This is a genomic window from Biformimicrobium ophioploci (assembly GCF_030270605.1).
Taxonomy (GTDB): domain Bacteria; phylum Pseudomonadota; class Gammaproteobacteria; order Pseudomonadales; family Cellvibrionaceae; genus Biformimicrobium; species Biformimicrobium ophioploci.
Genome location: NZ_BSYJ01000003.1, coordinates 402,833 through 460,503 on the forward strand (window position 1 = coordinate 402,833; position 57,671 = coordinate 460,503).

A 57,671-nucleotide genomic window follows, 5' to 3' on the forward strand; every position below is an offset into this window, starting at 1 on the left:
GCCACCAACCTGATCGCCTATGAGATGCTGTATCGCGAGACGCCGAAGCTCGACTACTCCTACCCGGCCCGCTCCTGGGACCCGGCAGAGAACGAAGCGGTACGCGAGAAGTTCGAGGCACGCCTCGCCAAGGCGCCACCAGAGTTGCGGGACCTGATCCTCGCCCAGTACGCCAACCCGGTTGTGTCCCGGCTCGCATACAGCAACGACTGAGCTTGCTGCGGCGGCTTTTGCTGCTGACTGGCGCGCCCGGCTTTACAAGCCGGTGGCGCGCCGCGCATTATCCCCTACCTGCATTCCCCATTGATCATTGCCCATGCTCAGCAACACCCAGAAATCCGCGATCCAGACTGCCTACTCGACCTTCCTGGAGGCCCGGGGCCTGAAGGCGCGATATGGACAGAAGCTGATGATTGCGGCCATTGCGCGGACCCTGGGTAACGTGGCACTGGCGACAGACGGCCGTCGCGACCTGCGCGAGAATCCGGGCCAGCATATCTGTGTGGTGGAGGCGGGCACCGGAACGGGCAAGACCATTGCGTACCTGCTGGGGGCGATCCCCCTGGCACAGGCGCTGGGTAAGAAACTGGTGGTGTCTACCGCCACTATCGCGCTGCAGGAGCAGATCGTACACAAGGACTTGCCAGAGTTGCTGCGCCACTCGGGCCTCAAGTTTGATTTTGTGCTGGCAAAGGGGCGTGGTCGCTACATGTGCCTGACCAAACTGGACCAGCTGCTCAGCAGTTTCAGTGAGTCCGGCGATGCACTCTCAATGCCGCTATATGAGGACGAGGCGCCGGTGGTGGATGCCACCGGCATGAAACTGCTGCAGACCATGACCGACAAACTGGCTGTGGGAGAGTGGGATGGCGATCGCGACTCCTGGCCCGAGCCGGTGGAAGAGCGCGATTGGCGCCTGGTTACCACCGACCATCGCCAGTGCACCGGCCGCCGCTGCCCCCATGTCAGTCGCTGCGCCTACTTCCGCGCCCGTGAGGATCTGACTTCCACGGACGTCATCGTCGCCAACCACGACCTGGTACTTGCGGACCTGGCGCTCGGAGGCGGCGCCATTCTGCCTGCACCGGAAGACACCATCTACGTATTCGACGAGGGCCATCACCTGCCGGACAAGGCCCTCAATCACTTTGCCCATCACAGCCGCCTTGGTGCCACGCGTGGCTGGGTCGACCAGGCCAACAAGAATATCGCCAGTATGATGGCGGAAATCTCCGACGGCAGTGACCTCGACCACTATGGCGAGCAACTGCCTGCGGCTTTCCTGAGGGTGAAGGAGCAGCTGGACCTGATGTGGCCGCTGCTCGAGGAAACTGCGATCTTCGACGATGAGCGGGCCCAGGTGCAACGCTATCGTTTCGAGCACGGCGTGGTGCCGGATGCGGTGCGTATGTTGGCGGAGCAGTTGCGGGATCGATTCGACGAGCTCGAGGAGCTGCTCAACAAGATGCTCCTGACCGCGCAGAAGTACCTGGATGACCAGCACAGCCCGGTGCCGGCAGTAGACCTGGAGCGCTGGTATGCCGTACTCGGCAACTGGCATGGCCGGGCCGACGGCAACCTGCAGCTCTGGGCGAGCTATGCGCGTGCGGACGAGGAGGGCGGCCTGCCCAGGGCGCGCTGGATTACCCTGGTGGAATCCGGCAGCGGGGTGGATTTTGAGGTTTGCTCATCGCCTATTCTCGCGGGCCGCACCCTGGAGTTCGGGCTGTGGCAACGCTGTTTTGCCGCGGTGATCACTTCCGCGACCCTGACCGCACTTGGCAAATTTGATCGCCTGCGCATGCGCGCGGGCACGCCCGACAATGCCGCCTATGAAGTGGTCCCCAGCCCGTTTGATTTCTCCAACGGTGTATTGCAGGTGCCGGCTGGTGCCGTGGATGCCGGTAATGCCGCGCAGCACACCGACGCGGTCATCGAGTGCCTGCCAGGCCTGCTGGACGAGAAAGAGGGCTCCCTGGTGCTGTTTTCCTCGCGTCGGCAGATGGAAACCGTGTACGAGTCCCTGCCGGCTCGCTGGCGCGAACAGATCCTGATGCAGGGGCAGAAGTCGCGCCAGCTGCTACTGGAGCGGCACAAGGCCAGGATCGATGGCGGTGACGGCAGTGTCCTGTTCGGTCTGGCGAGTTTTGCCGAGGGCGTGGACCTGCCGGGCAAATATTGCCAGCACGTGGTGATCGCCAAGCTGCCGTTCAACGTGCCGGATGATCCGATCGATGCGGCCCTGGCCGAGTGGATTGAAACCACCGGCGGCAACCCGTTTATGCAGATATCGGTGCCGGATGCGGCGCTAAAACTGGTGCAGGCCTGCGGGCGACTGCTGCGCTCGGAGGGGGATAGGGGCACCATTACCCTGCTGGACCGCCGAATCGTTTCGCGTCGTTACGGCAAGGCGATGCTAAACTCTCTGCCTCCCTTCAAGCGTGTGATTGAATCCTGAGGGGCCGTGAAATGTCGAACAACAGCACCCACGAAAACCTTGCCACCCTGCTGCTGTCACTCGAAGGTGCACTGCGCCAGGCATCGCTATGGCAGGAGTCTGCCCCGGTGCCAGAGGCATTGCTCAGCACCCAGCCCTTCTGCATAGATACCCTGACGTTTCCACAGTGGTTACAGTTTATCTTCCTGCCGCGCATGCGCTGGATTGTGGAGCAGGGTGACGCGCTGCCGGCCAAATGCGGCATTGCGCCCATGGCAGAGGAATATTTCCGGCCGCTGCCGGTCAGCGGCGAAACCGTTGTCCGTGTCCTGATCGAGATCGACGAGTGCCTGATGGCGCAGGAATGACCGGTTAGGCAGGAATTTACCCTGGCGCCGTCTGTGATCCGGTTGGCTGCCCGGTCTTGCCTCTATTTACAGGTATCACCGTTCAGGTAGTATTCGAGCCTGACTGGCGCATGGTGCGTCATGCAATCCTGCCATTGGGGGGTGTTTTGGTTCAGACGTTTAAGCACCGGGCGGCTTTATTTGTGCTCGCGGCAACCGTGGGCCTGGCCGGCTGTGAAACAAATCCGTTTGTCCGTTCCGGCGAACCGCAGGGGGGCGCCCAGGTTGACGAGACCGCGCTCAGTGCGCAGGCGTGCCCGGAGCCGGTAATGGTGGAGCCCATCTGTCCGGAGCCGGAGGAGCGTATTGTCGAACGGGTGATCGAGCGCACCTTCGAAAAGGTCGTGGAAGTACCCGTTGCCAAGAACAAGATGGTGCTCGGCTCTGTAGAGTTCTTCGAGCTCAATCCCGGTGAACTGCACCTCAAGGCCCGTGTCGATACCGGTGCCGCGACCACCTCCCTCAGCGCACTGGACCTCGCCATCTTTGAGCGGGACGGCGACAAGTGGGTTCGCTTCCACATGCCAAACCCGAAAGGCGGAATACCTATCGAGGTGGAGTTGCCGGTGGAGCGCTTTGTGCGAATCAAGCGGCATGGTTTCGACAGCCAGCGTCGCCCTGTGGTGCTGATGAATGTCACCGTCGGCGACCGTACCCACCTGATCGAGGTGAACCTGACAGATCGCAGCGGCTTCGATTACAGCCTGCTGATTGGCAGGAACTTCCTGAAGGACAATGCCGTCGTCGATGTAAGTCGCAAGTATCTGGCCGGCAAGGCCATGTAGTGCCGCTGCTTAAGGGGCCGCAGTTATAACAACAAGCAGGTAACAGGCGCATGTCGCCAAGAGCACAAGTCTACATACTCGCACTCATCCTCGCGGTGCTCGGTGCGGGGCTCACAATCTACAAGAGTTCGGTATTGGGTTTTCCCCTGATGCCGGGTGCCTACCGCACCGTATGGACCATTGAGGCCAAGGTGGAATTCCTTGCCGAGGGCGGGCCGGCCAAGGTCGCGCTGGCCCTGCCGCGCGCGCAGCGCAACATGCGCGTGCTGGATGAGACCTTCAGCTCGGCCGGTTACGGGTTCAATATTCGACATGACGGCGACGACTATCGCGCAGTCTGGTCGCGCCGCGAAGTCGAGGGGCGTCAGTCGTTATTCTATAAATTGCAGACCTACCAGGTTGCCGGCGAGCCATTGACGCAGCCGCTGGACTTCAGCACGGATGTGCGCAAGCCGTTTATGGGATCCCGGGAGCAGGAAGCGGTAGGGCAGGCAATCAACTCCATTATCGAACGCGCGAGAGTCGCTTCCTCAGATATCGAAACCTTCACCAGCCAGATACTGGTACAGCTCAACGATAGCGGTGACCAGGATCGCAATATGGTGATGAGTCATTACCAGGACAGCTCGCTGGCGGACGTTGCTCTTTACGTGCTGTCTGTGGCCGAAGTCCCGGCGCACCGGATCCGGGGCCTGTACCTGGAAGATGATAGGCGCCGGCTGCAGGCGGAAGAATTGCTCGAGGTATACGATGGCAGTGAGTGGATAGCCTTCGAGCCGCGCAGCGGTTCGCCGGGCGTGCCAGCCAATTTCTTTATCTGGCAGCGCGGAGGCAAGAGCCTGCTGGATGTGGAGGGGGGCAACCGGTCCAGTGTTACATTCTCGGTGATCGCCAATGACGTTCCGGCGCGGACAGTAGCCAAGAAAATGACCAGTCGCGAGAAAGATGCGCTGGTCGATTTTTCCATTTACAGCCTGCCCATCGAGCAGCAGAGTATTTTCAAGCTGATCCTGCTGGTACCGGTTGGGGCGCTGGTGGTGGTGTTCCTGCGGGTTATCGTTGGGCTGCGCACCTCAGGTACCTTTATGCCGGTGCTGCTGGCGATTGCCTTCATTGAGACGCAACTGGTGACCGGCCTTGCGATCTTCCTGCTGGTGGTCGCGCTGGGGCTCTGGGTGCGTTTCTATCTCAGTCGGCTCAATCTGCTGCTGGTCGCGCGAATAACCGCGGTGGTGGTGACGGTGGTAATACTGATGGGCGCGATCAGCGTAATCAGTTACAAGCTGGGCATTGAGCAGGCACTGATGGTGACCTTCTTCCCGATGATTATCCTGGCGTGGACAATCGAGCGTATGTCGATCTTGTGGGAGGAAGACGGTCCCGACGAGGTTTTGATCCAGGGCGCTGGCTCGCTGATTGTGGCGGTATTGGCTTACTGGCTGATGACCAATCGCTATATTGAGCACTGGACCTTCAACTTCCCTGAACTGTTGCTGGTGTTGCTTGGCGCGGTGCTGGTGCTCGGCAATTACACCGGCTACCGCTTCAGTGAATTGCTGCGCTTCCGGCAGCTTGTGCGCTAGGTTGGGGTCCGTAGAGAAACGATGACCAGACACAACCCGTGGAAACAGCGCATCAAGGAGTTTTTTTCCAGCTGGCTGGTATCGCCGGCGGAGCTGCGCAGCTACGGGGTGCTCGGTATGAACGCGCGCAATATCCGCTATATCGCGCACTACAATGATCGCACCCGTTATCCGGTAGTGGATGACAAGTTCAAAACCAAACTGGCCGCGCGCAAGGCAAATATCCCGGTACCGGAATTGCTCGCCACCATGGACAGTCAGGCAGGCCGCAAAGCGCTGCTGCACACGATCGAGCAGTGCGAAAAGTTTGTGATCAAGCCCGCTCGCGGTTCCGGGGGTAAGGGCATCCTGGTGATCAACGGCCGCGATGGCGATCTCTACGTAAAACCCTCGGGGGTACGTGTCACAACCGAGGATGTCCTGCGGCATGCCAGTAACATCCTCAGTGGCCTGTACAGCCTCGGCGGCAAGCCGGACCGGGTGCTGGTGGAGGCCATGATCGACTTTGACCCGGCACTCGCAGATTACTCCTTTGAAGGAGTGCCGGACATTCGCATTATCGTGTTCCGCGGCTTTCCGGTGATGGCGATGCTGCGTTGTTCCACCCATGCGTCTGATGGCAAGGCCAACCTGCACCAGGGCGCGGTTGGCGTCGGCGTGGATTTGGCCAGCGGCCGGGCAATACACGCGGTGCGGCACGGTTACCGCGTGGACCGGCACCCGGATACGGAGATGCCGTTCGACAAGCTGGTGGTACCGGACTGGAGCCGGGTGATCCGGCTGGCCGCGAGCTGCTATGAAATGACGGGTCTCGGTTACCTCGGGTGCGACATCGTGCTCGACCGCAAACGCGGGCCGCTGCTGCTTGAGGCCAATGCCCGCCCCGGCCTGGCAATCCAGATTGCCAACGGCGGCGGCTTGCGGGGTCGACTCAAAATGATCGAATCGCTGGAGCCCGAACAGTTTGAGAAGAACGTCGAGGAACGGGTCAGGTACTCGCAGCTGATCTTCTGAGCGCTTCGCTACACTTGTGCCGCTACGGTCTAATCATTTGCCAAGTCAGCCTGATTCCGGTTTTTCAGCTATGCGTACGCTTCTCTATTTCGCCGACCCGATGTGCTCCTGGTGCTGGGGCTTTGCCCCGGTCATGCAACAGATAGTGGAACATTACGGTGGTCAGGTTCCGGTTTCGGTGTTGATGGGTGGTTTGCGTGTGGGGGTGCAGGAGCCCTGGGATGCGCGCAGTCGCATTGAAATACGCAATCACTGGCAGCACGTTCAGCAGGCCACCGGCCAGCCTTTCGACTTTTCCAAATTCGATAATGAATCCTTTGTCTACGACTGTGAGCCGGCGTGTCGTGCTGTGGTTGCGGTCAGGCGCATGGACTTTGCAGCGGCGCTGCCATTTCTGGAGTCGTTGCAGGCGGCCTTCTACCGCGATAATCGCGATATCACCCGCGAAGATGAGTTGTTGCGGCTGGTGCGTGCTAATGGCCTGGATACTGAGGTGTTTTCTGGCCTGTACCATTCCGGTGAGGCCGCACAGGAACTGGTGACGGATTTTCAGGTTCGTAACCAGCTGGGCATTCAGGGCTTCCCGACCCTGATCGGGAGTACCTCGTCAAAGAATCATGCACTGACGGTTGGCTACTCGGATTTTGAGAATGTCTCGGTTGCCATTGAGCGCTGGCTCAAGCTGACCCCTGCCTGAAAACAAAGAACCCCGCGCAAGCGGGGCTCCTTTCAAACGATTCAGGCGGGTGCTCAGTGCGCCGGCGCCAGGTGGAATTGGTCCATCATGATCTGCAGGCGCTTGCGCTGCATCTTCAGGCTGTACTCGATTTCTTTTACCTTGGTGTGTACCGCGGCGCTTTCCCACTTCTCCACCAGGCGCTCGCGCGCGGCTTCATAGCGTGACTGCTGCAGCTCGGTCCAGGTATTGATCGCCTGCTTGAATTCAGCGGTTTCTTTCTCAAGCAGTGCGCGCCAGCTTTCCTTGTGCTTGGACTTCTCCAGCTTCTGCTCGGCCCGCTTGAACTGCATTGCCAGCATCGCGCGCTGGATCTTGAGTGAAGGTACTGTTTTCAGGTTGCGTGCCAGTCCCAGCCAGCTGGATACCTTGATTACCCATTTTGTTGGATCCCACTGGTACCAACGGATGCCGTTGCGGTAGTCGGTCTGGAAGATGTGGTGATAGTTATGGTATCCCTCGCCGAAAGTGAAGAACGCCAGTAGGTCGTTGTCGCGTGCGGTGTTCTCATCGGTGTACGGCTGGCGACCCCAGATGTGCGCAAGCGAATTGATGAAGAATGTGGTGTGGTGGTTCACCACGATGCGCAGCACGCCCGCCAGCAGCAGCATGGCAATCACGTCGCCGGTCAGCAGGCCGAGGAAAACCGGCAGGCCGATATTCATCACCAGTACCAGCGGCAGGTAGTAGCGGTGCTGGAACATCACGATCGGATCGCGCTGCAGGTCTTTTACGTTGTCGAAGTTGAGCTCGCCACTTTTGTATTCACGCAGCATCCAGCCAATATGGGAGAACCAGAAGCCGCGCTTGGCGGAGTAAGGGTCCTTCTCATTGTCATCGCAGTGGCGGTGGTGGCGGCGGTGGCCGGAAGACCAAATCAGGGCGCTGTTCTGCAGGGTGGCGGCGCCGAACAGTGCGAAAATCCAGCGCAGCAGCCAGTGGGCTTCGTAGGTCTTGTGGGACCAGAGGCGGTGGTAGCCGGCAGTGATGGAGAAGCCACCCAAGGCGCCATAGACCGCAAACGCGAGCCATTCGAACCATTCGTAGCCGTAAACGATGCCGTAAAGGGGTACCAGCACCAGCGCGACAAGCATGGTTGCACTGAACAGGATGGTCGTGACCCAGATCAGGGGGGCCTGTTCTTTGTCCTGGGGAGGGGTTTGTACTTCGGAATTCATAGATAACGCCTGTGAGTAAATCCGCTGTGAATAAAATGTGACCGCAATGGCTAATTTGGTCTTTTTATTCATATGTTCGTGATGCTACCGGAAGTTGGTCGGGATAGCACCTGTATTTGGCGCGTTTTGCAACCAATTGGTCGTGTCCCCGTTCCGAAAATGCCAAGCCGCGACGATCAGTGCGGTCCATCCAGCGCAATTTCCGGACCCGCTGCGACCAAGTCTATTCCCCGAAGCGCCGCAGAGGGGTAATGTAGGGCGAAAAGGCGCGTACTTCCCCTGGCTGCAGGGTGAGTATCTGAACTGATTGAGGGCATTGCGGTGGCCAGAGACCTGGAGAACAAACGGGAATTTCAGCTGGCGGGTGGGCATATCATCCCGACCCGCCCGTTTGACGCGCGCACTCCTGAAGAGCTGGCGCGCCAGGTCGAGAACCTGCACAACCTGTATCTGGACCACTACTGCGGGATCTGGGAGTGGAAGCCGAGCGGCGACAGTGTCGTCACCGGTGAGTTCTGGGACCAGTTTGGCGCGGCCGACAGTGTGCTGGAGCAGCTGCTGTGCGGCGACAGCCCTGCGCTGGTGCATCATGAAGACTTGTCTGCTGTGCAGGCGGCCTGGTCCGCGCTGGTCGGCAAGCAGCGCCGCATGGACCTGACGGCGCGGGCCTTCGATCGTGAAGGGAACCTCTGTTGGGTGCGTATGTGGGGGCGCTGTGCGCTGGAGTCGGGCGAGAAGGTATTCGCCGGTGGCTGTGAGGATGTGACCCCGCAGGCAGCAGAGCAAAATTACTGGCGCCTGCAGGCGGAGAAAATCTCCTCCGCAATCACCGCAGTGGGTGACGGTCTGTGGGAGTGGGATATTCCGAGTGGGCGTCTGATTTGGTCCGTGGGCTGCTTCGAGGCGCTGGGTTACACCGGAGAGAATATGCCGGAGCAACCGGATGCGGAGTTCCTGCGGCAGCACCTGGATGCCGAACAGTTTGCACGGATCGAACAGGCGGTGCAGGACAATGCACAGAACAAGCGCCCGTTTGTGGTCGAGTTTCAGGTGCGTCATCTCAGCGGCCGCTTGCTCTGGTACCGGGCGCGGGCCCACCTGAGGCTCGACGAGAATGGCCAGCCTGAACGGATCACGGGTACCACCCAGGATATTACCTCTACCCGCCAGAGCCAGCTTCTGCGCCAGAGCGAGCGCGAGTCGCGTTTGGCGCACACCCAGGCAACATTGCTTTCGAGCCTCGGGCACGAACTTAAAACGCCGCTCAATGCGATTCTGGGCTATTCGCAGCTGTTCGATCACGACCAGAAGCTGACTCCTGAGCAGCGCGAGCAGATTTTTGAAATACGTCGCGCCGGTAAACACCTGCTGCACCTTGTGGATGATGTGATGGATCTTGCCAGGATCGATGTCGAGGAGCTGGCAACAGCGGTTACCGCCGTCAATCCTGCGCAGCTGATTCGGGAGAGCGCGGCGCTGCTGGTACCGCTCGCGGAAGCGCGCAAGGTGACGCTGGAATTTGATGAGGCAGAGTGGCGCCAGGCATATGTGGGCGCGGATCCTGTGAGGCTCAAGCAGATCGTAGTGAACCTTGTGGGGAATGCGGTTAAATACAATGTACCGGGCGGTCGCGTCGCAATCAGTCTCAGCCTGCAGGCCAAGCGTGTGCTGCGGTTAAGCGTGATGGATACCGGTATAGGAATCCCGACCGAGCTCAGGGATAAGGTGTTCGAGCCGTTTAACCGGCTGGGTGCGGAAGCCGGCGATGTCGAGGGCACCGGCATCGGCCTCGCAATCACGCGACGCTTGACCGAGGGTATGGGTGGCAGTATCGATTTCGAAAGTCATCCCGGCCAGGGTTCGGTGTTCTGGGTCGACTTCCCTCTGGTGGACGCACCGCCGGAGACCGCGGCAAGGGCGCCAGGGGTGGAGCGGGTAGTCCGTCTGCCAGCCTGCCGACTGCTCTATGTCGATGACAAGCCTGCCAACGCACGCCTGCTGGAGCGTTTGTTCAGGCGTTTCCCCCAGGCGGAGCTGGAGTGCGTTTCCGATGCGGTCGAGGCACTGTTTGTCGCGCGCACACGGCCGCCTGATGTGCTGCTGCTGGACACTTCAGCGCCGGGGATGAGTACAGAGAGCCTGCTTGAAATCCTCAATGCAGATGAGTGCACGCGTGGCATTCCGGTCGTTGCCCTGGGGGCCCTGGCGCAGCAGCATGATGGGCAGTTTGCGGCCCAGCTCGGGCGTCCCATAGAGATGCCGTTGCTTGTTTCTGTCCTGGCGCGCTGCCTCGCGCCAGCCGCGTCCCCCGCGACGGTGGTCGCCGCGGAGGAAGAGTCGGTGGTTTAGCGCAGTTTGCCCATGTGCTTGCCGACAATCTGCAGCAGTGGTTTGAATACTTTCGGGCTGCCGCACACGATATCGCCGCTTTCCAGGTAACCGTTACCACCCTTGAAGTCACTGGAGAGGCCACCAGCCTCGCGCACCAGCAGGCTGCCGGCTGCGATATCCCAGCTGTTGAGGTTCATTTCCCAGAAGCCGTCAAAACGGCCGGCCGCAACATAGGCCAGGTCCAGTGCAGCGGCGCCCGGGCGGCGGATGCCCGCAGTCTTACCTGCAATTTCACTGAGTGCGGCCAGGTACGGCGCGATATTTTCGTAGGAGTATCCGTTGAACGGGATACCGGTGCCGATCAGGGCGCCGTCCAGGCCGGGGCGCTTGGAAACGCGGATCCTGCGGCCGTTCAGTGTGGCGCCGCGGCCGCGGCTTGCAGTGAATTCCTCGCGCTTGATCGGGTCGAGGACCACGGCGTGCTCGATCTGGCCGCGGTAGCGGCAGGCAATGGAGATCGCGAACTGCGGGATGCCGTGGATGAAATTGGTAGTGCCGTCGAGCGGGTCAATGATCCACTCGTAATCCGGGTCTGCGCCTTCAATCAGGCCGCTTTCCTCGGCGCGGAAGCTGTGCTTGGGGTATGCCTTGCGCAGGTGGTAGATGAGCTCCTGCTCACTTGCCTTGTCGACTTCGGTGACGAAGTCGTTCCGTCCTTTTTCCTCAAAGCTCAGAACGTCGGTGCGTTCCCAGGCGCGTTCGATAAGGGTTGCGGCGCTGCGCGCGGCGCGCAGGGCAATATTCAGCATCGGTTCCATAAAACATCAATACCTGACTGATCGGGCACGAATGCGTGCGCCCGGTGGTGGACGGTTGGCAGCGGACTGCCACAAGACAACTTTAGAAAGAACGGCCCGGCATTGCCGGTAGCCCGGCGCGAGCGGCGCGCATTGTAGCAACAAACCGGGGCCGCCGGGCAAGTATTGACGCGGTGACCGGGCGGAGTGCTCCGACGGGGCCTGCGCAGCGAGGGCACACTACTATAGTAGGCGGTCGCATTTTGCTACACTCCGCGCCCGATCAAGGTTGTCCATTCGAGTAATTTAGGTCCGCTGGCGAAGATATGGCTGATTCCCCCCTTCACAATATTCGTATCGTTCTGGTCAATACGGCCCATCCCGGCAATATCGGCGGTGCGGCAAGGGCCCTGAAGAACATGGGGCTAGTGCAGTTGTACCTGGTTGCGCCGCGGGAATTCCCTGCAGCCAATGCGGTGTGGCGCGCCTCCAATGCCGCTGACCTGTTGGACACCGCTGTGGTGGTGGACACGCTGGAGGAGGCGGTTGCGGATTGTGGCCTGGTGGTGGCAACCAGTGCCCGCGAGCGCCGGATCCCCTGGCCATTGCTGACCCCGCGCCAGTGCGGGGAGCGCGCGGTGGCGGAGGCAGCAGAGCACCCGGTAGCCATTGTGTTCGGGCGCGAAGACCGCGGCCTGACCAACGAGGAGCTGCAACGTTGTAACTACCACGTGCACATTCCCTCCAACCCGGAGTACAGCTCACTGAACCTGGCGACTGCGGTGCAGGTGCTGGCTTACGAAATGCGGGTTGCGCACCTGGAGGCCGAGCAGGGCAAGGCGCTTGAGTACACCGACTGGGATCGCCCGCCGGCGCGCCAGCAGGAACTGGAAGCTTATTTCGAGCATCTGCAGGAGACGCTTGAAACCCTCGGGTTCCTGGAGCCGGACAACCCGCGCCAGACCATGGTGCGCCTGCGTCGACTGTACAGTCGAGTGCGTCCGGATGATATGGAACTGGGTATCCTGCGCGGGGTACTCACCTCAATTCGCAATTTTATCTATTACTCCAAGGGTGGCGATAGCCAGAATAAATAGACGGGACCAAATACCCGACTGTTTTAGTTGGTTATATACTTGACTATAGAGGTGGGGTATTTCATACTCCGCGCCGTTTAGCAACGGGTAGAGTCACAGGCGGAGGCTCCATGCGATTGACAACCAAAGGGCGATACGCGGTCACGGCAATGCTGGATCTGGCCCTGCATGGTGAGAAAGGCCCAATCAGCCTGTCCGATATCGCCCAGAGACAGGACATATCGCTGTCCTACCTCGAGCAGCTGTTTTCCAAGTTACGCCAGGCCGAGCTGGTGTCCAGCGTACGCGGGCCCGGCGGCGGTTACCGGCTGGCACGGGGCAGCGACGACATACATGTCGCCGAGATCATTGATGCGGTCAATGAGTCGGTGGATGCGACCAATTGTGGTCGCGGCAGTGGCTGCGCTTCCGGCGAGAAATGCCTGACGCACCACCTTTGGAGCGACCTGAGCGACCAGATCCATGTGTTCCTGAGTGGCATCAGCCTCTCCGGACTGGTGGCTCGCGCGGACGTACAGCAGGTCGCCCAGCGCCAGCACGAGAAGGAGCTGGCGGCGCAGGATATCGAACAGAAAATTGAAATCATCGGCGGGCCCTGAGGGCGGCCGGTTTTTAGAGACCGAGGTTTGTGAGGCCAGCATGAAGCTTCCGATTTATTTAGATTACGCTGCGACCACTCCGGTGGATCCGCGCGTCGCCAAGAAAATGGCGGAGTGCATGACGCTTGAAGGTAACTTCGGTAACCCGGCGTCCCGCTCACACGCATACGGCTGGCATGCCGAGGCGGCCGTGGAGGACGCGCGCAAGCACGTCGCAGACCTGCTCAATGCTGATCCGCGCGAGATCGTATGGACCAGTGGTGCGACAGAGTCTGACAACCTGGCGATCAAGGGTGCTGCACACTTCTACAGCAAGAAGGGCAAGCACATCATCACCTCGAAGATCGAGCACAAGGCTGTCCTGGACACCTGTCGCCAGCTGGAGCGTGAAGGCTTTGAGGTGACTTACCTGAATCCCCGTGAAGACGGTATTGTCTACCCGGAGCAGGTCGCTGAGGCCCTGCGCGATGACACCATCCTTGTCAGCCTGATGCACGTCAATAACGAGATTGGCGTTATCAACGATATTGCAGCGATCGGTGCACTGTGCCGTGAGCACAAAGTAATTTTCCACGTGGATGCGGCCCAAAGCCCGGGCAAGGTGCCGATCAACCTGCAGGAATTGCAGGTGGACCTGATGTCCCTGTCTGCACACAAGATGTATGGCCCGAAAGGCATTGGCGCGCTGTACGTGCGTCGTAAGCCGCGTGTACGCCTCGAAGCGCAGATGCACGGTGGCGGCCACGAGCGCGGTATGCGTTCCGGCACCCTGCCCACCCACCAGATCGTGGGTATGGGTGAGGCAGCGCGCATTGCCCGCGAAGAGATGGCGGCAGAATACGAGCATGTGCTCGCACTGCGCAATCGCTTCTGGGACCAGATCAAGGATATGGAAGAAGTCCATGTGAATGGCTCCTTCGAGCAGCGAGTGCCGCACAACCTGAATGTGAGCTTTGCCTTCGTGGAAGGCGAGAGCCTGATCATGTCGCTGAAAGACCTGGCGATGTCCTCCGGTTCGGCCTGTACTTCCGCGAGCCTGGAGCCCAGTTACGTGCTGCGTGCGCTTGGCGTCAATGACGAGCTGGCTCACAGCTCACTGCGCTTCAGTTTTGGACGTTTCACTACGGAAAGTGACGTCGACAGGGCAGCGGCCGAAGTTCGCACAGCGGTAGAAAAACTGCGTGAACTGTCCCCGTTGTGGGATATGTACAAGGACGGTATCGACCTGAACACTATTGAGTGGGCTGCCCACTAATTTCGTAGGAGGAAAACATCATGGCCTATAGCGACAAAGTAATTGATCACTACGAAAATCCGCGCAATGTCGGTCGCATGGATGACAACGACGATCACGTCGGTACCGGCATGGTCGGCGCGCCCGCTTGTGGTGACGTCATGCGCCTGCAGATCAAGGTAGACGATAACGGTGTGATCGAAGATGCCAAGTTCAAGACTTATGGCTGTGGTTCTGCGATTGCGTCCAGTTCACTGCTGACTGAATGGGTAAAAGGCAAGACCCTGGATGAGGCAGCGGAGATCAAAAATACCGCGATTGCAGAAGAGCTGGCATTGCCGCCGGTCAAGATCCACTGTTCTGTGCTGGCAGAAGATGCCATCAAGGCAGCGGTTCGCGATATTCGCACCAAGCGTGGCGAGACTGTCAGCGAGTAAGTGACAGCGAAGGATTGAGGTAGAACTGATGGCACTAACCATGACCGAGGCCGCGCAGGTACACGTTGCACGGCAGCTGGCGGAGCGCGGCAAGGGCATTGGCATTCGGGTAGGCATCAAGACGGCGGGCTGCTCAGGGCTGTCTTATGTGCTTGAGTTTGTCGACGACGTTGCCGATGAAGACGAGGTCTTCGAAGCCGGCGGTGTAAAGCTGGTGGTCGACCCGAAAAGTTTTGTATACCTTGACGGAACCGAGCTGGATTTCGTCAAGGAAGGCCTCAACGAGGGCTTTCAGTTCACCAACCCGAATGTGAAAAACCAGTGCGGTTGCGGCGAGAGTTTTCACGTTTGATGCCAGCCCGCGCAGCTCGCTCCAAGTGCTGCGCGGACACTCCAGACATCCCAAACCGGACCAGAGCCAGCCATGTCATTCATAGATGGTAACCAGAATTACTTTCAGATCTTTGGCCTGGAACCTACCTACCGGATCGATACCCGCGCGCTGGCCGGCAAGCTGCGCCAGCTGCAGCAGCAGGTGCACCCGGACCGTTTTGCCTCCGGCACGCCGCGGGAGCGGCGCCTGGCCGAGGAGGCCGCGGCGCTGGTCAACGATGCCCACACCACGCTGACCGACCCTGCATTGCGCGCGGCCTACCTTCTGAAAATGGCCGGCCTGGAAATCAGCGCGAACCAGACAACCGCAGATATGGATTTCCTCATGCAGCAGATGGCGCTGCGCGAGGAGCTGGAGGCGGTGCGTTCGGCATCCGACCCGGAACGGGCGCTGGAAGCCCTGATGGAGGAGGTTGAAGACCTGCTGCACAGGGAAGAAGAAACCTTTACGGAACTGTATGAGTCTGCAGACTACCCCGCCGCGGAAGCGACCCTGGCGCGACTGCAGTTCCTGTTCAAGTTGCGCCACCAGGCCGAAGACCTGGAAGCGCAGTTGTTTGACGACTGACGCACGGCGTTGTTCGTCCCTGACCAAAGACCTGTTTGAAACGCGATTCCCATGGTGCTACTGCAAATTTCCGAACCCGGCCAGTCTCCTGAACCGCATGCGCGCAAGCGCGCGGTCGGCATTGACCTGGGCACAACCAACTCTCTGGTGGCCACCATCCTCGGCGATAGGCCGCGGGCAATGCCGGATGCTGCTGGCAAGGTGATCGTGCCCTCGGCTGTTCGATACACGTCCGATGGTGTGGAAGTCGGCGCGGAAGCGAAAGCCGGCGCTGCACAGGATCCGTACAACACCATCCTGTCTGTCAAGCGACTGATGGGACGCGGCCTTGCCGACGTCAAGAGTCTTGGCGAGCAGCTGCCATACCGGTTTGCGGCGGACAAGGGTGGAATGCCTTCCATCGAGACTTGCGCGGGCAAGGTCAATCCGGTGCAGGTTTCTGCTGAAATCCTCAAGGTGCTGGCCGCACGCGGTGAAGAGGAGCTCGGTGGCAAGCTCGACGGCGCCGTGATCACGGTGCCTGCCTATTTCGATGACGCGCAGCGCCAGGCAACCAAAGATGCGGCACGCCTGGCGGGATTGCACGTCCTGCGCCTGTTGAATGAGCCCACCGCTGCAGCGGTGGCTTATGGCCTGGACCGCGAAGGCGAGGGCGTGATTGCCGTCTACGACCTTGGCGGCGGTACCTTTGATATCTCGATCCTGCACCTCACCAAGGGGGTGTTTGAGGTACTTTCCACTGGTGGTGACAGCGCACTCGGCGGCGATGATTTTGATCGCGCGATTGCCGGCTGGATTATCGAGCAGGCGGGTCTCGGCGTTGACCTGGACCCGGGCCAGCAGCGTCGGCTGCTGGACGCAGCCTGCGCGGCCAAGGAAGCCCTTGGCACGGAAGCTGAGGTGGATGTGTGTTTTGGCGATTGGCAGGGCACCCTCGACCGGGCGCTGATGGCTTCACTGCTCGATAGCCTGATCGACAAGACCCTGCGAGCTTGCAAGCGTGCCCTGCGTGACGCGGGCAAGAAAGCTTCCGAAATTGACAATGTGGTCATGGTGGGCGGATCCACTCGAACGCTGCGTGTGCGCGAGCGGGTGGCGGAATTTTTCGGGCGCGAGCCACTGACCGATATCGACCCGGACCAGGTGGTAGCGCTGGGTGCTGCGGTACAGGCGGATGTGCTGGTGGGCAACAAGTCCGGCGACGACATGCTGCTGCTGGATGTGATTCCGTTGTCCCTCGGACTGGAAACCATGGGTGGCCTCGCGGAAAAAGTGATTCATCGCAATACCACCATACCGGTCGCCAAGGCGCAGGAGTTCACCACCTTCAAGGACGGCCAGACCGCCATGTCCATTCACGTGGTGCAGGGCGAGCGCGAACTGGTTTCTGATTGCCGGTCCCTGGCGCGCTTCGAGCTGCGCGGCATCCCGCCGATGGTGGCCGGCGCGGCCCATGTGCGCGTGACCTTCCAGGTGGATGCCGATGGCCTGCTGTCCGTCAGTGCAGTAGAGAAGAGCAGCGGCGTGGCAGCAGAAGTGACGGTCAAGCCTTCCTACGGGCTCGACGACGACACCGTTGCGCAGATGCTGCGGGACTCCTACACCCACGCTGGCGACGATATGGCCGCACGCGCACTGCGAGAGGCGCAGGTCGAGGCCGAGCGTGTGCTGGAAGCGCTGATCGCGGCGCTCAGGGAGAATGGTGCCGAGCTGCTGAATGATGCCGAGCTGGCGGAACTGGAGCAGGGCATGCTCAAGCTGCAACAGGCGCATAACAGCGGTGACGCTGACACTATCAACAATGAAATTGAAAAACTGAATGACCTGTCTGGTGAATTTGCCGCACGGCGCATGGATAGTTCCATCAAGCGCGCCATGGCCGGGCATTCCCTGGACGAATTTGAAGGCGGGGAGTAACCAACGACATGCCGAAGATCGTATTTTTACCGCACGTGGAGCTGTGCCCGGAAGGCGCGGTAATCGAGGCCAGTAAAGGTGAGACTATCTGCGACGCCGCGCTGCGCAACGATATTGAAATCGAGCACGCCTGCGAGAAGTCCTGTGCCTGCACCACCTGCCATGTCATCGTGCGCGAGGGTTTCGATACCCTGAATGAACTGGACGAGTTGGAAGAGGATCTGCTCGACAAGGCCTGGGGGCTGGAGCCGGACTCACGCCTGTCCTGCCAGGCGGTGGTGGCCGATGACGACCTGGTGGTGGAGATTCCGAAGTACACCATCAACCAGGTTTCCGAAAAGCATTAGGGAGAAGCTACCTTGCTCGTTGTGGCTGTGTATGCATGAGGGAAGCACAATGGAACTGAAATGGACTGACATTCAGGATATCGCCATCGAATTGTCCGAGGCGCACCCGGATGTGGACCCGACTTACGTTAATTTTGTCGATCTGCGCAACTGGGTAATTGCGCTGGAAGGCTTCAACGACGACCCGGATCGCTGCGGCGAGAAGATTCTGGAAGCCATCCAGGCAGCCTGGATCGAAGAGCAGGACTGAATCAGCGGGCTGCTACTGACCAGTCGGTTTTGCGAATAATTTATAGTCAGAGGAATATCGCGTATAATGCGCGCCCCCGTGGCGCCCTGTGTACAAAAAATAGACGCAGCGCGTGGTGACACGGCAAGTTACAGGGGGGTTGTCCGGCAGGGCAGCCCCCTTAATCTTTCGGATGCCGGCAGATTCGTGACCGGCGAGCCGAAAAGTTGATGACCCGTTTTGCAGAGTGTTTTTGCAAAACCCAACCTTAAGGAATTGGAGAATTTCCATGGCAGTAGAACGCACCCTGTCCATCATCAAGCCGGACGCAGTAGCCAAGAACGTGATCGGCGAGATCGAAACCCGTTTCGAGAAAGCGGGCCTGAAGATCGTTGCCATGAAGATGGTGCAGCTGTCCCAAGAAAAAGCTGAAGGCTTTTACGCTGAGCACAAGGAGCGCCCGTTCTTCGGCGCACTGGTTGAGTTCATGACTTCTGGCCCGGTTGTTGTTCAGGTGCTGGAAGGTGAAGGCGCAATCCTGAAGAATCGCGAGCTGATGGGTGCCACCAACCCGAAAGAAGCTGACGCCGGCACCATCCGTGCTGACTTCGCTGACAGCATCGATGCGAATGCTGTTCACGGTTCTGACTCTGCAACTTCCGCCGAGCGTGAAGTGGCTTACTTCTTCTCTGCTGAAGAAATCTGCGCGCGTTAATTCGTGCGTACCCGGAAGCGGCTTTCCCGTCAGTGGAGCCGCTTCCGCTTTCGCGCTCCTTCGGGCGTGAAAACCCCTGATACTGCCGTTTCCTGCGATGTATGCAAGATATACGAGAGAGTGATTCCATGACCGAAGCACAGACCGTCAACCCGAACCAGCAAAAGGCAAACCTGCTCGGCATGTCCCTGGACAAGCTGAAGGTGTTCTTTTCTGAGTTGGGAGAAAAGCCGTTCCGTGCTGTGCAGGTGCTCAAGTGGATTCACCAGTACGGCGCCGATGACTTTGAGCAGATGAGCAACGTCAGCAAGGCGCTGCGGGCGAAGTTGTCCGAAGTGGCGGAGATCCGTCCGCCGGAAGTGCTGCAACAGCTCGATTCTGCCGATGGCACACGCAAGTGGCTGATCCGTGTGGATGGCGGCAGTGCAGTGGAAACCGTCTATATCCCTGATGGCGACCGCGGTACCCTGTGTGTTTCCTCGCAGGTGGGCTGTTCTCTGGATTGCAGCTTCTGCTCCACCGGCAAGCAGGGCTTCAACCGCGACCTGAGCGCGGCCGAGATTATTGGCCAGGTATGGATCGCCTGTAAGTCATTCGGGCAGCTGGAGGCCAATGGCCCACGCAAGGTCACCAATGTGGTGATGATGGGTATGGGCGAGCCGCTGCTGAACTTCGACAATGTCGTGGACTCCATGAACCTGATGATGGAGGACAATGCCTACGGCATTTCCAAGCGTCGCGTGACCCTTTCCACATCCGGCGTGGTGCCGGCCCTGGATCGCCTGGCAGAGGTGACCGATGTGAGCCTGGCCATCTCCCTGCACGCACCCAACGACGCGCTGCGCAACGAGCTGGTGCCGATCAACAAGAAGTACCCGATCGCGATGTTGCTGGACAGCGCCAAGCGCTATATCGACAAGATGCCCGACCAGCGCCGCAAGATGACCATCGAGTACACGTTGATCAAGGAGGTCAATGACCGCCCCGAGCACGCCCATCAGCTGGCTGAGCTGTTGAAGGATGTGCCGGTAAAGATTAATCTCATACCGTTTAACCCGTTCGACCTGTCTGATTACGAGCGGGTTAGCAACAACGCGCTGCATCGTTTCCAGAAAATTCTGGTGGATAAGGGCTTCATCGTTACGGTCCGCACCACCCGCGGTGACGACATCGATGCCGCCTGTGGCCAGCTGGCGGGCTCGGTCAACGACCGTACCCGACGCAGTGAGCGCTACCGTGCGCAGCGCGATGACCGCGATCTGGAGCAGCCGGTAAGGCTGATTGGTTCCTGAGGGGCCGGGTCGCAAAACAACAATAAGCAGTTTGAATCCGGGGGCAGAAGGCCCCCTGCAGCAGGGTATCGATAATGTTCTCAACGGCCGGTTTTGCGCACGCTGGACGACTCCTCACTTTAATGTTTTTCAGTGCCGTTCTGGCCGGCTGCGTCACCACCGGGGACCTGGAGCCCCGACGCAAGCCGGTTGATCTGGACCAGGCCCAGGAAAAACATGTGGAAATGGGCCTGCGTTACCTCCAGGCAAATAACCGCGATTCCGCCCGCTACCACTTTCAGGAGGCGCTGAAGCTGGACAAGCGTGACCCTGCTGCGATGCATGGCTTTGCACTTGTGTACCAGGCCGAGGGTGAAAAAGAAGTCGCGGAACAGTTTTTCAAGAAGGCCCTGCGGGCCGATTCCCGTTTCTCCATGGCGCGTGTCAACTACGGCGTGTTCCTGTACGGGCAGGGCCGCTTTGAAGATGCCTACGAGCAATTCAGGAAAGCCTCCGATGACCTGGATTACAATCGCCGCTCGTTTGCCCTGACCAATCTGGGCCGCAGTGCGCTCAAGCTGGGCAACCGCGAGCGCGCCGAGGGTGCTTTCACCAAGGCGCTGGCGCTGGACCCCGGCCTGACCATGGCGCTGATTGAGATGGCCGAGCTGAAATTTGAAGATGGCGCTTACTCTCTGGCCAAGCGCTACCTGGACCAGTTCAACCGCGCGAGCCGCCCCACCCCGAGATCGCTTCTGATCGGTATCAGGATCGAGCAGATATTCGGCAATCGCGACCGCGAAGCCAGTTATGCGCTGGCACTGAAGAATCTGTACCCCTACTCGCAGGAAAACCTGGAATACCAGAGATCGAAGAACAATGACTGATAGCGAGATGGTTGTCGCAGATATTGCGACCGCGGGTGCGGCAGAGTCCCCTGCAGACGACGCTCATGACCCGACTCCAGGTACGCAGCTGCGCCGCCTGCGCGAGGCGGCCGGTGTCTCCCGCGAGCAGTTGGCCAAGATCCTGTGTGTGACCCCCACCGTGTTGTCACAGCTGGAATCCGACCAGTATGAGCGCCTCGCGGGTTTCACCTATGTGCGCGGGTACCTGCGTAGTGCCTGCAAGTATCTGGAAGCCGATCCAGCCCCCTTGCTGGCCGGCCTGGAAGGCTACAGCCGGGAGGAAGTGGAGTCGCGCAAGGTTGTGGAAAGCGCGCGTGCGGCTGGTGGGAAAAGCGGGCTGGGCAGCGGCCTGTTGCTGCTGCTCGCCGGGTTGTTGATTGCCGGTTTCTGGTGGAGTACCGCGCGTGAGATGGCCCCGCCACAGGCGCTGCCGGATTCCGCCGCTGACGAGAGCCTTGAGCAAGTCTCTGCTGAGCGGGACAGTCCGCTGGCGGTGGAGTCTGTCCAGCGTGAAGCGGTGCTGGAAATACCCCCGGTAACGGATGCCGAGCTGGGTGCCCTGGCACTGGAACCAGAGGAGGAGCTGGCCGAAGCGCTGCCGGCCGCGCGCGAAACTGCCTCGGTGGTGGCGGCACCAGAAGCCGAGCCTGTGATCGAGCCCGGCTATCGGGAGCAAACGCCGGCTGAAGCACGGGTGGTTCCGGTGGTGGTTGCGGCCCCGGCTGAGCAGCAGTCGGCGACAGTATCAGCCGCAGTGCCCGCCACAGGGTCGGCCGCGGAGACCCGTACAGAGATCGCCGCAGGCGACCTGCAGCTCAGCTTCTCGGACGAGTGCTGGCTAGAGGTCAGTGATGCACAGGGCCAGGTGCTGCTGGAAGGGATCAGGAATGCCGGCGACAGCGTCACCCTGCAGGGACAGGCGCCCTATACGCTCAAGTTGGGCCATGCCGCGGTGGTCACGGCCATATATCGCGGCAGTGTGGTTGATGTGGCACCCCGACCGGGGCGTCGTACCCGAACCCTGACCGTTGGTAACTGATCGCTATCGCGGGGGCGCCCATAGCCGCCGCGACCCATCCCCTCTATAATCCGCCCCTGAAAAATCGTTGAGCCTGTTTCAGGAGTCCCATGCAGTTTGAATCGCCCATTGTTCGGCGCAAATCCCGCAAGATCTGGGTTGGCAAGGTCCCGGTAGGTGGCGATGCACCGATTTCCGTGCAGAGCATGACCAATACCGACACCTGCGATGTCGCCGCTACGGTTGAGCAGATTCGCCGGCTGGAAGCGGCCGGCGCGGATATTGTGCGCGTGTCGGTGCCGACCATGGATGCGGCAGAGGCCTTCGGGGCCATTCGCCAGCAGGTGTCAGTGCCGCTGGTGGCCGATATCCACTTCGACTACCGCATCGCACTGCGTGTCGCCGACCTGGGCGTGGATTGCCTGCGCATCAACCCGGGCAATATCGGCCGTGAAAAGCGTATTCGCGCGGTGGTAGACAAGGCGCGTGACCTGAACATCCCGATCCGTATCGGGGTCAACGGTGGGTCGCTGGAAAAGGATCTGCAGAAAAAATACGGTGAGCCGACCCCGGATGCACTGGTCGAGTCGGCCATGCGTCACGTCGATTACCTGGACCAGTACGATTTCCAGAACTTCAAGGTCAGCGTCAAGGCCTCGGACATCTTCATGGCGACCGCGGCCTACCGCAAGCTGGCCACCCAGATCGAGCAGCCGCTGCACCTCGGCATCACTGAGGCCGGTGGCCTGCGCGGCGGTACGGTCAAGTCCGCAGTCGGGCTGGGCGCGCTGCTGCTGGACGGTATTGGCGATACCCTGCGTATCTCCCTGGCCGCTGATCCGGTCGAGGAAGTGAAGGTCGGTTGGGATTTGCTGAAGAGCCTGCGCCTGCGCTCGAAAGGGGTGAACTTTATTGCCTGCCCCAGCTGCTCGCGCCAGAACTTCGATGTGGTCAAGACCATGAATGAGCTGGAGACGCGTCTTGAGGACGTGACCACCCCGCTGGATGTGGCGGTGATCGGCTGTATCGTGAACGGCCCGGGTGAGGCCAAAGAGGCGGATATCGGCCTGGCCGGGGGCACTCCGAGCCACGCCATCTATATCGATGGTCAGCCGGATCACAAGCTCAAGAGCGAGACCCTGGTGGATGACCTGGAGCGCCTGATTCGCGCGCGTGCGGCAGCCAAGGAAGAGCAGGAAAAGGACCTGATCGCCAAGGCCTGAACCGCGGCAGAGGCCCGGCGTTCAGGCGCCGGGGCAAGGAATTAGAGTAAGGAACAACATTGAAAGAGTTATCTGCCATCAAGGGCATGAACGACCTGACACCGGAGCGCTCTCCGGTCTGGCAGTACGTTGAGAGCGTCGTGACCGATGTTTTCGGCCGCTACGGATATAGCGAGATCCGTTTCCCTATTCTCGAGCAGACCCAGCTGTTTGCGCGTGCCGTGGGTGAAGCCACGGACATCGTCGAGAAAGAGATGTACACCTTTGAGGACAAGGGTGGACGCAGCGTGACCATGCGCCCGGAGGGAACGGCAGGTTGCGTGCGTGCCTGCCAGGAAAACGGCCTGTTGCACAACCAGACCCAGCGCCTCTGGTACATGGGCCCGATGTTCCGTTACGAGAAGCCGCAAAAAGGCCGCCTGCGCCAGTTCCATCAGTTCGGTGTCGAGGTATTCGGCATCGACACGCCGGACGCGGATGCTGAAATCCTGATGCTGAGCGCCCGCCTGTGGCAGGAGCTCGGCATTGACCAGCATGTATCGCTGCAGATCAACTCGCTGGGCTCGGCCGAAAGCCGCGCAGCCTATCGCGAGGCGCTGGTCGCCTACCTGACCGCGCACAAGGATGAACTCGACGGGGACAGCCAGCGTCGCCTGGACAAGAACCCTCTTAGAATTCTCGATAGCAAGAGCGAGCAGACCCAGTCGATTCTCGCTTCTGCACCATCCCTGCTGGATTTCCTCGATGAGGAATCGAAGGCACATTTCGAGCAGCTCAAGGCCATGCTGGACGCCGCCGGAATCGCCTATGAGGTGAATCCGCGTCTGGTGCGGGGGCTGGACTACTATGGCAAGACCGTGTTCGAGTGGGTGACCGAAAGCCTCGGCGCCCAGGGCACTGTCTGTGGTGGCGGCCGCTATGATGGCCTGGTCGAGCAGCTGGGCGGCAAGCCGACCTGTGCTGTAGGCTTCGGCCTGGGGATCGAGCGCCTGGTGCTGATGCTGGAAACCCTGGAAATGATTCCCGAGGGTATCGAGTGCCAGGTCGATGCGTACCTTGTTGCTGTTGGTAATGTGCAGGCTGAGGCCTTTGCCATCGCGGAAAACCTGCGTTCGGAACTGCCGTGGCTACGGCTGCTGGTGCACTGTGGCGGAGGCAGCTTCAAGAGCCAGATGAAGAAAGCTGACAAGAGCGGCGCCGATGTCGCCCTGATCCTTGGCGAGAATGAAGTCGCCGAGGGCAATATCGGGGTCAAGTTCCTGCGCAGTGATGAGGCTCAGGCATCGGTCGGGATTGCCGAGCTGGCAGATTTCCTGCGTAGCGGTACCGAGTAAACCTTTTCTGCAAAAGCGCCGGATGTTGCGGCGTCAAGATAAAAATAGTGGAAGTGATTGGAGTAAAAAGTGGCTGACCATCTTACAGAAGAAGAACAAATTGAAACGCTAAAGCGCTGGTGGAACGAGAACGGCCGTAGTGTTGTCTTTGGTGTAGTGCTCGCGCTGGCAGGTTATTTCGGTTACCAGGGCTGGCAGAAGCATGAGCGCACCCAGGCGGAAACCGCTTCCAACCTCTACCAGCAATTTACCCGCGGCATTGAGTCTGCCGGGCAGGGCGGGGAGTCTGGCGACGCAACCCGTATCGCCGCGGAACTCAAGCAGCAGTTCGGGGATCGAATTTACGCAAGCCAGGCAGCTTTGACCCTGGCGGGCCAGGCCGCCCAGGCCAATGACCTGGAAACCGCTGTGCGCGAGCTCCAGTGGGTGGTGGATAACGGCTCGGAAGAAGTATTGAAGCTGGTTGCCAAGCGCCGCCTGGCTTCAGCGCTTGCCGGCCGTGGCGAACTGGACCAGGCGCTAGCGCTGGTTCAGGGCGACGTACCTGAGTCCTTTACCGCCCTGTACGCGGAAACCCGCGGCGATATTCTCGCGCGCCAGGGCAAGGTCCGTGAGGCGCGTGCCGCTTACCAGCTGGCACTGGACAAGCTGCTGCCAGCCCAGGCGAACAGCGCGCAGCTGATCGAGTTGAAGATCAAGGGCCTGGGTGAGGGCGCCACTGACGGTGCCGCAACGGATGAAGAATCAACGGAGTCGGCCAAGGAATCCGAATAATGACAAACTCCCTGAAACAACTGGGTGTATTGCTGCTGGCATTGGCCATTGCAGCCTGTTCCTCCAACAAGGAAAAAGAAAATACTGACCCGGTACCCTTGCCGAGCATCCAGGAATCCCGCTTCCTGGAAACGCTCTGGAAGACGAAGGTGGGCGATATTGATACGGCGCGTTACGCGATGCTGCGCCCGGCCATTTCCGACAGCAACATCTATGTCGCCGACAGCGATGGTCGCGTGATGGCGCTGAATCGTTTCGACGGCGAGCGTGTCTGGCGTGTGGACCTCGGCCAGGATATTGGCGGCGGTGTCGGTTACGGCGATGGCGTTGTGGTGGTTGCCTCCTACAACGGTGAAGTGATTGGTGTCGACTCCGGCAATGGCGCCGTGCTGTGGCGCGCCCAGCTGTCGAGCGAGGTGCTGTCTGCACCGGCAGTGGCTTCCGGTATCGTGGTGGTACAGACACTGGACGGTAAAGTGCTCGGCCTTCAGGCCCAGAGCGGTACCGTTGAGTGGCGCTATGCGGCCAACATGCCGGTACTCACGCTGCGCGGTACCAGCTCCCCGGTGGTCTCGGCAGATACCGTTATTGCTGCACTGGATAACGGCAAGTTGGTGGGGCTCGGCCTGTACGATGGCGTCTTGCGCTGGGAACAGCGTGTGGCTGTTGCGCAGGGCACTTCAGAGCTTGAACGTGTGATCGATATTGACGGTGTGCCGGTTGTTCGTGGTGACCTGGTTTTTGCCGCCAGTTACCAGGGCCGGGTTGCTGCCTTGTCACGGGACGGTGGTCGTGGCCTGTGGGCACGTGACGCTTCAACCCACCATAGCGTTGCTGTCGGGGCGGGCAATGTATACTTGAGTGGAGCGGACGGCACAGTCAGCGCCTTCAATGTACGCGATGGCCAGGTGCTCTGGAGCAACGATCAGCTGCTGCGCCGGCAGCTCAGTGGCCCCGCGTTTCTTGACGACACCATTGTTGTCGGTGACCTGGACGGATACCTGCACCTGCTGGATCCGGTCAGCGGTCGCCTGCTCGGGCGCGAGAAAGTCGGGGGGGACCCGCTGCGGATTCCGCTGCAGGCGGAAAGCGGTGTGCTCTATGTGCTTGGCGATGACGGCAAGCTGACGGCACTACGGGTCGTTACCTCGGGATAATCCCGCAAAGGTAACCCGCTGTAGCCGCCCGCTTTATGCGGGCGGTTCTGTTTCTGTCGCCACTACAACTTCAGGCCGGACATTGCGATCCGGCCTGAAGTTGTAGTGGCGGCGTTAATTTTTCCGATATGAGTTTTTTTGAATGTTGCCAGTAATCGCCCTTGTCGGGCGGCCTAATGTAGGCAAATCGACCCTGTTCAACCGCCTGACCAAGTCGCGGGATGCGCTGGTAGCAAACTATGCCGGCCTGACCCGCGACCGGAAATACGGTGAGGCGGAGATCAACGGTCGCCAGGTCCTGTTGATCGACACTGGTGGTATTACCGGTGACGAAGAGGGCATTGATGCGGTCATGGCGCAGCAGTCCATGCAGGCCATCGAAGAGGCCGATGTGGTGCTGTTCCTGGTGGACTGCCGCGACGGCCTGACCCCCGCTGATGAAATGATCGCGCAGCACCTTCGGGTAAGGGCCAAGCCGACGTACCTGGTGGCCAACAAGGTGGACGGGGTGAACCCGGATATCGCGCTGGCGCCATTTTACGAGCTGGGTATCGGCGAACTGTTTCCCACCACGGCGACGCATGGCCGTGGCGTGCGCAACCTGCTGGAAAGGGTCTCGGAAGCCCTGCCGGAACAGGAAGAAACCGAGGCCGCCGAAGACGAAGGCAAGGGCGTAAAGATCGCGATTGTCGGGCGACCGAATGTCGGTAAATCCACTCTGGTCAATCGCCTGCTTGGCGAGGAGAGGGTGGTTGTATTCGATATGCCGGGTACCACCCGCGACAGTATCTATATCAACTACGAGCGCAACGGCACGCCCTACACCATTATCGATACCGCCGGCGTCAGGCGCCGCAAGAATGTGCGTGAAACAGTGGAGAAATTCTCCATCATCAAGACGCTGCAGGCGATCAATGATGCCAATGTGGTGGTTCTGCTGATGGATGCCAGCGAGGGCATTGTCGACCAGGACCTGCACATCATGGGCAACGTGATCGAGTCCGGCCGTGCGCTGGTGGTTGCGCTGAACAAGTGGGACGGACTGGACCCGGATCATCGCGACTACATCAAGAAGGAACTGGAACGGCGCCTGCGCTTTGTTGATTTCGCAGATACGCACTTTATCTCGGCGCTGCACGGCACCGGTGTGGGTCACCTGTACGAATCGATCGAGGCGGCATACCAGTCAGCGACAGACAAGCTCAGCACCAACCACCTGACCCGGATCCTGCAGTGGGCAGTGAGCGAACACCAGCCACCTATGGTGCACGGCCATCGAATCAAGTTGCGCTATGCCCATGCTGGCGGTCAGAATCCACCGGTCATCGTGATCCACGGTAACCAGACCGACCAGGTGCCAGCGCATTACGTGCGTTACCTGGAAAAGACCTTCCGTCGCGCGCTGGACCTGCACGGAACTCCGGTCAAGATCGAGTTCCGCGGTGGCGAGAACCCGTATGCGGGCAAGAAGAACAAGCTGAGCTCGCGCCAGCTGGCGAAAAAGCGCCGCCTGATGAAGTTCGTGAAAAAGAAAAAATAGGGACAAGCGGCGGGCGCTCTGGCTGACAGCTCGCCGTTTTTTGAATTATTATTCGATTTTGACCAAAGGTTAGCCGGGCAGGCATCGCCCGACCGGACATAATAAGGAGAATTCCATGCTGACTCTCGACAACCCCTCGTTGCTGCGCACCCAGTCCTATATCGACGGGGAGTGGGTGAATGCCGACTCGGGCGCCACCCTGGATGTCACCAACCCGGTGGGCGATGAGCTGATCACCGCTGTGGCAAGTGTCGGTGCTGGCGAAACCCGGCGTGCTATTGACGCCGCGAACCGGGCTTACCCGGCATGGCGCGATACCCCGGTCAAGCAGCGTGCAGCCCTTCTGCGCCGCTGGTACGACCTGATCCTTGCAAATGCCGATGACCTGGCCAAGATCCTGACCGCGGAGCAGGGCAAGCCGCTGGCCGAGGCCAAGACTGAAATTGTGTACGGCGCCAACTACCTGGAGTGGTTCGCGGAAGAAGCCAAGCGCATGTATGGCGATGTCATTGCGCCGCCAAGCAATGACAAGCGTATCGTGGTGATCAAGCAGCCGGTCGGCGTGGTCGCCTCCATCACACCGTGGAACTTCCCCAATGCCATGATCACCCGCAAGGTGGCACCGGCACTGGCTGCCGGATGTACTTTTGTTGCCAAGCCAGCGAGTGAGACGCCGCTGTCTGCACTGGCCATGGCTGTGCTGGCAGAAGAGGCCGGTATCCCCAGCGGTGTCTTCAACGTGGTTTGCGGCAGCAACTCGCGCGAGATCGGCGGTGAGCTGACCAGCAACCCGATTGTGCGCAAGCTGACGTTTACCGGTTCCACGCCAATTGGCAAGTTGCTGATGGCGCAGTGTGCCGACACCGTCAAGAAAACCTCGATGGAGCTGGGTGGCAACGCGCCGTTTATCGTGTTTGACGATGCGGATATCGACAAGGCAGTGCAGGGCGCGCTGTTGTCCAAGTATCGCAATGCAGGCCAGACCTGTGTCTGTGCCAACCGCATCCTGGTTCAGGATGCGGTGTATGACGAATTCGCCGAGAAATTCGCCGCAGCGGCGAAAGCACTGAAGGTTGGTAACGGTGCGGAAGCGGGCACCGAAGTTGGCCCCATGATCCACGCCCGTGCCGTCAAAGACGTGCACGCCATGGTAGAGGATGCACAGCAGAAAGGCGCAACCGTGGTAACCGGTGGCAGCAGCGGTGACCTGGGTGGCAATTTCTACCTGCCGACGATCCTCAAGGATGTCTCTTCCGACATGCGTGTGTTCCGCGAAGAGATCTTCGGCCCCATCGCGCCGCTGGTTCGCTTCAGCACTGAAGAGGAAGCGGTGCAGATGGCCAACGACACCGAGTTTGGCCTGGCGGCCTACTTCTATGCACGTGATATCGGCCGCGTCTGGCGTGTCAGTGAGGCGCTGGAATACGGCATGGTCGGTATCAATGAAGGCATCATTTCCAATGAAATGGCACCGTTCGGTGGGGTCAAGGAATCCGGTAGCGGCCGCGAGGGGTCAAAATACGGTATCGATGACTACATCGAAATCAAATACCTCTGCATGGGCGGAATCTGATTCCCGGATGCCTGGGCGCTGCCGGCGCCCGGGCTGATCGCCCTGAAGCACGCCTGTGATTACTTCCATCAATCTCTCCCCGATAGCGATTACGCGTTCCTGTTTTGGGGAAAAGTTCGGGGTGCCCAGGCAACCATTGCTGGCGGACGCCAGCCGCGCATCCCTTGTATTGCTGCCTCCGTTTAACGATCCACAGTTGCTACAGGGGCTGGAAGGTGCGAGCCACCTGTGGGTGATTTTCCAGTTTCACCAGTGTGCAGGACAGTGGCAGGCGCGGGTGCGGCCACCAAGACTGGGTGGCAACCAGCGCATCGGTGCCCTGGCAACGCGTTCGCCTTTCCGGCCGAATAACCTGGGCTTATCTGTGGTGCGCTTGCTGGAGTTGCGCACCGGGCCGGAGGTCGAAATCGTGATCGGCGGGGCGGATCTGGTGGACGGCACCCCGGTCCTGGATATCAAGCCCTACGTGCCTTACGCGGATGCGCTGCCGGACGCGAGCCTGGACTTTGTGCCCCAGGCGCCCGCGGAGTACGAAGTCCGCGTGCCTGAGAATGTACAGCGGATTGCAGAGGCACACCGGGATGAATGGAATACGAACCTGGTACTGCTGATACGCCAGGTGCTGGCCCAGGACCCGCGCCCGGCATACCAACAGTCTGCCCCGGGGCGGGTTTACGGGATGAAATTATGCGGATACAACCTCACCTGGCACTATCCGGAGCCGGGGGAGGGCGGCGAGCGCGTCATCGAGGTGCTCGAACTGCAGCGACAGGATAACGAGGAATAATGCTGAAAAAATTTTTTTTCTGGGGCAGTGCGATTGCGACGGCGCTGGTGCTGGGTTTTGCCGGTGGCGGCACTGTATTGCTGAAGATGTACGACAAGTACGCAGTCGAAAATGGCGACTGGAAAGCGAATACCCTGACGGCGTCTGATGAGGCTGGCCCCTGGATGCGGGCCATGAGCAGCTTCGGCGGCCCGCTGGCGCAGCGCAGGGAATATTCGGTTTCCTACCGTGCCACCAGTGCAGCGGGTATCCCGTTGAGCCTGCGCTGTACCTACCGGGTAGAGGTGCCGGAGATGGACGTGGCCTGGTGGAGTATTACCGTTTACGGCGTGGACGGCTTCCTGATGCGTGGGGACGACACCAACCACAGCGTTAACAGCCGTGTGTATGATACCAGTGGGCAGGATTTTATTACCCTGTCGCGGCAGCACCCGGAGCAGGGTGCGTGGCTGGCGGTTGGTGAACCGGCGAAGGAAATCCCGAAGGGTCGGCCCAAGACCGATCGTTACGAATTTGACCTGCTCCTGCGCCTCTATGGCCCGGGCGACGCTTACCTGGATAGTCCTGCATCGGCTCCGCTGCCGGTTATCCGCGTGGAGGATTGCCGCTGATGAAAAGCTTTCTGAAATGGATGGCGTGTGCCCTGGGTGGCGCGGTGCTGGTCCACGTTGCTGTCATCTTTTCCATGCCGAAATTTATCATGGGCGGTCTCTGGGAAGGTGCGGTCAAGGGTGAGAAGGCGGCGGTCAACCGCTTCCTGGCCGCGGACAAGGCTTCTGCGGAAAACCGTCGCGTGGTCCGCCCGAGCCCGGACCTGCTGCACTCTACCTGCCTGGTTGACCTGAGCAGTGGCCCCGTGATGCTTGAAGGTGAGTGGCTTGCGGGTTACTGGTCGCTGCAGCTTTACGATATGCGGGCATCGAATTTCGCCAGCATGACAAACCTGGAGGGTCGTGGCAGCGCCGCACAGCTCAAGTCGCCAGGTACATTCAAAGTGGCCCTGGTTCCGACCCCCGCCGGGCGCGCAGAACTTGAGTCACAGGGTTATCGCGTATTCGAGGTTGCTGGTGAGCGGGCTATCGCACTGGTGCGCTGGAGCGCGCTCGACGCGGAGCAGGAAAACGCTGCACTGGCCGCACAACAGGGCGCGCGCTGCTATCCGGGTTAGCGATTGCGCTAGTAAGCCGTAGCCGGATCCCCGGGGGCGCCCAGTATCAGGAAGCTGCTCCAGCCCCCGTCCACTCTGCGTCCGCGCGGTGCTGCGATCAGGGATACCTGTTCCGCGCGTTTGCCACTTAACTTGCGCCGGTAAATGACTCTGCTGCCTTCTCCAACACCGCGCGCCGTTCTCTGTCGTACCCACCCGGAACCCAGGCACTGGCCGACGTGGGCCGCCACCATGCTGCGGTGGGTGAGGGCGGATTGCTCGTCCTTGAATTTCACCTGGCACACATACTGGTCGCGGCCAACACCCCATTGCAGGATCTGGCAGCTTTTGCCGACGAGGTCAACCTTGGTGCTCCACACGGTGACCCTCGAGCTCGTGGTGCGACTGCCTTTTACGTCGCTGAATCCACGCTGGTAGCTGTCCAGCATTGCCGGCAGCTCCGCGCACAGGCTGCCGGAGACGGCTCCCGGTGTTCCGGAAATAGAGCCACAGCCGTTTAGTGTGAGTGGCAGGAAGATAACTGCAATTACCCTGCGCAGGTTCATAGGTCTCGCCAAAAGCTGGTACGGAAATACAGTTTCAGTATAGGGGCTTGCCTGCTGTCTGCGGGCATGACGGTTGATTTCCGTGCTGGTGCGGCCTGCTATTTTGGGTCATGGTGGAGATGGCGGCAGGGCTGCTACGCTTGCGCCTGATTCATGTGCCGGTTGTCATACCCTGCCGGCGCATTTTGCTCCAAAGGCTGACAGGGGAGACCGCATGTCACGAGCGGAAGTATTCGATTACATCATCGTCGGCGGGGGATCCGCGGGATGCGTACTGGCGAATCGCCTGAGTGCGGACCCGGAATGCCGCGTATGCCTGCTGGAAGCGGGCCGCCCGGACAACAGCCCGTTGATCCATGTGCCGGCGGGTCTCGCGCAACTGGTGCCGGGCGCCAGGTACAACCTGCACCATGAAACCGAGCCGGAGCAGGCACTCGACGGCCGGCGCCTGTTCTGGCCCCGCGGCCGCACCCTCGGTGGCAGCAGTTCCATCAACGCGATGATTTACATACGCGGGACCCGCGAGGACTACGACGACTGGGAAGCACAGGGTAACCAAGGGTGGGGCTGGCGCGATATGTACCCCTACTTTCTCAAGGCGGAGGGCAACAGTCGTGGCAGCAGTGCCTACCACAGCAGTAGCGGACCGCTGAGTGTTTCTGACCTGAACTGGATGACGCCGGCAAGCCGCGCTTTTGTCGAGGCGGCCCAGCAGGCCGGCCACCCGCACAATGATGACTTCAACGGCAAGACCCAGCTCGGTGTTGGGCTCTACCAGGTCACCCAGCGTAACGGGCGTCGCTGTTCCAGTGCCGCAGCCTACCTGCATCCGGCGGCCGATCGCGACAACCTGCGCATCATGACCGGGGCCCAGGTTGCCCGGGTACTGTTCAATAATGGCGGTGCCTCTGGTGTCGAGCTGGTGCGCGGGGGTAAGAAGATCCTCGCGAATCGCGAAGTCATCCTGTGTGCCGGCGCCATACAGTCACCACAAATCCTGATGCTTTCCGGCATTGGCCATATTGACGACCTGCGCGCCCTGGGAATCGGCGCGCAGATGCACCTGCCGGGGGTTGGCTGCAACCTGCAGGACCACCTCGATATCACGCAGGTGGTTGAGGCGACCGGGCCGGTGACTTTTTCCCTGAATATCGGGCATATGTTGAAGACCGCGCTGACGTTGCCGGAATTCCTGTTCAAGGGCAGCGGCCCGCTGACATCCAACATCGCCGAGGCGGGTGGTTTTGCCTGCAGTTCCCTGGCGAACGGCAGGCCGGACCTGCAGTTCCATTTCACCGCGGCGCCCCTGTTTGAGCACGGCATACGCCGGGAGCGGGGCTTCGGTTACTCCCTGCATGTGTGCGACCTGCGTCCGAGGAGCCGGGGCCGGATTACTCTGGCCTCGACCGACCCCCGTGCACTGCCGCGCATAGAGGCCAATTATCTGGCCAGTACAGAGGATATGCAGGTGTTGCGCGAGGGGTTCGCAATGGCGCGCGATATTCTCGGCCAACCGGCGCTGGCGTCGATGCACAAACGCTGGTGGCTGCCGGACAAGCCGCTCACCGAGCAGACGGAAATCGACGCCTTTATCCGGCGTTATGCCGAATCCATTTACCACCCGGTCGGTACCTGCAAGATGGGCAGCGACGAAATGGCGGTTGTGGACCAGGAATTGAAAGTCCGGGGCGTAGACGGTCTGCGGGTCGTCGACGCCTCGATCATGCCGACCCTGATCAGTGGCAATACCAATGCGCCGGTGATTGCCATCGCGGAAAAGGCCGCGGTAATGATCCTGTCCGGGTCCGGTAGTGGGCGGGCGCACGGGAAGGGCGCGGCAAAACCGCGACGCGCGACCATCTGAGACGGTTGCTGTATGTCGCCATTGTTACCGGTTAAGTGACAAGGCGTCCGGTTTTCCTATAATCACGCCCCGACAAAAAGGTGACGAGCAAGGCGAGCTGCCACGATGCAACAATCCGGAATCGATACCAACGCAGTGGCTGCGGGCTGCTGGCGCTGTCCCTTGTGTGCAGGGGAGCTCACGTCCCTTGATGGCAGTTGGCGCTGCACCAGCGGCCATAGTTTTGACCAGGCAAAAGAAGGCTATCTCAACCTGCTGCCCGCGCACCACAAACGCAGCAAGGCGCCGGGGGATTCCGCCGAGATGCTGGCGGCACGGCGGCTGATATTGTCCAGTGGTTACTACGACAAGCTTGCTGGCGCCATCGCGGCGATGCTGCCATTTCGTGCAGGGCAGCGCCTGCTGGACATCGGCTGTGGGGAGGGTTATTACCTGCGCCAGCTACAGGCGCGAGGCTGGGAGCCTGCCGCGCTTGCGGGAGTGGATATTGCCAAGCCGGGCGTGCGGGGGGCGGCGAAAAGGCAGTCGCAATGTGAGTTTGCTGTGGCCAGCAGTTTCCGATTGCCGGTGCATGACCAGTACTTTGACCGCCTGCTGAAGGTGTTTGCGCCGGCAGACAGTGCCGAGATGGCGCGGATTCTCAAGCCTGGCGGCCAGCTGCTGGAGGTGGGCCCGGGGCCGGACCACCTGCGTTCGCTCAAACAGCACCTCTACCGGGAAGTGCGTCCTCACCCAGACCCTTCGCCCCTGGCCGGGTTTACAGAAGTCCGCCGCATGCGCCTGGTGTTCCCGTTTGTGTTGCGCGGTGCTGAACTGGTACGCGCCTTCATCCTCATGACCCCATTCTCCTGGCACGGCAATGAAACGGCGAAGGAAGCGCTGGCCTCGCAAGAGGTGTTGCATCTTGAAGCGGATTTCCTGCTGCGCCTGTTGCAGGTTGATAGTTAGAAATGGAGCAAGCCTGTAATGGCGAGACCGATTGACTTCGATTTTATGGAGCGCGCGCTGGAGCTGGCGCGAACCGCAGCGAACCATGGCGAGGTACCCGTGGGCGCGGTAGTGACACTGGATGACGAGATCATCGGTGAGGGCTGGAATCAGCCGATCATCTCGAAAGACCCCACCGCCCACGCTGAAGTCGTGGCCCTGCGGGCGGCGGCACAGCGGCTGCAGAACTATCGGATGCCGGCGGCAAACCTGTATGTCAGCATTGAGCCATGCTCCATGTGCTGCGGTGCCATGATCCACGCGCGGGTGAAAAAGCTTTTCTATGGTGCGCCGGAGCCGCGGGCGGGGGTGGTGCAGAGCAACCTGCAGATGCCTGAGCAGCCTTTCTACAATCACCGGCTGGAGTGTGAGGGTGGGCTGCTGGCGGAAGAGGCTGGCGAGATGTTGTCAGCCTTTTTCAAAAGCCGGCGTTAGTTACGCCGGCATCAAAGTGCCGGTTAAAGTGCCGGTTAAAGTGCCGGAATGGCCCCGTTCTCCCTTTCGTTGGCATCGGCAACGGCGCCCTCGGCTGCTTCGCGAGCAGCTTTCGCGATGCGCTGTTCCTCAATCCTGGTGCCCAGGCTCAACAGCGTGTAGTAATGACGGATGTTCTGTACGTAGGTGACCGGCTCCCAGCCGCGCGCGTAGCCGTGCTTCAGCTGGCGGTAATACTGGCGCTTGGCCAGCAGTGGTAAATGGTCGCGCACGTCGGTCCATTTGTCCGGGTTGCCACCGAGCTTTTCCGTCAGTACGCGCGCGTCCTCAAGGTGGCCGCGACCCACGTTGTAAGCCGCAAGTGCCAGCCAGGTGCGGTCCGGCTCACGGATGCGATCCGGCAGTGAATCCAGCAGGTGGCGGAAGTAACGTGCGCCGCCTTCAATGCTCTGGAGCGGATCGACGCGGTTCTTGACCCCCATTTCCTTGGCGGTGGCCCGGGTCAGCATCATCAGGCCACGCACGCCGGTGCGGGAGCGCGCGCGCGGATTCCAGTGGGATTCCTGGTAGCTGACGGCCGCCAGCAGCTGCCAGTCCAGGTTGTACTTCTCGCCGGCCTGCTCGAGATATTTCTGCCACTTGGGCAGGCGCTCGCTTTGTGCCCGGGCAAATGTCTTGGCCCCGCCCGTGTTGAGCTCGGTGATATGGCCGTAGTGCTTTTCACGCAGCTCAGCCACCAGGCCGTTGTCATTGGCGCGCACCAGGAAGCTGCGTGCCTCACGATAGAGGCTGTCGTCCGCCGATTTTGGCAGCGCCCAGGCCAGTGGCTGGAACTGGGTCAGGTGGAAGCCGACAATCGCCTTCGGGAACAGGCCGCGGTGAATCGAGTAGGCGCTGGAGTCGACGATGGCGTAGTCGTATTGGCCGTTGTGGACGCTTTCAATCAAATCAACGGCGTCCGCATCGGGCAGTCCGGCCCATTGCAGCTCCGGGTTGCGTCGCTTCAGCTTCTGCAATTCTTCCGCGTGGGCCGATCCGGCCACCACGGCAATGGTCTTGCCCGTCAGGTCGCGGACGCTTTTCGGTCGCGCAACGCCCTGGCGGTAGATCACCTGCTGGCGGGTCTCGAAGTAAGACGGGGTAAAGCGAATCTGGTCCCGGCGGCTGCGGGTAACCGTCAGGCCGGCGGCGGCGATATGGGCCTCGCCAGAGACCAGGTGGTCGAACAGGTTTTCCAGGTTGTCGACGTCACGGATCTCCAGGTCGACGCGCAGCTCGTCTGCAAAGGCACGCAGCAGGTCGTATTCAAACCCGCTGTAGTTGCCATTGGCATCCTCATAGAATGTGGTCGGGCCATTGCGCGACAATACCGTCAACTTGCCCTCGGACTTGATCCGCTCGAGGGAGGTCGGCGATTTGCTGGCGGCGAGCAACGCAACGCAACAGGTCAGGGCTAACCCCTTGACCAGGCGCTTGCGGTAACGGCGCATCCGTGACTTTAGCTTCATCTGGTATCCCTTGACGCGATTTATCGCTTTTATCAGGCGCCAGTGCCCTCAGGCTCAGGCAGCTCCCCCTGGTATCGCTGGTCCCTGTGGGCTGTGGTTGCACAGCTTTTTTGGCCACCGGGCGAAACCGAGCGCAAATCATCAACGGCTTGTATGAATGATGCCCGATTTTACCTGCCAAAATTGTGATTGGACAGCTTGTGTTCGACCAATAAGTGTAGTAGCTCCCAGCGCCAGAAATGTGCTGAACGGATGGAAATTGCGCCAAAATACGTAGAAATCCTCGGGTTGTGAGGAAGCTTGCGACCGGTGGCGTAGTAGTCGTTTTAACTGTCACCGACCTGCGCGTTCGGGTACAATGCCGGCCTTTCCCGGGGGCGCCGATCCCTGTTCTTTAATATCAGTACCGGTCCGGATTTTGCGCTGTGTCGAGACAAGGCCTTGTGGGGCGTTTGGCGCTGTACGGTCAGGCATGATCTGTGGACCACGGGCGCTTCCGAACCTGTCGTGCGGCCGAGCTTGTCGCGCATTACTATCATGGCTAAAACCAAGAGGCCTGTTTCCACGATGCTAGTCCTGCGTGGTGCACCAGCACTTTCTCGCTTCAGATCCCAGAAACTGTTAAACCAGCTGCGCCAGATTTCTTCTGCAGTCACTGATGTCTATGCGGAGTTCATGCACTTTGCCCGCAGCAATGCCGCACTGTCGAAGGCGGACGAGGGTGTACTGGAGCAACTACTGCGCTACGGTCCGCGCGAGCAGGTGCGGGAGCCGGCCGGTGAGCTGTTCCTGGTAGTGCCGCGTCCCGGCACGATTTCCCCCTGGTCTTCCAAAGCAACGGATATTGCCCACAATGCGGGCCTGACTCAGGTGGAACGTATTGAGCGCGGCATTGCTTACTACGTCGATTTCGCGTCCGATGTGGGTGCAGAGCAGAAAGCGGCGGTTGTCGATGCACTGCACGATCGCATGGTCGAGTCTGTTTTCGGCAGCATGCAGGAAGCGGAGCAACTGTTTTCTTCGGATTCCCCCCGTGCCCAGACCAGCGTGGATATTCTCGGCAACGGCCGCGCCGCACTGGAGCGGGCCAATGTCGACCTGGGCCTGGCCCTGGCAGATGACGAGATTGATTACCTCCTGACGAGCTTCGAGGACCTGCAGCGTAACCCGGTGGACGTGGAGCTGATGATGTTCGCGCAGGCGAACTCCGAGCACTGCCGGCACAAGATTTTCAATGCCAGCTGGACCGTCGATGGTGAGGAAATGCCGTACTCGCTGTTCGGCATGATCAAGAACACCTACAAGATGGGCGGTGAGAATGTCCTCTCCGCCTATGCGGACAACGCGGCTGTGGTGGTCGGGCACGAGGCGGGGCGTTTCTATCCGGATCCTGAAACCCGCGAATACGCATTCCATACACAGCCGATCCACCTGCTGATGAAGGTGGAAACCCACAATCACCCGACCGCAATTGCGCCTTTCCCCGGAGCAGGTACCGGTGCCGGTGGTGAGATCCGCGATGAAGGCGCGGTGGGCCGCGGCTCCAAACCGAAAGTCGGCCTGACCGGTTTTACTGTTTCCAACCTGCAGATCCCGGGCTTCAACCAGCCGTGGGAGCAGGATTATGGCAAGCCGGGCCGCATTGTGACCGCGCTCGATATCATGATCGAGGGCCCGATTGGCGGGGCCGCATTCAACAATGAATTCGGCCGCCCCAACATCTGTGGTTACTTCCGCACCTTTGAAGAAGATTTCGGTGGCGAGCGCCGCGGCTACCACAAGCCGATTATGCTGGCAGGTGGTTACGGCAATATCCGTGAAGACCACGTTGAGAAGCCGCCGTTCGATGCCGGCAGCAAGCTGATCGTGCTCGGTGGCCCGGCCATGCTGATCGGTCTCGGCGGCGGCGCCGCCTCCAGTATGGCGAGCGGCTCCAGCTCGGAAGACCTGGACTTTGCTTCCGTGCAGCGCCAGAACCCGGAAATTGAGCGTCGCTGCCAGGAGGTCATCGACCAGTGCTGGCAGAGGGAAGACCGTAACCCGATTGCCTTTATCCATGACGTTGGCGCGGGAGGCCTGTCCAATGCCTTCCCGGAACTGGTGAAAGACGGCGGCACCGGCGGTCGTTTCGAGCTGCGCAATGTGCCCAACGACGAGCCGGGCATGAGCCCGCTGGAGATCTGGTGTAACGAATCGCAGGAGCGGTACGTACTGGCAGTCAAGCCGGAGGACCTGGCCCGTTTCGAACAGATCTGTGAGCGCGAGCGCTGCCCCTATGCCGTGGTCGGCGAGGCAACCGATGAGAAGCACCTGCTGGTCAATGACAAGTTGCTGGAAGCCAAACCGGTCGACCTGCCGATGTCCGTACTGTTCGGCAAGCCACCCAAGATGCACCGCAATGCAACCCGGCACGAGGTACAGACCATCGAGCTGGATACCGCGGCAATCGAGATCAACGATGCGGTGAACCGCCTGCTGCGCCTGCCGGCGGTGGCCAGCAAGAAGTTCCTGATCACCATTGGCGACCGCAGTGTGACCGGCATGGTTGCACGTGACCAGATGGTGGGCCCCTGGCAGGTGCCGGTCGCAGATTGTGCGATCACCACCGTTGCCCACGACAGCACCGCGGGTGAAGCCATGAGCATGGGTGAGCGCACCCCGATGGCGCTACTCGATGGCCCGGCCTCCGGGCGCATGGCGGTGGGTGAGGCGATCACCAATATTGCCGCAGCGCCGATCGAAAAAATTTCCGATATCAAGCTGTCAGCCAACTGGATGTGTGCCGCGGGCCACCCGGGTGAGGACGAAAAGCTGTATCGCACTGTGGAAGCCATCGGCATGGAGCTGTGTCCGGAGCTGGGTATCACCATCCCGGTCGGCAAGGATTCCATGTCCATGCGCACTGCGTGGCAGGAGGAGGGCAAGGACAAGTCGGTTACCGCGCCGCTGTCGCTGGTGATCTCCGCATTCTCCCCGGTGACGGATGTACGCAAGCAGGTAACACCGCAACTGCGCACCGACAAGGGCGATACCGTGCTGCTGCTGGCAGACCTGGGCAACGGCAAGAATCGCCTCGGCGCATCCTGCCTGGCGCAGGTCTACAACCAGCTGGGTGCGGCGCCGGCAGACCTGGACAAGGCGGCGCAGCTGAAGGGCTTTTTCGAGGCGGTGCAGGCTTCCCTCGCCGAGCATGACCTGATCGCTTATCACGACCGTGCTGACGGTGGCCTGTTCGTGACCCTGGCGGAAATGGCATTTGCCGGCCGTACCGGTATCGATGTGGATGTGTACGAGCTGGGTGACGACGCAATCTCTGCGCTCTTCTCCGAAGAGCTTGGCGCAGTCATGCAGGTCAGTGAGACAGATGCGGACAAGGTGGTACAGCGTTTCGCGGATGCGGGTGTGCCGGTACACCGCATAGGCAGCCTCAATAATGCTGACACGATCGAGGTCAGCAACAACGGCGAGGTGATATTCGAACGTCATCGCGCGGAGCTGCAGCGTATCTGGAGCGAGACCAGCTTCCGCATCCAGTGCATGCGTGACAATGCGGATTGCGCACAACAGGAGTTTGACGGCCTGCTGCAGGATGACCCGGGCCTGTCCGCCAAACTGAGCTTTGATGTCGACGAGGATATCTGTGCGCCCTATATCGCCAGGGGTGAGCGTCCGCGCATTGCGATCCTGCGTGAGCAGGGGGTCAACAGCCACGTCGAGATGGCAGCCGCATTCCATCGTGCAGGCTTTACCCCGGTGGATGTGCACATGAGCGATATCCTCGCCGGTCGCCAGACTCTGGATGGCTTCAAGGGGCTCGTCGGATGCGGTGGCTTCTCCTACGGTGACGTGCTCGGCGCGGGTGAAGGCTGGGCCAAGACCATTCTGTTCAACAACCGTGCACGCGACCAGTTTGAGGCCTTCTTCAAGCGTGTTGATACCTTCAGCCTGGGGGTGTGCAACGGCTGCCAGATGTTCTCCAACCTGAAGTCGCTGATTCCGGGTGCGGAGCACTGGCCGCGCTTTGTGCGCAATATGTCCGAGCAGTTCGAGGCACGCTTCTCGCTGGTGGGCATCCAGGAATCGCCGTCGGTCTTGCTGGCGGGCATGGCGGGCACGCAGATGCCGGTTGCCGTTGCCCACGGTGAGGGCCGTGCCGAGTTTGCGGACAGCGCTGCACAGCAGGCCCTGGTCGCCAGCGGTACAGTGGCCATGCGCTATCTCGATAACCACGGCAAGGTCACCGAGACCTATCCGCAGAACCCGAACGGTTCCCCGGACGGTATCACCGGTATCGCTTCCGCGGACGGTCGCGTGACCATCATGATGCCGCACCCGGAGCGTGTCTTCCGCGCGGTGAACAACAGCTGGCGCCCGGATGATTGGACTGAGGATTCCGGCTGGATGCGCATGTTCCGCAATGCCAGGGTGTTCGTAGACTAACCACTGCCCGGAAAACAGCCGGTTCGGTAAAAAAAGGCGCCGCTTTTCACGCCAGAAGCGGCGCCTTTTGCTTTTTCAGCTAGACTGATTAAGAGGGTCCGGTCTTTTCAAGGATGGAACGGCTGCGATTTTCGTTGAAATTACGATAAAAGCTGGGCGTACGAAGGAAGAAGCAATGGCGTATAGCGAAGGATTGGCGGAGAGAGTCCGCGAACTGGTGACCGAAATGCCGGGCCTGACCGAGAAGAAAATGTTCGGCGGGCTGGCATTTATGCTCAATGGCAACATGGCATGCGGGGTGCTGGGTGAGGAGCTGATGGTGCGTGTAGGCCCTGACGGCTACGATGACGCGCTCGAACAGCGCTACACGCGCCCGATGGACTATACCGGGCGTCCGATCAAGGGCATGGTGTACGTAGAAGAAGATGCCATTTCCGAAGATGACGGGCTCGGAAGCTGGGTCACCCGCGGTGTTGATTTTGCCGGTAGCCTGCCCCCCAAATAGTTTTCAATCTTGCGTCCGGTCGACGCCCTGTCCGGGGCGTCCCGACAATTCCACTCTTTAACTCTCTCTTGGTCGCTGCAACCGTTAGTAAGTTGCCAGGCTCGCACGCAGGTATTCAGACAACCTCGATACCGCTTCCAGGTTCTCGTTTTTCAGGACATTGAGGCTGATGCCGATCTTCCCGAGCTTTGGAAATTTATCCGACGGCCGAATGATTTTCAGGTTGTCGGGTACGGTGCTGCGCGCCAGCGCGGTAACACCCAGGCCACCCTCGATTGCAGCCCGGATTCCGGTCAGGTCGGGAATGGTGTAGATAATCTTCCAGGGTAACTCCGCTTGCGTGAGGCGCGCCGTCGCCCGGGCACGGTAAATACAGCCTTCGGGGGCTGCGATCATCGGCAGGGTAGTCTGCAGATGGCTATCATGGTTGGCACTTGTCACCCAGACGAGTTCGTCCTCGTTGATCAGGTTGTCCCCGGCGTCTCGCGGGTCATTGTGCAGCGCCAACACCAAGTTGTAATTACGTTTGGCTGCCGGGGAAATCAGGTTGCGACTCAGGTCACTGGTCACTTCCAGTGCAACGTTCGGATAGGTCTGGGTAAAGCGGCTCAGGATTTTCGGTAGCAGTGCGGTTGCAAATTCGCTGGGAATGCCGAGGTGAATGCGGCCGGAAACATTATTGGAGGTGAAGTGGGATACCGCTTCATCATTCAGGGAAAGAATCCGTTTGGCGTAATCGAACAGGAACTTGCCCGAGTCGGTCAGTGCCAGGCTTTGTCCATTTCTGATAATCAGTCCTTTGCCGAGCATGCTCTCCAGGCGTTTTATCTGCAGACTGACGGCCGGCTGTGAGCGCCCCAGGATTTCCCCGGCCTGTGTAAACCCTCCCACTTCTATCACGGTGACAAAAGCCCGGAGAACCTCCATTGACATGTTTTTCATTGGGTTACTGCCATTACAAATTTTTATGGTTGCATTTCAACTATTGATTTAACAAATCAGGTGGCGGCTCATAGTATCCACGAGGACAAAACGTGACAAGTTAATAATTAGAGTTATTCACGGAGGGGACGATGTTTGACCAGGATTTTTCTCTGCAAGCATTTGATAAAGAGCTTTTTGATGCTGTTGAAGGTGAAAAACAGCGTCAGGAAGAGCACATTGAGCTGATCGCTTCAGAGAATTATGCCAGCCCGCTGGTGATGGCCGCGCAGGGCTCGGTGTTGACTAATAAATATGCAGAGGGCTATCCGGGCAAGCGCTATTACGGTGGCTGCGAGCACGTCGACGTGGCCGAATCCCTCGCCATTGCCCGTGCAAAAGAGCTGTTCGATGCAGACTACGCCAATGTGCAGCCGCACTCGGGTTCGCAGGCAAACGCCGCCGTCTATATGGCCCTGCTGGAGCCGGGCGATACCTTCCTCGGGCTATCCCTCGACCATGGTGGCCACTTGACGCACGGCGCCAAACCGAATTTTTCCGGCAAGATTTACAACGCGGTGCAGTACGGCCTGAATCCTGAAACCGGAGAGGTGGATTACGATCAGGTCCAGCGCCTGGCGGATGAACACAAACCGAAGATGATCGTCGCCGGTTTCTCCGCCTACTCGCGCGTGATGGACTGGCAGCGCTTCCGCGAGATTGCTGACAGTGTCGGCGCCTACCTGTTTGTGGATATGGCACACGTTGCAGGCCTGGTTGCCGCCGGTCTTTATCCAAACCCGGTGCCTGTTGCGGATGTGGTCACCACCACTACCCACAAGACGCTGCGCGGTCCGCGCGGTGGCCTGATCCTGTGTCGCGGCAATGAAGCGCTGCAAAAAAAATTCAATTCGCTGATTTTCCCCGGTATTCAGGGTGGCCCGCTGATGCATGTCATCGCGGCCAAGGCCGTTGCTTTCCGTGAAGCCCTGCAGCCCGAGTTCCGAGCGTATCAGCAACAGGTGATCCGCAACGCCCAGGCTATGGCGGCCACTTTCACTGAGCGCGGTTACAAGATCGTTTCCGGCGGTACCGAAAACCATCTGTTGCTGGTGGACCTGGTGGATAAGGGGATTACCGGCAAGGCCGCCGATGCGGCGTTGGGAGCGGCCTATATCACCGTCAACAAAAATACTGTGCCGAATGATCCGCAGTCTCCATTCGTAACCAGCGGCATTCGCCTGGGAACGCCGGCAGTGACCACCCGCGGCATGGGTGAGAAGGAAATGCTGCTGCTGGCGAACTGGATGTGCGATGTGCTGGATGATGTTGAAAACAGTGAAGTGATCGAACAGACACGCAGCAAGGTGCTGCAGCTGTGCCGGGATTTCCCGGTTTACGGATCTCGCCAGGGAGCCTGAGCCATGGCGATCAGTGTTTTCGACCTGTTCAAGGTTGGCATCGGGCCATCCAGCTCACATACGGTTGGCCCCATGAAGGCCGCGGCGATGTTCGCCGAGCGCCTGCAGCAAAATGCGCAAGTGCCCACAGTTGCCCGTATCAAGGCGGAAATGTTTGGCTCGCTGGGCGCTACCGGCAACGGACACGGTACACCGAAAGCCGTGCTGCTTGGTCTTGAGGGTGAGCAACCGGAAACCGTGGACATTGAATCGATCCCCGCTCGCATCGACAGGATCAGGAATGAAGGCCTGCTGCAGTTGGGTGGTTCCCACAGCGTCGGATTTTCGGAAGAAACCGACCTGATCCTGCATCGCCGTGAGGAGCTGCCTTTTCATCCCAACGGCATGGCGTTCACTGCGCTGGATGGCGCTGGTGCGGTAGTCGCGAGCCAGACTTATTACTCCGTCGGCGGCGGCTTTGTGGTGGATGCCGAAAGCGCAGGCAAGGACACCCTGATTGAAGACCCGCGCGCGCTCGCTTTCCCTTTCTCCAGTGCAGAAGAGCTGCTGGCGATCTGCGAATCCCAGGGCCTGACAATCCCCCAGATAATGTGGGAGAACGAAAAGGCCTGGCGCGATGAGGAGCAGACACGTGAAGGCCTGCTGGATATCTGGCGAGTGATGCGCGAGTGCGTTTCTGCCGGTATTCGCAGGGAAGGCGTGCTGCCCGGTGGTCTGAAGGTAAAGCGCCGGGCGCCCGAGCTGCACCAGCAGCTGCAGCAGAATCCGGTGGGCTCTATCAGTGACCCACTGGGGGCGCTCGACTGGGTCACCCTTTATGCACTGTCAGTGAATGAGGAGAACGCCGCAGGTGGACGCATTGTCACGGCGCCAACCAACGGTGCTGCAGGCATCATCCCCGCGGTCCTGCACTACTTCGTCAATTTTTCCCAGCAGTCATCCGAGAAAGATGTCTTTGACTTCCTGCTAACCGCGGCGGCGATCGGCATTCTGTTCAAGAAGAACGCTTCCATCAGTGGTGCGGAAGTCGGTTGCCAGGGCGAGGTGGGCGCAGCCTGCTCCATGGCGGCCGGTGGTCTCGCACAGGTACTGGGCGGCACACCGGAGCAAGTCGAAAACGCGGCGGAAATCGGTATGGAACACAACCTGGGGCTTACCTGTGATCCCGTGGGAGGGCTGGTGCAGGTGCCCTGTATCGAGCGCAATGCGATGGCTTCCATCAAGGCGATCAGTGCCGCGCGCATGGCGATGCGTGGCGATGGCAATCATCTGGTGTCACTGGACAAGGTCATCAAGACGATGCGCGACACCGGTAAGGATATGCAGGACAAATACAAGGAAACATCGCGCGGCGGCCTTGCGGTCAATGTCATCGAAGTTCCCGTAAGCGTAATCGAGTGCTAGAGGATTCAACGTGGAAACGCAGCAAGAACAGTTATTGAAAACGCCCCTGAACCGGTTGCACCGGGAGCTGGGTGCCAAGTTGGTGCCATTTGCCGGCTATGAAATGCCTGTGCAGTACCCCGCTGGTGTGGTCAGGGAACACCTGCATACGCGCGAGGCCGCGGGCTTATTCGATGTCTCCCACATGGGCCAGATTGTCATCTCCGGGACTGGCGTCCGCGAAGCGCTGGAATCCCTGGTACCGGTTGATCTGGGCAAACTGTCTGATGACCAGCAGACCTATGCCGTGTTCACCAATGCCGAGGGCGGTATCGAAGATGACCTGATCATCACACGCTGGTCTGAAGAGCAGTATTTTCTGGTGGTGAATGGCGCCTGCAAACTGCAGGACCTGGCCCACCTGCAGGCAAACCTGCCTGACTTCTCAATCGAGTACCTGGATGGCCGCGGCCTGCTGGCGCTGCAGGGCCCTGCTGCCCGGGGTGTCATGCAGCAGCTGGCTCCGGAGGCGGCGGCACTGACCTTTATGAACGGCGTGCGCGTATCCATCGACGGCGTTTCCTGTTACGTGACCTGCTCCGGATACACCGGTGAAGATGGTTTCGAGATATCCGTGGCTGCGGAAGACGCAGAGGCAATTGCAAGAAAGCTGCTGGACTTTACCGAGGTAGAGCCGATTGGCCTGGGCGCACGGGATACACTGCGGCTCGAAGCCGGTCTGTGCCTGTACGGGCACGATATGGATCAGGCGACCACGCCGGTGGAGGCCGGTCTGCTGTGGAGTATCAGCAAGCCTCGTCGCACCGGCGGCGAGAAGCAGGGCGGCTTTCCCGGGGCCCAGAAAATCCTGGCGCAAATCACCGACGGCACGCAGATGAAGCGGGTCGGATTTGTGGTGCAGGGCAGGGCGCCGGTCAGGGAAGGTGCAGAGCTGGTCAATGCTTCAGGGCAGCCGATCGGCCGGGTTACCAGCGGGGGCTTCTCGCCAACCCTGAACGTACCGATTGCCATGGGTTACGTGGAGATCGATTACATCGCGCCGGATACCGAAGTTTTTGCGCTGGTGCGCGGCAAGCCAAGAGCGCTGAAAGTGGCGCGTATGCCGCTGGTGTCACAGCGATATTTTCGTGGTTAAGCAAGTTCGTGATTAAGCAAGTTCGCGATTAAGCAGGCCCGTGGCCAAGAAAATCCGTGGTTAAACAATTGATAGAAAGGATAATCAGGTGAGCAACGTCAAATTTACAGAAGACCATGAGTGGCTTGCAATTGAAGGTGATGTAGCAACAGTCGGGATCACGGACTATGCCCAGTCGCAGCTTGGCGATGTGGTGTTTGTTGAGTTGCCGGAGTCCGGTACCGAGTTTGAAGCCGGGGCAGAAGCTGCGGTAATCGAATCCGTCAAGGCCGCTGGCGAGATTGCCATGCCGGTTGCAGGGACGATTGTCGAGGTCAATGAAGCGCTGGTTGACGAGCCGGAACTTGTGAATAGCGACCCGATGGGTAGTGGCTGGTTTTTCAAGGTGAAACTGGCGGAAACAGCCGGGCTGGATTCGATGATGACCGAAGCCCAGTACCGGGAGTCTTTGGAAGGCTGAAGGTAACAGAGCGGATCCACCAGGGAGTAGAACATGTTGAAGCGCAAAGATACCGTTGCGGAGCTGGCGAACGCCGGTGAGTTTATTCATCGTCATATTGGCCCGTCACCAGATGAACAGAAAAAAATGTTGTCGTATCTCGGGTATGACAGCCTGGATGCACTGATTGACGACGTTGTGCCGCAAACGATCCGTACGAAAGGGCCGCTGGGTCTGGCTGCGGAGATGACAGAAGTTGATGCGCTCGACGAGCTGCAGCAGCTCGCGCGCAAGAACAGTGTGTTCCGCTCCTTTATCGGGCAGGGCTATTACAATACGCATACGCCGCACGTAATCCTGCGCAATGTTCTGGAAAATCCTGCCTGGTACACCGCCTACACCCCATACCAGCCGGAGATTTCGCAGGGCCGGCTGGAAGCGCTGCTGAACTACCAGACCATGGTGACAGACCTCAGCGGTATGGAAATCGCCAATGCGTCCATGCTGGATGAGGCAACCGCCGCGGCCGAGGCCATGACGCTCTGCCAGCGTATGTCCAGGGCGAAGAGCCGTACTTTCATTGTCGATGCAGACTGCTTTCCCCAGACTATTGATATCGTGCGCACGCGTGCCGAGCCGTTGGGTATCGAGGTCATTGTCGGTGATCCTGCGGAGCTGCTTGAGCAGAATGGATGTTTCGGTGTTCTGCTGCAGTATCCGGGTGCCAGTGGCGAAGTGCGTGACCTGCAACCGTTGGCAGAGGCCGCGCACGCAAAGAAAGCGCTGGTTGCGGTCTCCGCAGACCTGTTGAGCCTGGTGATGCTAAAGTCGCCGGGCGAACAGGGTGCCGATGTGGTCATTGGCTCCAGCCAGAGATTTGGTGTGCCGCTTGGCTTTGGTGGCCCACATGCAGCCTACATGGCCACGCGTGAGTCCTTCAAGCGCTCGCTGCCAGGGCGTCTCGTAGGCGCATCCGTCGATGCCGCGGGCAAGCCGGCACTGAGGCTGGCACTGCAAACCCGCGAGCAGCACATCCGCCGGGAGAAGGCCACTTCAAATATCTGCACCGCGCAGGTATTGCTGGCGGTCATCGCTTCCTTTTACGCAGCCTATCATGGCCCGGACGGGCTGAAGCGCATTGCCAACCGGGTGCACCTGCTTACCTCCATCCTTGCGGCGGGCCTCAAAAAGGCGGGGCTGCAGGTTTGCAACAGCTCCTGGTTCGATACCCTGACCGTAAAAACCGGCGCAGATACAGAGGCGGTACATGCACGTGCGCAAGCCGCCGGGGTGAACCTGCGTCGTATTGATGCGGACACGACTGGTGTATCACTGGATGAAACTGTTGGTGAAGACGAGCTCCTGCAGCTGCTGACAATATTTTCCGGCGCACCTGCGCCAGTAATGGCTGAGCTCGAAGCGGATGTCAGCTATGACATGCCGGCTTCAGTGCTGCGCGGTGACCAGATCCTGAAGCATGAAGTCTTCAATCGCTATCACTCCGAAACGGAAATGCTGCGCTACCTGCGCAAGCTTGCGGACAGGGATATCGCCCTGGACAGGGCCATGATCCCGCTGGGCTCCTGCACCATGAAGCTGAACGCCACAGCAGAAATGATCCCGGTTACCTGGCCGGAGTTTGGTGGCATCCACCCGTTCGCGCCACTGGATCAGGCCGAGGGTTACCTGGAGATGATCGGCCAGCTTGAGCAGATGCTCTGTGCCGTCACGGGCTACGACGCGGTTTCCCTGCAGCCGAATGCGGGCTCACAGGGGGAATACGCCGGGCTGCTCGCTATTCGTGCCTACCACGAGAGTCGCGGCGAGGGGCACAGGGATGTCTGCCTGATCCCGTCATCCGCGCACGGCACCAACCCGGCTTCCGCACAGATGTGCGGCATGCGGGTGGTTGTGGTGCAGTGTGACAGCAAGGGTAATATCGATCTCTCTGACCTGCGCCAGAAAGTCGAAGACCACAGTGAAAACCTTGCCGCGATTATGGTGACCTACCCATCTACACACGGTGTGTTTGAGGGAACCATTGAAGAGGTCGCGAGTATCGTACATGCGCATGGCGGCCAGGTTTACATTGACGGGGCAAACCTCAACGCGATGGTCGGCCTGTGCCAGCCAGGTAAGTTTGGTGGTGATGTTTCCCACCTCAACCTGCACAAGACGTTCTGCATTCCGCATGGCGGGGGCGGCCCCGGTGTGGGGCCCACAGCGGTGCGTGCCCACCTCGCACCTTTCCTGCCCGGGCATAGCGTGACACAGGAAGGTCGCAGTGGCGCTGCAGTGTCAGCGGCACCCTGGGGCAGTGCATCGATACTGCCGATCACCTGGATGTATATCCGCATGATGGGTGCCCGCGGCCTCACCGAGGCAACCCGCGTGGCAATCCTGAATGCCAACTATATTGCCCGTCGCATCGGCGATGCCTTCCCGGTGCTCTACAGTGGTGAAAACGGACTGGTGGCGCACGAGTGCATTATTGACCTGCGCCCGCTAAAGGAAGCCTGTGGCATTACCGTGGATGATGTGGCGAAGCGACTGATCGATTACGGTTTCCATGCGCCCACCATGTCGTTCCCTGTTGCCGGGACGCTGATGATCGAGCCTACGGAAAGTGAGTCCCTGCGGGAACTGGACAGGTTCTGTGATGCGATGAACCTGATTCGCAACGAGGCGGCGCGCGTGCAGGCAGGTGAGTGGTCGCTTGCTGACAATCCGCTGGTGAATGCGCCACATACTGCAGATGTCCTGGTAGCGGGAAGCTGGGATCATCCATACAGTCGTGCGGAGGCGGTATTTCCGCTGCAGAGCAGCAGGGAGAATAAATATTGGCCACCCGTTGGACGGCTGGATAATATTTACGGCGATAAAAACCTGGTGTGCGCCTGCCCCTCGATCAGCGACTACCTCGATTAAACCCGGAGTGGCGCGAGGGGGTGTCGGTGCATCGCACCGTGCACCCCCGGCATCATGGGTTTTCACCGATCTGGCTGGCACATGGCTAGTAAGTGGCCAGGCCCGCACGCAGATATTCGGAAAGCCTCGAAACTGCTTCAAGGTTTTCATTCTTCAGGATATTGAGGCTAATCCCGATTTTGCCGAGTTTCGGGAACCTCTCGGAAGGGCGGATGATCTTCAGGTTGCTGGGGACTGTACTGCGCGCGAGAACCGTCACCCCAAGTCCACCCTCAATCGCGGCCTTGATTCCGGTCAGGTCCGGTATGGTGTAGATGATCTTCCACGGAAGCCCGGCATCGGTCAGGCTCTTCGCGGCGCGATCCCGGTAAATACAACCCTCCGGGGCAGCGATCAGGGGCAGGGATGACCTCTGGTGGCTGTCATGATTGGCGCTGGTGACCCAGACCAGCTCATCCTCATTAATCAGCCTGCTATCGGATTCCCCGGCGGTGTTATGTACTGCCAGCACCAGGTTGTAGCTGCGCCTTGCAGCGGGCGAGACCAGGTTGCGGCTCAGGTCGCTGGTCACTTCCAGCGTGACATTGGGATAAGTCTGGGTAAACCGACTCAGGACTTTCGGCAGCAACGTGGTGGCAAATTCGTTGGGGATACCGAGGTGAATCCGGCCCGCGATATTATTGGCACTGAACTGCGAAACCGCTTCATCGTTCAATTGCAGGATGCGCCTGGCGTAATCGAACAGGAGCTTGCCCGCATCCGTCAGCGAGAGGCTGTGGCCGTGACGGATAATCAGCCCCTTGCCGAGCATGGTTTCCAGTCGCTTGATCTGCAGACTGACTGCAGGTTGTGATCTGCCCAGAATTTCTCCCGCCTGTGTAAAGCCGCCAACCTCTATCACAGTGACGAAAGCCCTGAGCACCTCCATTTGGATATTCTTCATGGAATCCTTTCCATTAAGTGGGTTTATAGGTGAATTTCAGCCGCTGATGCAGCAATTCTGAAATCGGCGCATAGTACTGATGGGTCACGTTTGCCGCAAGTGTGTTTAGAGTTATTCCCGCGTATTTACACTTCTTATCGATATTATTCTCTTGTTATGTGCTTATGGGCGGGTTCGTGTACTGGCAACAATGAATGGGTATCCTCGCTCAGAAGGGGTCCGGGGTGCGCACGTGGGCACACCGGCAAGTGCCATCAGGGAATAAAAAAGGTACCGAGTTAGATTCAAAAATTATTTGAGATAATTCATCGATTTGGTAATAATTTATTCCTGTGGCGCGGATAGAGTTACCGCAGCTGCTGAGGCTTCAAAAGCAAGCAATTAGGCGTTTTTGTGCAAATTGTGGCTTTTTTGTGGTCGTTGTGTGTTGTTCCCTCCTTATTTTAGAGTTTTTTGGCGCCGGCTTGCCGGCGCATCTTTTCGCCCCGCTGCCGTCATTTGCGCCAGATAAAAATTAAATATTATTGAAAACGCCCTTTTCGAGGAATAATATTGAGTGCATTCCGGTGTTGCCTGTGCCTCTGACCCCGTCAGGCGCGAGGCACATTTGCCGGGGAGCGGTTTTGCATTTGTTTTGCCTGGGGGACTGGTGAAAAAAATAACAATAAAGCGCATTGCGGCGCTTTCTATCCTGGTGGCCCTGTCCGGTGTGGGGCAGGCCAAGGAATACGGTACGGAACAGGGTTTTGTCTCTGATGTGGTCGGTGTCAAAGAGCCGATGCTGGGCCCCGGCTACTGGCTGTCAAAGCTCGATGCGAATGCGCGAAGTGAAATCCTGCTCACATCAGAGCAGATCGCCGGCTTCAATCGTGACGCTGTGGAGCAAACCGGCTATCTGGTTGACCTCCAGGCGCTGCCCGCGCGCCTGACATCGCAAAGCCTCGTCGAAAAAATTGAGTCCCTGAGTCGGCCGGCTTCAGCGGACAGGTTTTATGCTGACGGGTCGCAGGTCACGGAAGGCGACTATCGTCGCTATGCTGCCGCGCTGAACCTCGATAGCCTGAAGAAAAAAGCCGTCACGATCGAGCCGAAGTACGGCATGGTGGTTGCGCGAACCATCATGCGCAGCTACCCGACTGAGGACCGCATCTTCAAGAAGGACCTCGACCTGGATCTCGACCGTTTTCAGGAGACGGGCCTTTTCCCGGGACAGGAGCTGGTGATCTATCACGAAAGTGCGGATGGGGAATGGTACTTTGCCCAGTCCTACAATTATGCAGCGTGGGTGCAGAAGAAGGATGTCGCAGTCGGCAGTCGCGAACAGGTGTTCGGCTTCCACTCCGACAAGGAATTCCTGGTGGTGACCGGGGACAGGGTATTTACGACCTTCACTCCGGAAGAACCGCGTGTTTCACAGCAGCAGCTGGATATGGGAGTGCGCCTGCCGCTGGTGCCGCGCTACGAAGCGCCGGCGGCGCTGCATGGACAGAATACCTACGCGAGCTACATCGTCGAGATGCCCGTTCGCAACAAGGATGGCTCCCTTGAGTTTTCCCGCGCCCTGATCGCGCGCAGCCGCGATGTAAATATCGGCTACCTGCCATTCACCCGTGAAAATCTGATCCGGCAGTCGTTCAAGTTCCTCGGTGAGCGTTACGGCTGGGGCCACGACTACAACGGGCGGGACTGTACCGGTTTTGTCGGGGAGGTCTACAAGACATTTGGCATGCTGATGCCGCGCAATTCCGGTCAGCAGGGGAGTAGCGACAGCGGCCGTAACGTGCGCTTCGGCAATGCGGCATCGCTACAGGATAAAAAGGCTGCATTTGCAAGCATTGACGTCGGCGACCTGATCTATATTCCGGGCCACGTCATGATGTATCTGGGTGACGTGGAAGGTAAGCCTTTCATCATCCACGATGTAAACGGCCTTGCTTACTACGATGCGAAAGGCGAGTTTTACCGCGGTACGCTCAACGGTGTTTCCGTGACACCGCTGTTGCCACTGCAGTTGTCCCGGGATTCAAGCTATCTCGACAAGGTTTATAACATCAAGCGACTGCGATAATCGGGGCAGACATGAAAATTACCAATATCCAATTTGGCCTTGTGAAGGCCCCGCTCAAGACACCTTTCAAGACCGCCGTGCGTTCGGTTGACTACGTAGAGGATACCGTGGTCATTGTCGAGACTGACACGGGCAACCGCGGCTACGGCACAGCACCGGCGACAGCGCTCATCACTGGTGACACACACGGGTCCATACAGGCGGCCATCAAGCACCAGATCGGGCCGCTTCTCATGGGGCTGGAGATCGAGAACCTGAACAAGTGTGTGGGCATCATCCAGTCGTCCATGATCAACAATACCAGCGCCAAGGCCGCACTCGAGATTGCGGTCTATGACCTGTTTGGGCAGCTATACAGGCAGCCGCTATACAAGTTGCTTGGCGGTGGTGAGCCGGCGCTCTCCACGGACGTCACCATCAGCGTCGATTACATCGACAAGATGGTTGCCGATTCCCTCAGTGCCGTGGAAGCGGGCTTCGAAACACTGAAAATCAAGGTGGGTAAGGACATTGGCCTCGATATCGACCGGATCAAGGCGATCTATTCGGCGGTAGAGGGCAGGGCCCTGATCCGCCTGGATGCCAACCAGGGGTGGACTGCCAAGCAGGCTGTCTACGCACTCGGCCAGCTGGAGTCATCCGGGGTCAAGCTCGAGCTTGTCGAGCAGCCGGTAAAAGCCTACGACTTCGATGGCATGCGATATATTACCGAGCGGGTAAGTACCCCGGTAATGGCGGACGAAAGTGCATTCAGCCCGAAGCAGGTGCTGGAGCTGATTCGCACAAGGGCAGCGGATATTATCAATATCAAGTTGATGAAGACCGGCGGCCTGTCAAACGCTATCAAGATTGCAGATATTGCCCAGATTCACGATGTCGAATGTATGATCGGGTGCATGCTCGAGTCTTCCGTCGGCATTGCCGCAGCGGCACACCTGGCGGTCGCGAAAGCGGGCGTGATCCGCAAAATTGACCTGGATGTACCGTCCCTCGTGGAATTCGATCCGGTTTCATCGAATGTGGTCTTTTCAGGGCCGGAGATCGCCCTGCAGGATACCCCGGGGCTTGGAATTGAGTGCATCGAAAACCTACAAATGATCGAGGCATGAAGCCTGTTGAGCCGGCTGCATCGCCCTGACAGTGTGTTCAGGCGAGCGGCCTCCGATAGGTGGCAGACGCAATGACCTGTTTAATTAAAATCCGTTCTCTGCGCGAGAATATGTCGGCCAATGAAAAGAAGCTGGCAGACTTCGTGCTTGAGAATACCGGCTTGATCCGGGACTACTCTTCGCAGCAACTGGCGAGTGCCGTGGGCATCAGCCAGTCCAGTGTGGTGAAATTCAGCCAGAAGCTGGGTTATCGTGGTTACCCGGACCTGAAAATGGCGATTTACGAGTCCCTCAGCCACGAGGTGACAAGCACGACGAACACTGCGGCGGGCGGTGCGTCTCTGCGGCAGAAAAACGCCGAAGAATTGTTGTTTGGCCTCAAGCAGGAGGCAATCGAGACAACGGTCGCCCTGAACAGCAAGGAAAAGTTTGACCAGGCCGCCGGCGCGCTTCGCCGTGCCGAGCGCGTCCAGGTTTTCGGTGCAGGCCTGTCTGGCCTGGCTGCCCGTAGTCTGGCGTATCACCTGATGCTGACAGGAAAGGCCGTGGTCAATGAGGCTGAAGTCCTTGTGCAGCTGGCGCAGGCTGATGGCCTGGGTAAGGGGGGTGTCTTTGTCGTTATCTCTGAAACCGGAGAGGACAGTGATGCAGTTGCACTGACGCAGCGGGCCAAATCCGCGGGTGCAACCGTCATTGCAATCTGTCGCTGTGGTACGTCACCGGTGAGCCTGCTGTCTGATATTGTGCTTGAGGCGCTGGTAGACCGTGGCCAGACGAACCTTTCCAGTCTTTTGCTCGCTGCGGCCCAGCAGCACCTGGTGGATATTCTCGTCTCGCGTTTCAATTGATGGCGCTTGTCCGAAGCGCTTTTTTGGCGAAATCTTCCCAATAAAAAAACCCGGCGAGCCGGGGTTTTTTTATGTCTGCGGACTTTTGCCTTACATGGTCATGCCGGTGATCACGAAGCCGGTGAAGGCGATGCCGCCGGCTATCAGTGCGTAGGGCAGCTGTGTCTTCACGTGGTCGATATGGTCACAGGCGGATGCCATGGATGACACGATGGTGGTGTCGCTGATCGGTGACGCGTGGTCGCCGAAAATACCGCCGGAGAGGACGGCTGCCACAACCGGTGCCAGCGCCATGCCCTGGTCGCCGGCTACTGCCACGGCAATCGGCAGCATGATTGCGAAGGTGCCCCAGCTGGAACCAACCGAAAACGCGATCGCACCGCTCACCAGGAAGATCAGTGCCGGCAGCATGGCCACGGGAATAGCGTCGCCAATAAAGGCGGATACAAACTCCGCAGTCTTGAGTTTGCCGGTGACATCGCCGAGTGCCAGAGCCAGAAGCAGGATCATGGCCAGTGGAAGGACGCCGCCAGCGCCGCGCACAAAGGTGGTGTTGAGTTTGTCGAGGCTCATCTGGCGCTGGGTGAGTACCAGTGTCGCCGCGGTGAGCAGTGCCATGCCGACAGCCCACAGCACGGAAGTTGAGCCGGAGCCTTTCATCAGGTTGCCATCACCGGTAATCCACAGGCCAACCGGCATCCCCACCACCATCACGATGATCGGTAGCAGCATATTGACAGCGCGGGGCTTCACAGAAGGATCCAGCGGCGGGCTGAGCAGTTCTTCGTCGACCACCGGAGTGGAGCCCGGCCAGTGCAACTCGCCGTTGCGGGTACGCTCCATGGCCTTGCCCATACCATCGAAATTCCAGTTGAATGCAACCGAGGAAACAGCGAGCAGCAGGGCACTGATGGCGTAGAAGTTAAGTGGAATGGAGGCGAGGAACAGTTCCAGTGAATTCTCTACACCGGTGCCTTCCAGCAGGCCGAGGTTGAATGCACCCCAGGCGTTGAGGGGAATCAGGATACAGATGGGCGCCGATGTCGAGTCAATCAGGTAGGCGAGCTTTTCCCGTGCAATTTTCATCTTGTCGAACAGCGGGCGGCAGACTGAACCTGCGACCAGTACTGTGATGTTCGACTCGATAAAAATCACCACGCCGATAAGCAGGGAAAGCCACTGCGCCTGGCCAGGGCGATTGACCCAGTTGCGCTTTTCCAGCCAGTTTACAAAGCCGCGAACCCCGCCGCAGGCTTCCAGGATTGCAATCAGGCCGCCGATCATCAGGGTAAACATGATGACCTTTGTATCGCCGGCATCCGAGAGGACCTCTACCAGGCCTTCCATTGACTCGGCCAGCGCCGACAACGGGTTGCCGCCCGGAATCAGCCAGTAGCCAAGCCAGACCCCCAGAAACAGTGACAACAGGACCTGCCTTGTGCTGATTGCCAGCACAATTGCCAGGAGCGGTGGCAGGATCGAGATCCAGCTTGCTTCAGTCATTTGAAACCTCAAAAGTTATTGTTGTTATTTACCTGTGATGCCTTCACCAGGCCGGGACACATACGCCAGGGTTATTGCAATGCCGGCAGGTTCCATTCCTGCTGCAGCTGCTGGTACTTGTCCTGTGGCAGGGCGACATAGAGCACTTTCTCCGGTGCTTCAAGCCACGCGAGCAACTGGTCCATTGCAGATTCTTCCATGGCGGTACAGCCGGCGGTGGCGGTACCCTGTTCTTTCCAGAGATGCATGAAGATACAGCTGCCCGCGCCACTGATGTTTTTCGGATTGTGGTTGACGAAAATCCCTTTCTTGTAGCGCTGGTCGCCCTTCAGGTGGATATCCCTGCGCATGGGCTCGGTGGAGCCTTCCACTGCATCCTTGCCAACTTCGGAGGCGTCTACGGTGGTGTTGTACAACGGCGAGGCCGGAACATCGATGCAGAAGTGGTTTTCATTCATGGGGGTATAGGGGTAGTCGACCGCCAGCTTTGGCAGGTAGCCGAAGGCCGCCCCCAGGGAAAATACGCCGGCCGGCGCGCGGCCATCGCCTTCCTTCTTGACCGGATCTTCGCCGCTGTTCTGGGGGTGCAGGCCAATGCCCCAGCCGAGACCGCTGCGACCCAGCATGACATCCACGGATTCACTGGCGCGTTCCCAACCGTTGTCCCCAAGGGTGAAAGTGCTCATCTGTCCGTGGTCGGTATTCCAGTCTGCGGAGGTGACAACAACGAGCTTCTCTGCACCGAGTGAGTCTACGGTGAAGGGGGCTGCGGCCATGCACAGTGGCGCCATGGCCAGCAGGAAAACTTTGCTCAGGTTACGAAATAACGGCATCTTCTTCTCCACGAACGGTATCGGATTTGTATGACTGGGCATCTGGCGGCTGTCGGTACACGCGCTGGGGTCTCGCAGATACGCGTGTGAGCAGCTCATAAGGGTTGTAATTGTTATGGGCAGCCACCTCTGTGGCGGGCAGGTCCGGGCCCCACAGCTGTACGGGGTCGCCAATCTTCACCGTGCCGGCATCAGTGACATCGACGGTAATCATGTCCATGGATACGCGCCCGGCCAGCGGTGCCCTGTGTCCATTGATGAGTATCGGGGTGCCGGCG

Annotated in this window: 52 protein-coding genes (2 of these 52 running past the window's edge); 43 read left to right on the forward strand and 9 right to left on the reverse strand. The window is 59.6% G+C overall.

What is annotated here, in order from left to right:
- From QSJ80_RS08485 to QSJ80_RS08515, 7 genes are all read left to right on the forward strand, one after another.
- Positions 1-213: the final stretch of a 1-acyl-sn-glycerol-3-phosphate acyltransferase gene (locus QSJ80_RS08485; RefSeq protein ID WP_285764004.1), read on the forward strand. 966 nt of this gene lie to the left of the window's left edge; the window shows 213 of its 1,179 coding nt (coding positions 967-1,179); its start codon lies off the left edge, out of view; the stop codon is at positions 211-213.
- A 103-nt stretch (positions 214-316) separates the two neighbouring features.
- Entirely contained in the window at positions 317-2,458 is a 2,142-nt protein-coding gene (gene dinG, locus QSJ80_RS08490) for an ATP-dependent DNA helicase DinG (RefSeq protein ID WP_285764005.1), read from the forward strand.
- 11 nt (positions 2,459-2,469) lie between these two features.
- On the forward strand, positions 2,470-2,805 hold the full coding sequence (locus tag QSJ80_RS08495; RefSeq protein ID WP_285764006.1) for a YqcC family protein: 336 nt from the start codon (positions 2,470-2,472) through the stop codon (positions 2,803-2,805).
- A gap of 182 nt (positions 2,806-2,987) precedes the next feature.
- The gene (locus QSJ80_RS08500; protein WP_285764007.1) at positions 2,988-3,629 is read left to right on the forward strand and encodes an ATP-dependent zinc protease family protein; all 642 of its coding nucleotides are present in this window, start codon (positions 2,988-2,990) and stop codon (positions 3,627-3,629) included.
- A gap of 50 nt (positions 3,630-3,679) precedes the next feature.
- A complete protein-coding gene (locus tag QSJ80_RS08505; RefSeq protein WP_285764008.1) occupies positions 3,680-5,212 on the forward strand; it encodes an inactive transglutaminase family protein in 1,533 nt (510 codons plus the stop codon).
- A 21-nt stretch (positions 5,213-5,233) separates the two neighbouring features.
- Positions 5,234-6,226: an alpha-L-glutamate ligase-like protein gene (locus tag QSJ80_RS08510; protein WP_285764009.1), complete on the forward strand. Its 993-nt coding sequence runs from the start codon at positions 5,234-5,236 to the stop codon at positions 6,224-6,226.
- A gap of 70 nt (positions 6,227-6,296) precedes the next feature.
- On the forward strand, positions 6,297-6,923 hold the full coding sequence (locus tag QSJ80_RS08515; RefSeq protein WP_285764010.1) for a DsbA family protein: 627 nt from the start codon (positions 6,297-6,299) through the stop codon (positions 6,921-6,923).
- A gap of 53 nt (positions 6,924-6,976) precedes the next feature.
- On the opposite strand, the gene QSJ80_RS08520 is transcribed toward QSJ80_RS08515, so the two are convergent.
- On the reverse strand, positions 6,977-8,140 hold the full coding sequence (locus QSJ80_RS08520) for an acyl-CoA desaturase (RefSeq protein ID WP_285764011.1): 1,164 nt from the start codon (positions 8,138-8,140) through the stop codon (positions 6,977-6,979).
- A 321-nt stretch (positions 8,141-8,461) separates the two neighbouring features.
- Between QSJ80_RS08520 and QSJ80_RS08525 the strand changes: the two genes are divergently transcribed.
- Positions 8,462-10,489: a hybrid sensor histidine kinase/response regulator gene (locus tag QSJ80_RS08525; RefSeq protein WP_285764012.1), complete on the forward strand. Its 2,028-nt coding sequence runs from the start codon at positions 8,462-8,464 to the stop codon at positions 10,487-10,489.
- Here QSJ80_RS08525 and QSJ80_RS08530 read toward each other — a convergent pair.
- A complete protein-coding gene (locus tag QSJ80_RS08530; RefSeq protein WP_285764013.1) occupies positions 10,486-11,289 on the reverse strand; it encodes an inositol monophosphatase family protein in 804 nt (267 codons plus the stop codon). The two genes, QSJ80_RS08525 and QSJ80_RS08530, sit on opposite strands and share 4 nt — an antisense overlap.
- Positions 11,290-11,594: 305 nt before the next feature.
- On the opposite strand from QSJ80_RS08530, the gene trmJ reads away from it, so the two are divergent.
- The 22 genes from trmJ to QSJ80_RS08640 all read left to right on the forward strand — a co-directional run bounded on the left by trmJ (position 11,595) and on the right by QSJ80_RS08640 (position 31,557).
- The gene (gene trmJ, locus QSJ80_RS08535; protein WP_285764014.1) at positions 11,595-12,365 is read left to right on the forward strand and encodes a tRNA (cytosine(32)/uridine(32)-2'-O)-methyltransferase TrmJ; all 771 of its coding nucleotides are present in this window, start codon (positions 11,595-11,597) and stop codon (positions 12,363-12,365) included.
- 110 nt (positions 12,366-12,475) lie between these two features.
- A complete protein-coding gene (locus QSJ80_RS08540) occupies positions 12,476-12,964 on the forward strand; it encodes an Rrf2 family transcriptional regulator (RefSeq protein ID WP_285764015.1) in 489 nt (162 codons plus the stop codon).
- 40 nt (positions 12,965-13,004) lie between these two features.
- Complete coding sequence (locus QSJ80_RS08545) at positions 13,005-14,219, forward strand: IscS subfamily cysteine desulfurase (RefSeq protein WP_285764016.1); 1,215 nt, start codon at positions 13,005-13,007, stop codon at positions 14,217-14,219.
- A gap of 20 nt (positions 14,220-14,239) precedes the next feature.
- A complete protein-coding gene (gene iscU, locus QSJ80_RS08550; protein WP_285764017.1) occupies positions 14,240-14,635 on the forward strand; it encodes a Fe-S cluster assembly scaffold IscU in 396 nt (131 codons plus the stop codon).
- Between the two features lie 28 nt (positions 14,636-14,663).
- The gene (iscA, locus tag QSJ80_RS08555) at positions 14,664-14,987 is read left to right on the forward strand and encodes an iron-sulfur cluster assembly protein IscA (protein WP_285764018.1); all 324 of its coding nucleotides are present in this window, start codon (positions 14,664-14,666) and stop codon (positions 14,985-14,987) included.
- A 72-nt stretch (positions 14,988-15,059) separates the two neighbouring features.
- Complete coding sequence (gene hscB / locus QSJ80_RS08560; protein WP_285764019.1) at positions 15,060-15,596, forward strand: Fe-S protein assembly co-chaperone HscB; 537 nt, start codon at positions 15,060-15,062, stop codon at positions 15,594-15,596.
- Between the two features lie 51 nt (positions 15,597-15,647).
- Complete coding sequence (hscA, locus tag QSJ80_RS08565) at positions 15,648-17,513, forward strand: Fe-S protein assembly chaperone HscA (RefSeq protein WP_285764020.1); 1,866 nt, start codon at positions 15,648-15,650, stop codon at positions 17,511-17,513.
- Positions 17,514-17,521: 8 nt separating this feature from the next.
- Positions 17,522-17,860, forward strand: a complete 339-nt coding sequence (fdx, locus tag QSJ80_RS08570) for an ISC system 2Fe-2S type ferredoxin (protein WP_285764021.1) — start codon at positions 17,522-17,524, stop codon at positions 17,858-17,860.
- A 49-nt stretch (positions 17,861-17,909) separates the two neighbouring features.
- Complete coding sequence (iscX, locus tag QSJ80_RS08575; protein ID WP_285764022.1) at positions 17,910-18,110, forward strand: Fe-S cluster assembly protein IscX; 201 nt, start codon at positions 17,910-17,912, stop codon at positions 18,108-18,110.
- A gap of 268 nt (positions 18,111-18,378) precedes the next feature.
- Complete coding sequence (gene ndk, locus QSJ80_RS08580) at positions 18,379-18,804, forward strand: nucleoside-diphosphate kinase (protein WP_285764023.1); 426 nt, start codon at positions 18,379-18,381, stop codon at positions 18,802-18,804.
- A gap of 128 nt (positions 18,805-18,932) precedes the next feature.
- On the forward strand, positions 18,933-20,096 hold the full coding sequence (gene rlmN / locus QSJ80_RS08585) for a dual-specificity RNA methyltransferase RlmN (RefSeq protein WP_285764024.1): 1,164 nt from the start codon (positions 18,933-18,935) through the stop codon (positions 20,094-20,096).
- A 122-nt stretch (positions 20,097-20,218) separates the two neighbouring features.
- On the forward strand, positions 20,219-20,962 hold the full coding sequence (pilW, locus tag QSJ80_RS08590) for a type IV pilus biogenesis/stability protein PilW (protein WP_285764025.1): 744 nt from the start codon (positions 20,219-20,221) through the stop codon (positions 20,960-20,962).
- Entirely contained in the window at positions 20,955-22,022 is a 1,068-nt protein-coding gene (locus QSJ80_RS08595) for a RodZ domain-containing protein (RefSeq protein WP_285764026.1), read from the forward strand. Before pilW ends, QSJ80_RS08595 begins: the two co-directional genes overlap by 8 nt.
- A gap of 89 nt (positions 22,023-22,111) precedes the next feature.
- The gene (gene ispG, locus QSJ80_RS08600) at positions 22,112-23,224 is read left to right on the forward strand and encodes a flavodoxin-dependent (E)-4-hydroxy-3-methylbut-2-enyl-diphosphate synthase (protein WP_285764027.1); all 1,113 of its coding nucleotides are present in this window, start codon (positions 22,112-22,114) and stop codon (positions 23,222-23,224) included.
- A 59-nt stretch (positions 23,225-23,283) separates the two neighbouring features.
- Positions 23,284-24,558, forward strand: coding sequence for a histidine--tRNA ligase (gene hisS / locus QSJ80_RS08605; protein ID WP_285764028.1), 1,275 nt, complete (start codon positions 23,284-23,286; stop codon positions 24,556-24,558).
- A 69-nt stretch (positions 24,559-24,627) separates the two neighbouring features.
- Positions 24,628-25,332 (forward strand): YfgM family protein, encoded by a 705-nt coding sequence (locus tag QSJ80_RS08610; protein WP_285764029.1) that lies wholly within the window; start codon positions 24,628-24,630, stop codon positions 25,330-25,332.
- Positions 25,332-26,489: an outer membrane protein assembly factor BamB gene (gene bamB, locus QSJ80_RS08615; protein ID WP_285764030.1), complete on the forward strand. Its 1,158-nt coding sequence runs from the start codon at positions 25,332-25,334 to the stop codon at positions 26,487-26,489. Before QSJ80_RS08610 ends, bamB begins: the two co-directional genes overlap by 1 nt.
- A 142-nt stretch (positions 26,490-26,631) precedes the next feature.
- On the forward strand, positions 26,632-28,029 hold the full coding sequence (der, locus tag QSJ80_RS08620) for a ribosome biogenesis GTPase Der (RefSeq protein WP_285764031.1): 1,398 nt from the start codon (positions 26,632-26,634) through the stop codon (positions 28,027-28,029).
- A 115-nt stretch (positions 28,030-28,144) separates the two neighbouring features.
- The gene (locus QSJ80_RS08625; RefSeq protein WP_285764032.1) at positions 28,145-29,602 is read left to right on the forward strand and encodes an NAD-dependent succinate-semialdehyde dehydrogenase; all 1,458 of its coding nucleotides are present in this window, start codon (positions 28,145-28,147) and stop codon (positions 29,600-29,602) included.
- 55 nt (positions 29,603-29,657) lie between these two features.
- Positions 29,658-30,389, forward strand: a complete 732-nt coding sequence (gene tsaA, locus QSJ80_RS08630; protein WP_285764033.1) for a tRNA (N6-threonylcarbamoyladenosine(37)-N6)-methyltransferase TrmO — start codon at positions 29,658-29,660, stop codon at positions 30,387-30,389.
- Positions 30,389-31,000, forward strand: a complete 612-nt coding sequence (locus QSJ80_RS08635; RefSeq protein WP_285764034.1) for a DUF1214 domain-containing protein — start codon at positions 30,389-30,391, stop codon at positions 30,998-31,000. Before tsaA ends, QSJ80_RS08635 begins: the two co-directional genes overlap by 1 nt.
- Complete coding sequence (locus QSJ80_RS08640) at positions 31,000-31,557, forward strand: DUF1254 domain-containing protein (protein WP_285764035.1); 558 nt, start codon at positions 31,000-31,002, stop codon at positions 31,555-31,557. Before QSJ80_RS08635 ends, QSJ80_RS08640 begins: the two co-directional genes overlap by 1 nt.
- A gap of 8 nt (positions 31,558-31,565) precedes the next feature.
- Here QSJ80_RS08640 and QSJ80_RS08645 read toward each other — a convergent pair whose 3' ends face one another.
- Positions 31,566-32,102, reverse strand: a complete 537-nt coding sequence (locus QSJ80_RS08645) for a hypothetical protein (RefSeq protein ID WP_285764036.1) — start codon at positions 32,100-32,102, stop codon at positions 31,566-31,568.
- A 214-nt stretch (positions 32,103-32,316) separates the two neighbouring features.
- Between QSJ80_RS08645 and QSJ80_RS08650 the strand changes: the two genes are divergently transcribed.
- From QSJ80_RS08650 to tadA, 3 genes are all read left to right on the forward strand, one after another.
- On the forward strand, positions 32,317-33,966 hold the full coding sequence (locus QSJ80_RS08650; RefSeq protein ID WP_285764037.1) for a GMC family oxidoreductase: 1,650 nt from the start codon (positions 32,317-32,319) through the stop codon (positions 33,964-33,966).
- Between the two features lie 105 nt (positions 33,967-34,071).
- On the forward strand, positions 34,072-34,914 hold the full coding sequence (locus QSJ80_RS08655; RefSeq protein ID WP_285764038.1) for a putative RNA methyltransferase: 843 nt from the start codon (positions 34,072-34,074) through the stop codon (positions 34,912-34,914).
- Between the two features lie 18 nt (positions 34,915-34,932).
- Positions 34,933-35,388 (forward strand): tRNA adenosine(34) deaminase TadA, encoded by a 456-nt coding sequence (gene tadA / locus QSJ80_RS08660; protein WP_285764039.1) that lies wholly within the window; start codon positions 34,933-34,935, stop codon positions 35,386-35,388.
- A gap of 35 nt (positions 35,389-35,423) precedes the next feature.
- Here the strand turns inward: tadA and mltF are convergent, their stop codons facing one another.
- A complete protein-coding gene (mltF, locus tag QSJ80_RS08665; protein WP_285764040.1) occupies positions 35,424-36,896 on the reverse strand; it encodes a membrane-bound lytic murein transglycosylase MltF in 1,473 nt (490 codons plus the stop codon).
- A 567-nt stretch (positions 36,897-37,463) separates the two neighbouring features.
- On the opposite strand from mltF, the gene purL reads away from it, so the two are divergent.
- Positions 37,464-41,336: a phosphoribosylformylglycinamidine synthase gene (purL, locus tag QSJ80_RS08670; protein WP_285764293.1), complete on the forward strand. Its 3,873-nt coding sequence runs from the start codon at positions 37,464-37,466 to the stop codon at positions 41,334-41,336.
- A gap of 175 nt (positions 41,337-41,511) precedes the next feature.
- On the forward strand, positions 41,512-41,841 hold the full coding sequence (locus tag QSJ80_RS08675; RefSeq protein WP_285764041.1) for a TfoX/Sxy family protein: 330 nt from the start codon (positions 41,512-41,514) through the stop codon (positions 41,839-41,841).
- Between the two features lie 84 nt (positions 41,842-41,925).
- Here the strand turns inward: QSJ80_RS08675 and QSJ80_RS08680 are convergent, their stop codons facing one another.
- On the reverse strand, positions 41,926-42,783 hold the full coding sequence (locus QSJ80_RS08680; protein ID WP_285764042.1) for a LysR substrate-binding domain-containing protein: 858 nt from the start codon (positions 42,781-42,783) through the stop codon (positions 41,926-41,928).
- A 131-nt stretch (positions 42,784-42,914) separates the two neighbouring features.
- On the opposite strand from QSJ80_RS08680, the gene glyA reads away from it, so the two are divergent.
- From glyA to gcvP, 5 genes are all read left to right on the forward strand, one after another.
- Complete coding sequence (gene glyA, locus QSJ80_RS08685) at positions 42,915-44,183, forward strand: serine hydroxymethyltransferase (protein ID WP_285764043.1); 1,269 nt, start codon at positions 42,915-42,917, stop codon at positions 44,181-44,183.
- 3 nt (positions 44,184-44,186) lie between these two features.
- Positions 44,187-45,587: an L-serine ammonia-lyase gene (locus QSJ80_RS08690; RefSeq protein WP_285764044.1), complete on the forward strand. Its 1,401-nt coding sequence runs from the start codon at positions 44,187-44,189 to the stop codon at positions 45,585-45,587.
- A gap of 10 nt (positions 45,588-45,597) precedes the next feature.
- On the forward strand, positions 45,598-46,722 hold the full coding sequence (gene gcvT / locus QSJ80_RS08695; RefSeq protein ID WP_285764045.1) for a glycine cleavage system aminomethyltransferase GcvT: 1,125 nt from the start codon (positions 45,598-45,600) through the stop codon (positions 46,720-46,722).
- Between the two features lie 88 nt (positions 46,723-46,810).
- Entirely contained in the window at positions 46,811-47,182 is a 372-nt protein-coding gene (gene gcvH / locus QSJ80_RS08700; RefSeq protein WP_285764046.1) for a glycine cleavage system protein GcvH, read from the forward strand.
- A gap of 33 nt (positions 47,183-47,215) precedes the next feature.
- Positions 47,216-50,089 carry an aminomethyl-transferring glycine dehydrogenase gene (gene gcvP / locus QSJ80_RS08705; RefSeq protein WP_285764047.1) on the forward strand — a complete coding sequence of 958 codons (2,874 nt, stop codon included), beginning with the start codon at positions 47,216-47,218 and terminating at the stop codon, positions 50,087-50,089.
- Between the two features lie 85 nt (positions 50,090-50,174).
- Here the strand turns inward: gcvP and QSJ80_RS08710 are convergent, their stop codons facing one another.
- Positions 50,175-51,032, reverse strand: a complete 858-nt coding sequence (locus tag QSJ80_RS08710; RefSeq protein WP_285764048.1) for a LysR substrate-binding domain-containing protein — start codon at positions 51,030-51,032, stop codon at positions 50,175-50,177.
- Between the two features lie 649 nt (positions 51,033-51,681).
- On the opposite strand from QSJ80_RS08710, the gene QSJ80_RS08715 reads away from it, so the two are divergent.
- The 3 genes from QSJ80_RS08715 (at position 51,682) to QSJ80_RS08725 (ending at position 55,057) form a co-directional block, all read left to right on the forward strand.
- Positions 51,682-53,100: an SH3 domain-containing protein gene (locus QSJ80_RS08715; protein ID WP_285764049.1), complete on the forward strand. Its 1,419-nt coding sequence runs from the start codon at positions 51,682-51,684 to the stop codon at positions 53,098-53,100.
- Between the two features lie 11 nt (positions 53,101-53,111).
- Complete coding sequence (locus QSJ80_RS08720) at positions 53,112-54,209, forward strand: dipeptide epimerase (RefSeq protein WP_285764050.1); 1,098 nt, start codon at positions 53,112-53,114, stop codon at positions 54,207-54,209.
- Positions 54,210-54,280: 71 nt separating this feature from the next.
- Entirely contained in the window at positions 54,281-55,057 is a 777-nt protein-coding gene (locus tag QSJ80_RS08725; protein ID WP_285764051.1) for a MurR/RpiR family transcriptional regulator, read from the forward strand.
- 90 nt (positions 55,058-55,147) lie between these two features.
- Here QSJ80_RS08725 and QSJ80_RS08730 read toward each other — a convergent pair whose 3' ends face one another.
- The 3 genes from QSJ80_RS08730 to alr all read right to left on the reverse strand — a co-directional run.
- Positions 55,148-56,560, reverse strand: a complete 1,413-nt coding sequence (locus tag QSJ80_RS08730) for a Na+/H+ antiporter NhaC family protein (RefSeq protein ID WP_285764052.1) — start codon at positions 56,558-56,560, stop codon at positions 55,148-55,150.
- A 71-nt stretch (positions 56,561-56,631) separates the two neighbouring features.
- Entirely contained in the window at positions 56,632-57,393 is a 762-nt protein-coding gene (locus QSJ80_RS08735; RefSeq protein WP_285764053.1) for a L,D-transpeptidase family protein, read from the reverse strand.
- A protein-coding gene (alr, locus tag QSJ80_RS08740; protein WP_285764054.1) for an alanine racemase crosses the window boundary here: on the reverse strand, positions 57,377-57,671 show its end. Its footprint extends 836 nt past the window's final position; 295 of the gene's 1,131 nt are visible here — the last part of the coding sequence; its start codon lies off the right edge, out of view; its stop codon occupies positions 57,377-57,379. Before alr ends, QSJ80_RS08735 begins: the two co-directional genes overlap by 17 nt.

What these genes read in the sequence shown, in the direction of transcription:
- dinG (WP_285764005.1), top strand. Translation starts at nt 317, where the DNA reads ATGCTCAGCAACACCCAGAAATCCGCGATCCAGACTGCCTACTCGACC.
- QSJ80_RS08495 (WP_285764006.1), top strand. Translation starts at nt 2,470, where the DNA reads ATGTCGAACAACAGCACCCACGAAAACCTTGCCACCCTGCTGCTGTCA.
- QSJ80_RS08505 (WP_285764008.1), top strand. Translation starts at nt 3,680, where the DNA reads ATGTCGCCAAGAGCACAAGTCTACATACTCGCACTCATCCTCGCGGTG.
- QSJ80_RS08510 (WP_285764009.1), top strand. Translation starts at nt 5,234, where the DNA reads ATGACCAGACACAACCCGTGGAAACAGCGCATCAAGGAGTTTTTTTCC.
- QSJ80_RS08515 (WP_285764010.1), top strand. Translation starts at nt 6,297, where the DNA reads ATGCGTACGCTTCTCTATTTCGCCGACCCGATGTGCTCCTGGTGCTGG.
- QSJ80_RS08520 (WP_285764011.1), bottom strand. Translation starts at nt 8,140, where the DNA reads ATGAATTCCGAAGTACAAACCCCTCCCCAGGACAAAGAACAGGCCCCC.
- QSJ80_RS08530 (WP_285764013.1), bottom strand. Translation starts at nt 11,289, where the DNA reads ATGGAACCGATGCTGAATATTGCCCTGCGCGCCGCGCGCAGCGCCGCA.
- trmJ (WP_285764014.1), top strand. Translation starts at nt 11,595, where the DNA reads ATGGCTGATTCCCCCCTTCACAATATTCGTATCGTTCTGGTCAATACG.
- QSJ80_RS08540 (WP_285764015.1), top strand. Translation starts at nt 12,476, where the DNA reads ATGCGATTGACAACCAAAGGGCGATACGCGGTCACGGCAATGCTGGAT.
- QSJ80_RS08545 (WP_285764016.1), top strand. Translation starts at nt 13,005, where the DNA reads ATGAAGCTTCCGATTTATTTAGATTACGCTGCGACCACTCCGGTGGAT.
- iscU (WP_285764017.1), top strand. Translation starts at nt 14,240, where the DNA reads ATGGCCTATAGCGACAAAGTAATTGATCACTACGAAAATCCGCGCAAT.
- iscA (WP_285764018.1), top strand. Translation starts at nt 14,664, where the DNA reads ATGGCACTAACCATGACCGAGGCCGCGCAGGTACACGTTGCACGGCAG.
- hscB (WP_285764019.1), top strand. Translation starts at nt 15,060, where the DNA reads ATGTCATTCATAGATGGTAACCAGAATTACTTTCAGATCTTTGGCCTG.
- hscA (WP_285764020.1), top strand. Translation starts at nt 15,648, where the DNA reads ATGGTGCTACTGCAAATTTCCGAACCCGGCCAGTCTCCTGAACCGCAT.
- fdx (WP_285764021.1), top strand. Translation starts at nt 17,522, where the DNA reads ATGCCGAAGATCGTATTTTTACCGCACGTGGAGCTGTGCCCGGAAGGC.
- iscX (WP_285764022.1), top strand. Translation starts at nt 17,910, where the DNA reads ATGGAACTGAAATGGACTGACATTCAGGATATCGCCATCGAATTGTCC.
- ndk (WP_285764023.1), top strand. Translation starts at nt 18,379, where the DNA reads ATGGCAGTAGAACGCACCCTGTCCATCATCAAGCCGGACGCAGTAGCC.
- rlmN (WP_285764024.1), top strand. Translation starts at nt 18,933, where the DNA reads ATGACCGAAGCACAGACCGTCAACCCGAACCAGCAAAAGGCAAACCTG.
- pilW (WP_285764025.1), top strand. Translation starts at nt 20,219, where the DNA reads ATGTTTTTCAGTGCCGTTCTGGCCGGCTGCGTCACCACCGGGGACCTG.
- QSJ80_RS08595 (WP_285764026.1), top strand. Translation starts at nt 20,955, where the DNA reads ATGACTGATAGCGAGATGGTTGTCGCAGATATTGCGACCGCGGGTGCG.
- ispG (WP_285764027.1), top strand. Translation starts at nt 22,112, where the DNA reads ATGCAGTTTGAATCGCCCATTGTTCGGCGCAAATCCCGCAAGATCTGG.
- bamB (WP_285764030.1), top strand. Translation starts at nt 25,332, where the DNA reads ATGACAAACTCCCTGAAACAACTGGGTGTATTGCTGCTGGCATTGGCC.
- der (WP_285764031.1), top strand. Translation starts at nt 26,632, where the DNA reads ATGTTGCCAGTAATCGCCCTTGTCGGGCGGCCTAATGTAGGCAAATCG.
- QSJ80_RS08625 (WP_285764032.1), top strand. Translation starts at nt 28,145, where the DNA reads ATGCTGACTCTCGACAACCCCTCGTTGCTGCGCACCCAGTCCTATATC.
- QSJ80_RS08635 (WP_285764034.1), top strand. Translation starts at nt 30,389, where the DNA reads ATGCTGAAAAAATTTTTTTTCTGGGGCAGTGCGATTGCGACGGCGCTG.
- QSJ80_RS08640 (WP_285764035.1), top strand. Translation starts at nt 31,000, where the DNA reads ATGAAAAGCTTTCTGAAATGGATGGCGTGTGCCCTGGGTGGCGCGGTG.
- QSJ80_RS08645 (WP_285764036.1), bottom strand. Translation starts at nt 32,102, where the DNA reads ATGAACCTGCGCAGGGTAATTGCAGTTATCTTCCTGCCACTCACACTA.
- QSJ80_RS08650 (WP_285764037.1), top strand. Translation starts at nt 32,317, where the DNA reads ATGTCACGAGCGGAAGTATTCGATTACATCATCGTCGGCGGGGGATCC.
- QSJ80_RS08655 (WP_285764038.1), top strand. Translation starts at nt 34,072, where the DNA reads ATGCAACAATCCGGAATCGATACCAACGCAGTGGCTGCGGGCTGCTGG.
- tadA (WP_285764039.1), top strand. Translation starts at nt 34,933, where the DNA reads ATGGCGAGACCGATTGACTTCGATTTTATGGAGCGCGCGCTGGAGCTG.
- mltF (WP_285764040.1), bottom strand. Translation starts at nt 36,896, where the DNA reads ATGAAGCTAAAGTCACGGATGCGCCGTTACCGCAAGCGCCTGGTCAAG.
- purL (WP_285764293.1), top strand. Translation starts at nt 37,464, where the DNA reads ATGCTAGTCCTGCGTGGTGCACCAGCACTTTCTCGCTTCAGATCCCAG.
- QSJ80_RS08675 (WP_285764041.1), top strand. Translation starts at nt 41,512, where the DNA reads ATGGCGTATAGCGAAGGATTGGCGGAGAGAGTCCGCGAACTGGTGACC.
- QSJ80_RS08680 (WP_285764042.1), bottom strand. Translation starts at nt 42,783, where the DNA reads ATGAAAAACATGTCAATGGAGGTTCTCCGGGCTTTTGTCACCGTGATA.
- glyA (WP_285764043.1), top strand. Translation starts at nt 42,915, where the DNA reads ATGTTTGACCAGGATTTTTCTCTGCAAGCATTTGATAAAGAGCTTTTT.
- QSJ80_RS08690 (WP_285764044.1), top strand. Translation starts at nt 44,187, where the DNA reads ATGGCGATCAGTGTTTTCGACCTGTTCAAGGTTGGCATCGGGCCATCC.
- gcvP (WP_285764047.1), top strand. Translation starts at nt 47,216, where the DNA reads ATGTTGAAGCGCAAAGATACCGTTGCGGAGCTGGCGAACGCCGGTGAG.
- QSJ80_RS08710 (WP_285764048.1), bottom strand. Translation starts at nt 51,032, where the DNA reads ATGAAGAATATCCAAATGGAGGTGCTCAGGGCTTTCGTCACTGTGATA.
- QSJ80_RS08720 (WP_285764050.1), top strand. Translation starts at nt 53,112, where the DNA reads ATGAAAATTACCAATATCCAATTTGGCCTTGTGAAGGCCCCGCTCAAG.
- QSJ80_RS08725 (WP_285764051.1), top strand. Translation starts at nt 54,281, where the DNA reads ATGACCTGTTTAATTAAAATCCGTTCTCTGCGCGAGAATATGTCGGCC.
- QSJ80_RS08730 (WP_285764052.1), bottom strand. Translation starts at nt 56,560, where the DNA reads ATGACTGAAGCAAGCTGGATCTCGATCCTGCCACCGCTCCTGGCAATT.
- QSJ80_RS08735 (WP_285764053.1), bottom strand. Translation starts at nt 57,393, where the DNA reads ATGCCGTTATTTCGTAACCTGAGCAAAGTTTTCCTGCTGGCCATGGCG.